The following is a 47164-nucleotide window of genomic DNA, read 5'->3' as shown; positions in this document are numbered from 1 at the left end:
CGCGCCTCCAGCCACATGCGCAAGAACTGTTGTTATCGCTGCGGTCAAGGTAGTCTTACCATGGTCTACGTGACCGATGGTTCCAATGTTTACGTGTGGTTTAGTTCTTTCAAATTTCTGCTTAGCCACAGGAATCACTCCTCTTGCCGTTGAGGCATGTCCTTCAATTACCACTATATGTAGTAAGTACTACGGTGTTCTGGATATAACATAAACCCAGGATACTACAAAAAGCCCTTCCAATTATATAAAGGGCTAAATATATACTAGATGGAGCCGGCAACCAGAATCGAACTGGTGACCTCATCCTTACCATGGATGCGCTCTACCTACTGAGCTATGCCGGCATGGTTGCGGGGGCTGGACTTGAACCAACAACCTCCGGGTTATGAGCCCGACGAGCTACCAATTGCTCCACCCCGCGCCGCAAATTAAAGGACGGTTCGAAAAATGGTGGAGGGAGTAGGATTCGAACCTACGAAGGCATCACCAGCAGATTTACAGTCTGCCCCCTTTGGCCAGCTCGGGAATCCCTCCACGTTAGCCCATGTATGAGCTCACATCATATATCAGAACCACCGCAGGCATTGTAACATCATTGCTGCAACAAGTCAATACCTTTTGGTGAATCTGGAGCCAGCGGGGGGACTTGAACCCCCAACCTTGGCCTTACAAGGACCCTGCTCTACCGCTTGAGCTACACTGGCTTATCTTCTTTCAAAGGACTGATGCAGGTGTTATTATAGCGGAATTGTTCGACCTTGTCAATAACACGCGACCACGGCTTTTTACTTTATCTTATATCTATGAATCCTTCATCGAGCATATGAGCCATGGGTGGCTAAAACCGGTCTGCAAGACAGCTTTCAAGTTACCAGTTCCGCACTCCAACGCTTGGGACAGCTAGTTATCTACTTAACTCCTGGGAATAGCTATTCTAAAACTAGCGGCTTTGGATATAGCGGCCTACAAGAAAAGCCTTTTACCCATGTGTAGAATCATCAAAACGCGCACCCACGTACCCAATTCAATCACCTATTAAGTCAAACCTCGGTCCATCTAAGGCCCGCGGGTAACAATGCAAATTGCTTAGCAATTCGAAAGTCCGGAAGTGTCCAGGAACCACTCGCTGCGTGCACAACCTGCGACTGGTCTTGCCAATCTACTTGGGCCAACTCCTAGTAAAGGGTTCTCATGCAAATTGGAACTAGAACCCGGGACCGGCTAGGATCATTAGCTCAGAACCAAATGTGAGAAGTACTAGTACTTCAAGCGATAAGCTTAGCACCAAAAGTAAGACGCTAAGGCGGTGCCAATATGCCAACCTTAGCGCCTGCGAGGTCATTCAATTAGGGCTGAGCTAACTAGGGTTGCCAGAGCACATAGTACTGATTACCCGAAGTCACAAGCCCTACGGGGATTCCAAACTCCGTCTCGAGGGTAACACTAAATAGACCGTTCGCTTCATCAACTGGGATCGCGAACGATACAACAATGGGGTCCTTTGTTACCTGGTCCAGCTGCTGCTCAAGGATGAGTTGTCGCTTACCTTGTTGCTCGCCGGGTTTTCTAAAAGTAGCATATAGGCGAAGCATCAGATCTTGTGCTGTGCCGTTTTGGCTCTGTATCTCCGCCGATCCGATTAAGACGTCCTGTTGGATTCGTAGCTGTCCAAAACTAATTCGCAGATCCGCCGCCACCACTCGTAATGGCTTTGCGCCCAGCAACCATACCTTACCGTCTTCATCGACATAGCTGAATCGAAGAACAACGTCTCCAAACGGCAACTCATTCGCCGAAAAGGGTAGCAGCATGGCTTGATCACGCGTGGAGGCTTTCACTCCGCAAAGGGTCTTGGCGTTCAACCCGTCGTCAGCAACTAGGGTAAAGACCCCTTGAAAGTCCCTAACATCCTGTGGTAAGTACAAGGCCAGTTCCTCATTGCGGTTAATCCGCATGAAAAGTAGTCGATTGAAATCGGCCCCCTCTTTTTGCCTTAGGTCCCAGGGAGAATCGAGCGGGACCATGTATGATGAGGTCGTAAACTCCTCGTACTCTACCCCGGGGCTAGGAGCAATCACTGGGTAAAGGGGTGTGGTTATTGGCTGAAGAGTAAGGGCTTTGGCAGTAACTCGCTTGTCTAGGGTCAGGTCATATAAACCCACCAATGCCTCCCCGGTTTGTGAATCATAACTAAGCTCCGCTTGGTATGTATGGCCTACTTCCGGAGGTGATGAACAGATACTAACATATGATGAGTCGGCCAAGAAGCCTGCGCCGCGTTTGGGGGAGATCTTGTCTGGGAGAGACCCGGCATTACTTTGTAGCTGTATACCCCACGTCGGGAACCACCCTAAGGTGATTTCACTCCAGACCAGTGCCAGTGCACGGGGTGTCGTATCCGGCATTTGACTGAATCCTACTAGCCACATCCCCTTTGAAGCGGTAAGGGCCTCTTTGCTATCTATCCGAAAGCGGGTCTGCAAAGAAACAGGCGAGGTAGGATCAATGGCTCCAAGGGTGATAACTTGGGATGCTAAAGCAACCTCCACCCAACTTGCAGCATGTAGCGTCAATAGTAAAAGTAGAACACAGCAAGAGAAAAGCAGCTCGTGTTTATGACTGGCCACTACTGTGCACCCCCTGTCTGTAATCCCATCAGCTCAATTGCAGTTCGCCCGATATCGGAAATATGTTCCGCATCTTCTTTGAATCTTTCGGACCCAGGGCCAAAGACTCTTAAGGGAACAGACGCTGCCGTATGACCACCGGTAGTAAAGTAGAAAGAGTATTCCTTCAAAATCTCTGTGATGAGTTCTAATAAGGTTCCCTGGTGAACCACAGACTCGGTTAGTTCGGTGATGCCCGCATGTTCTTCAAAGAGGAGCTTCAGATCTGCTTCGGGAGTGGCCATGATCGCATCTGCAATCTTCTTCGCTATCGAAGAGACACCTTCATTAATCACCTTCGGTGAGAAGGAGGGACCAGTGCCAATCGTTAGACCACCGGTTTCGTGATCTGCGGTGACAATTACAACCGTATCGTTCCGTTCTTCCGCGAAGGTAAGGGCAACAGCAACAGCTTGGTCAAAGGCTAAGGTCTCGTTCACATTACGGCGCAGATCGTTCGCGTGTCCTGCGTGATCAATGCGCGAGCCTTCGATCATGAGGAAGAAGCCCTTTTCGTTCTGGGACAAGACATCTAGCGCCACTTGGGTCATCTCCGCAATGCTTGGTTCAAGCAAGGTTCGCTCTACTTCATATGTCATTGTTGTTGGGGCAAAAAGGCCAACAAGCCTAATCGGAATAGCCGTGTCCCAAGCAAGGAGTTGCTGCCGGGTCCGGACTAACTTGCACTCAGTTGGCTCCAACCGTTCTTCACCCTGGATCTGTACAAAAAGATTCGCACCTCCGCCCAGGAGTACATCCGGCTTGGTCTCGAAAATGGCCTGTTCCAGAATATCTGTATAATCGCTTCGGTTCGGCACGTTTGCTAAAAAGGCCCCCGGAGTAGCTCCAAAGACCTCATCGGTCACGACAACACCGACCCCTTTCCCTGCAGCCTGGGCCAATTTGAGAATAGAGGTAAGCCGCTCACCACTAGGGCTCATGGCCACCATACCATTGTTGGTCCGGTACCCGGTTGCAAGAGAAGTCCCGGCCGCCGCTGAATCAGTTACCGCATGGCTTAAAGATGCTGTGTTCACTTGATGTTGTATGGGCATCGTATCCATAGCAAGTGGAGCCCCGTTCACTACACAGGCTCTGCATTCACTTGGACGAGACCCATTCCATCACCGATATATAGATAATGTTTGTCGCTACTGCATCGCTTACCTGCGCATAGATAACTGCCCCAAGAGGGAGTAGCAAGCCCAACAGTACAATTGAGAAGATGGATACCAGCATTTTTTGACGCATTGCTTTGCCCGCAAATAGTGGCGGGCGTGCATCAAACACTATAAATCACCTACCCCTTGCTATACTGACGTTTCTTCCTTCGCCCTGCATCCGCCTTCAACCTTAGTTCGGGTATTTGGAGATCGCCTCATCATCGAGTATCACTTGAAGATGCCAGGTATTAGGGCGCTCACTGGTCGACCAGTAACTAAGGATCCATTCTGAACATAGCCTTCGGGACGGTGCTGTAGCTCTTGGACCATAATCCGGCGCCAGTGCTCAAGACGAGGTTTGGCATCGGTACATTGCACAAGATCATGAAGTTCTAAAGGATCGGATCGCAGATCGAAAAGCTGCTCACGGCCGGTCTGGGAAAACCAGATGTACTTCTCTTTGCCATCGGTTAACCAATGATTGGATGCACCCCCGTGTGCATGCTCACCGTGAATGTAGTCTCTCCATTTGGGTGTTTCGCCTCGCGCATAGGAAAGAAAGCTCATCCCATCAACCGACGGGGGAATAGTACACTCAGCCGCTTCAAGCATTGTAGGCAGAATGTCACGTAGTTCGACCGGAACATCATAGACACCAGCTCGCCTGGGTGAGTAGCTCCGCGGGAGATGAAGAATCATCGGAATCCGTGCTGATCCCTCATAGGGTAGTGACTTCCGAAACAGATGGTGATCACCAAGCAACTCCCCATGATCCGAGGTAAAAAGGATCAATGTGTTATCAAGAACATTGTTCTCGTAAAGTCCCTTTAGAAAGCGCCCGATCTGGTGATCGATGTGAGTAATGCACCCGTAGTACCCCGCCAATAGGCGCCTCAATTCATGTTCTCGAAGCTGTCCAATACCGGCATCGGTGGGCAAACCGGGGTTTTGGGGTACATCCGCAGCAACCCAATCACCGATGGGCGGCAACGGAAGATCACGTTGCAGGTACATATTAAGATAGTACTCCGGTGGATCAAGGGGCGCATGGGGCCGCACAAAGGACATCCAAAGGAAAAATGGCTTATCCGGATCTCGTCTTTGAAGGAAACGAATGGACTCATGCACTACCCAATTTGTGGGATGCAGGCGTTCAGGCAAGTGCCACGGTCTAGCCATCCATGAATTGCAGTCAATCCCATGCTCCGCATAATCCACATCGGGACCAGCTTTCTCCCGAAGCCATGCAATGTAATCATCAGAGCTTCGACCTCTTTCAGAACGTCTGTAATAGTGGAGATATCCGTCATGCAATACTACGTTGTGAAACCCTTGCAGACTCCGCGGAGGATGAAAGTGCATTTTTCCAATGCCCTGGGTGTGATATCCTGCTCTTGCCAGCTCACCCGGTAATGTTATTGGGTAATGCCATGGAACACCGTCTTGGTACCCAACACGTCCGTGATGCTCTTGTTTTAGACCGGTCAAGATACTGGCTCTGGCTGCGATACAAGTCGGTGTGGCCGAGTATGCCCGAGAGAAGCGTACACCGGTGCTAGCTAGATGGTCCAAATTGGGGGTCTCGACTACGGGATGTCCCGCAACTCCTAGACAATCACCACGCATTTGATCCACAGTAATTAAAACTAGGTTCAACCGTTTCGACAATGCAGATCCCTCCAAGGATAAACGAAGACCATAAATACTAACATAGTCAAGGCAAGGATTCCTGCGACCACACTCCCCGCCTCGACTATCGTTTTGTCTGCCTAGGGAATTAGACCATCACGTTCCATCTCGGCTAGTAAAAGTCGATTTGCTTCCTTCAGCGCGTTGTCCGCAGGTTCCTCCAAGTTAAAGATCTTATTCTTCGCTGCGTTGAACAGGCGTTGGGCGGTACCAAGTGCGGGATGAGGATAGTGGGCCGTTGTAATCTCAGCCTCCGCCAGACTACGAACGTACCACATAGTAGCCGGATCATCAATATAATCGGGTAAAACTCCGTAAAGGTCAATCCCTGCACCCATCCAACCTACAGCGGAAAAGAGATCTAGCTGAAACTCTACATCAGTTGCCAGGAATTCAATAAGCCTCATACTTATCTCAGGGTATTCGGCCCCCACAGGAATAGCAAGACCCCAGCTAAAGAGGCGCTGGGTCTTCATACCATCAACGTGGGGCGACCAGGTTGTAAGTAAGTTGATGCCAGGGTTAGTAGTTTGGATTGTGCGAGGAGCATAAGAACCAAGCATAGTAGTGGCAACTTTTTGGGTGGAAATCACGTACCACCCGTCGCTTCCGCCAAACGCCGGATATTTCTGATACACACGTTCTGTAAGGAGTTCAAATCCTTGGACAAATTCCGGACTGTCGAGTTGCGGAAGATGCGTATCATGGTTCAGCCACATTGCATTCCACAAAGGCTCGATATTATTCAGGCTTGTATTCTGACCATTGCGTGGATCAAATCCGATCCGTTCAACACTTCCATCTGCATTAATACGTGTTAGTTTATCCGCATAGTCAAGAAACTCAGGCCAGGTCAGTGCCTCATCTGGATTGACCGCCAAGCCAGCCTCATTAACCATATCTTTGTTCCACAGCATACCAGCCCGTGGGCCAGACTCAAGGGCAGGAACCGAATAGGTCCGGCCATTCATTTTCGCATTGTCCCACATCGCGGGCAGTATCTTTGGTTCTAGTTGGAACTGTGCAATTAAGTCATCTAGTTCCATGAGCACTCCGCTTTGCGCCATTTCTGCAGTCCTTACAGCATCCACGCTTAGTATATCTGGCGCTACTCCGCTTACTATCCGCACGACCACATCATCCCAGGTCCCTCGCTGACGCACTTCCACATTAATACCAGGATTGGCCTCTTCGAAACGTGAAATGCCAGCTTTAATTACATCGATTATCTCTTGTTGCCAACTGTTCAAGATGACTTCGAGGGTAATCGTATCGCTATCTGCCCGGACTATTAGCGATGTGCATAAAACCATTATTCCCACTACGACGAACCAAGAACACCTAATAATTCTTTGAAATGTAGTACTCAACTCGCCACCTCCAAAATGGATTTTGAAATTCACTTAGACTGCCAGTATTCAGTTAACCCATCGCTATGTGCATTTCCTCTGAATCAACTAATCTGAATTTCTCACCAATCTGCCTTGTGGGATGCTAATCACAACCGATAAGTTGGCAAAGCAACCATCTCCTGAACGAACTGTTCTATCGGCCTCCTTTCATCCAAAATCTCGTCTTAGATGCAATTATTGGATAATCTTGCCTTTTAATCTACAAATGACTCCTTGCATCGTAATTGCACTAGGCTACTTCCATGGTCTGTTTTGCATAGTATATTGTATAGTGCGTTACACCGCTTTCGCTCTGAGTAAGGAAGAGCCGCGAACAATAAGCTTTACATCATAAAGTAGTTTGGTCTGCTGTACACCACTACTGTCTCTGACCAGCTGAATCAGCATTTTCGTGGCTTCCTCAGCCATTTCATAAAGTGGGTATTGCACACTTGATAAGGCTGGCCGCAAGGATTGCGCCAGGATGGTATCATCAAACCCAACAAGTCCTGCATCATCTGGCACTACCATGCCAACGCTCTCCAAAGTATCTTTGACATCCAATGCCACGTGGTCATTAAAACAAACAAAGCCATAGGGAGAAGGATGTTCACGCAATGTCGGTAAGTAATCCCGCAAGTCATCCTGATGAATCTTCAAGGGATGCTGTTGCGTATCCTCTGAAATCGCCCGAACATATCCTCTGAAACGTTCTCTGTCCGCTGGGCTGTCTTCCATGAAGCAGACATACACAATAGTCTTGTACCCCTGGTCGATCAAATGCCTTGTAGAAAGGTACGCACCTTTGAGACTATCCGCGTATACATAGTTGATCAACGGGTCATCAACTTGCCGATTAACAAGTACAAAAGGCATGTTTGCATCACGAACACGTTTCACTACGGCATCATCAATGATACTATAAAGAAAAAGAATGCCGTCTACTCGTTTCCGATCTAAGAACCGTTCTATTCGATATTTATCTATGTTCTCTCCTAGAACAATATTTAGATCATTGTCAAAACATACTTTATTTACTCCGCTCAGTATAGTACCCGTGACAAATGTCATGCCACGCAGCCAGGAACCAGGCCCAACTACGGCAATATTGCCGGAACAACGCCACACGGTATTCCTAGCAGCAGGGCTCGGGGTATAATCCAGTTCAGCAATAGCCTTGGCAATCCGTTCTGCAGTTTCTGGACGCATCTGATCGGTCTTATGGTTAAGGTAATTGGAAACGGTTGTTCTTGACACCCCTGCTCTTTTCGCTACTTTCATAATGTTTACACTCATATCCACTTCCATCTTTCTGAATCGCTTCCGTATCCTAATCTAGTAATTCTACATCACAATGCAGTTCTCCTGCCGGTCCATACTATTTTCCGTTTGTCGCTTCGGGCTTCCGACTGAAGAAACGCTGAATCGATTCACTAGTGGTGTGGAAGAATACCGTAGTCTATGTCCTATGCGTTCGGGCTTAGACAGCTCTCGGTAGTCATACCGAGAGCCCAACTGGGTGGAATCGTCACACCGCTATATTCCTCTCCGTTAAATACCTTTCGACCTTGCGTTTAATCCGCTGTAAGGCATTATCTATAGACTTGACGTGCCGTTTCAGCAAGACCGCAATCTCTTGGTATGATTTACCATCAAGGTAAAATACCAGGACTTCCTTTTCCAGATCACTCAAAAGCTTGTTCATCTGTCGGCAGATATCATTAAATTCTTCCTTACTAATCAGGAGCTCTTCGGGATCGGTAACATGTTGGCTAGATAGAATATCTAGTAGCGTACGTTCGGATTCTTCATCGTGGATCGGTTTATGTAAAGATACATATGTATTTAAAGGAGTGTGTTTTTGTCGACTGGCTGTCTTCACAGCGGTGATGATCTGCCGCGTTACGCAAAGCTCCGCAAATGCTCGGAAGGAAGCTGGCTTTTCCACACGGAAATCCCGGATCGCTTTGTATAATCCAATCATTCCCTCTTGAACGATATCCTCATGGTCGGCTCCCATTAGGAAGTACGACCTGGCCTTGGTTTGGACAAATCCTCTGTATTTATGTAGCAGAAAGTTTAGTGCAACATCATCTCCACCACGGGCTCGCTCCACTACTTGTTCATCGTTAAGAACCGCTAGTTCTTCGATCACAAAGGTATTAGAGTAAAATGCCAACTCCATCGCCCCCAGATGATATTGGTAGCCACCCGGCTAGCCAAACTGCCGCTGACGAATCACTTCGAAAATCAGTAAAGCAGCAGATACGGCTGCATTTAAGGAACTTATCTGACCTTTCATGGGTATGCGCGTCAGAAAATCGCAGTGCTCCTCCACTAATCTACTTAAGCCTGTACCTTCAGATCCAATTACCAATCCTAAGGGCATCGTGAAATCTGCCTGAAAATAGACTTGGGACGCGTTGGCACTGGCACCAGCTATCCATAATCCTCGTTCTTTCAACGCTTCAATTGTGCGAACAAGATTCGTCACCTGTACTATTTTCACATACTCTAGGGCCCCAGCGGCTACCTTGGCCACCGTGGCATTTACTCCCACCGAACGTCGTTTCGGCAAAATAATGCCATCTACACCAGCGGCTTCAGCTGACCGAAGTAATGAGCCTAGGTTCTGGGGATCCTGCCAGTGATCGAGTAGGATAACAAGAGGCACTTTACTCTTCCCTAGACTCTCCATCAGTAGGTCAAACTCAGTGTAGGAGAAGGGTTCCACCAAGGCAACGACGCCTTGATGATTCTGACCCTGAGTTAATTCATCCAGTTCACCTGTATTCACATACTCAACGGGAATCCCTGCCTGCAAAGCCCTTTGTTTAATTGTATGCAAGACGTCAGTTGACTTAGTCCTGTTCTGGGCTTGTCTGGGCAGAACAATTTTGTGAATAACCCGACCAGCTCCGATCGCTTCTAGAACTGGATTGCGTCCGAAAATCAACCTTTCCACAGGGTTAGATACCCCTTTCCTTCCGCCGCTATCAATTGGCATAGATTCACTATAGTTCTCCACTCTGTAGGATCTGCTGCAGTCTTTGCGTTTGGCCGGTAATAAACAGGAAACCAACCAAGGCCTCCAAACCAGTACTCTGTCTATATTTCAGTGGCGAAGTGCTTTTCGGCAGTGTACCTTGCCTACAATTACGACCCCTTCGCACAATCTCCATTTCCTCCGCACTTAACCCCGAAAGGAGTGTCTGTAGAAAGTCGGCCTGGCGACTTGCATTGACCTTGGATACCGTGGCCCGATGCAATTGGTTCATCTTCATTGGGTGCTTTTCCACTAACCAACTGCGCACATACAGTTCATATACCGCATCGCCCACATAGGCCAATACCGACGGTGACAGCTGTTTGGCCTCATGTACACTCATCTGGGGAAAAAGCTCTTTCAGTTCATCTTCCATCGACTACCCTCTTTCGTATCCTCAACGATGATCCCTAGCTTTGCTAGTTCGTCACGAATGAGATCCGAAAGGCGCCAGTTCTTCTCTTGCCGTAGTTGCTCCCGCACGGCCAAGAGTAGCTCCACCAATTCTGCAGAAAGGCCACTATCAATCATAGGTTGCGAGTCCGTTGAGACCACACCTAATATTCCCTCTGCCACTTCAGCTAGGAAGGCATACGCTCCGGCTGCGGCTTCCTCGGTACAATCCGGTCCATTAGCATAGCGCACAACATCAAAACAAACCGCCATAGCCCGGGCCGTATTGAAATCATCATCCATAGCTTCGGTAAAGGCTTCCTGGGCCCAAGGCAGGGGCTCCTTTGCCTCTTCGCCGCCATACCTAGACGCCAACCGCTGGTAGGTCTCAGAGAGTCGCTGCCAACCTTTCTTTGCTTCCTCGATTTTCTCTTCGTTAAACTCCAAAGGACTCCGGTAATGCGTAGATAATATGTAAAACCGGAGAAGCTCCCTATGATACTTGGCTAACAACGTTGATACGGTTAAGAAATTCCCTAGGGATTTGGACATTTTCTCATCGTTAACTGTTACAAGACCGTTATGCAACCAGTACCGAGCAAAGGTGCATCCGGTATGGGACTCGGATTGGGCGATTTCGTTCTCGTGATGGGGAAAAACTAGATCCATACCACCACCGTGGAAATCAAAACCAGCACCTAGGTATTTCAAAGACATGGCGGAACATTCAATGTGCCATCCGGGACGGCCATATCCCCATGGACTGTCCCACCCAGGCTCATCCGGGCTAGATTTTTTCCAGAGGGCAAAGTCCAGGGGATTCCGCTTGTCTGCACTGACGTCGATCCGGGCACCACTTTCTAATTCATCTAACTGCTGCTTCGAAAGCTTGCCATATTCACTAAAAGCTGGCACGTGGAAATATACATCGCCATCAACAACATAAGCAAAGCCCTGCTCGATTAGGTGCTCTACCATTGCAACTATCGCATCAATATGCTGACTCACCTTAGGGTAGTGATCGGCAGGTGCTACCCCTAAAGCTTCCATTGCATCTAGATAATCCTGAATATACTTGCTGGAAAGCTCACCGGTGGATATACCTAATTGTGCGGAACGAGCGATAATCTTATCGTCCACATCAGTGAAGTTTTGGACATAAACCACCTTATATCCTTTTTTCCTCAGGTACTTCCGAATAACATCCCAGACTACGCTTGGACGGGCATGTCCAATATGAGTCTCGTCATAGGGTGTTACCCCACAAACATATATGCTGACCTGTCCCTCATCCCGAGGCATAAAATCTTCTTTTGATCGGGTAAGTGTATTATAGACCCGCAGGCCCATTTAAGTCATTCCCCTCTACGAAGCGTCCGCACTTCGGCCACTTTGCGCTTTTTCAATTTCCGTAATTTTCTCCTCTAGACTATCAATCCGCCGTTGCATACAACGCAACATCTTTTCCACTGGGTCCGGTAGGTTATCGTGGTCTAGGTCCACCCCTTGTACCCGCCGTCCATCCTGAATGACCACTCTTCCGGGAACACCAACAACAGTACTGTTAGGCGGTACCTCTCTTAAGACAACGGCCCCTGCCCCAATTTTAGCATTTTCACCGACACTAAAAGACCCCAATACCTTAGCTCCCGCCGAAATCATCACGTTATTACCAATGGTAGGATGCCTTTTCCCCTTCTCTTTTCCGGTCCCGCCTAGGGTCACACCCTGATACAGGGTCACGTTATCTCCGATCTCCGCTGTTTCCCCAACCACAACACCCATACCGTGGTCAATGAAGAATCCTTTACCGATAACTGCTCCAGGATGAATCTCAATCCCTGTAAAGAACCGGGTTAACTGGGATATAATCCGAGCCACTAGAAAAAGACGCCTGGTATAAAAGAAGTGAGCGATACGGTGCCAAAAGATGGCATGTAAACCGGGGTAACACAAAAGTACCTCAAGCAAGCTCCTTGCCGCCGGGTCTCGTTCAAATACCGCTTTAATATCCGCCTTGAATGTAGCAAACATCCGGGGCCCCCTCACTCCATGTTACAGGTAATCTAAGGCTCAAATAGATAGATCTTTGCTTAATTATACAGATAAGGCTTCTTTGGTGTCAACCGAGGGCTTGCCTATCTATTGCATCCATAACTAAGCAGTCAAGATCTCCGCCAACTTCCGATAAGCACTAGCCCCCTCTACCCGCTTAGCATAAATCATAATCGGTTGGCCTGCTTGGGCTGCTTCAGCAAAACGGATGCTCCTTTTGATCACTACATCAAATACAGGTATCTTGCCATCAAAGGTGGTATTGATCTCCTCAAGAACCGATTTGGAGTGCCTTGTTCGTTCATCATACATCGTTGGTAGTATACCCACGATTTTCAACTTACTGTTCAACTGTAGCCGAACCTTGCCATACATTTTTAACAAGGCCTTGACCCCCCGCAGTGCCAGGAATTCGCAGGCAACGGGAATGAGCATCTCATCGGCAACCGCAAGGGCATTCAATGTTAAGAGGCCCAATGTGGGCTGGCAGTCTATTAAAATAAAGTCGTAGTTATCCCGCACCTCACGTAACACGATTCCTAAGCGCCTTTCCCTAGAGACTGTGCCAATTAAATCCATTTCAGCTAATGACAGATCAATATTGGCCGGAAGAAGATCGGGTCCAAACTCGGTGGTCAACATGATTTCCTTAGCATCGAGCCCGCGCATCATTGCGTTGTAGATCGTCTTAGGTAGTGTATCCGGTTCATATCCACAAGAGACCGTAAGGCCACCTTGGGGATCTAAGTCCACAAATAGTACGCGCTTACCCATTTCCGCAAGTGCCGCACCTAGATTCAGGGTAGACGTAGTCTTACCAACACCCCCCTTTTGATTTGCCACAGCAATAATCCGAGACATGATCCTTCCTCCCTTCTCTAGCCGTCCACATCTTCTTTGAAAGCTGACAAATTTTTGGCCATTTGGGCCAGCTTCTTCTCCACGAGATAGTTAATCGTTCCCTTTTCATAGGTACCATCAGTTCGACGTTTACCTGCAGGTACGCCAGTGACCAGTTCGATACCTTCGTTGACATGCTCCACCGCATAGATGTGAAACAATCCCTCTTCCACGGCACCAACAACTTCTTGGCATAGCATTAAGTTATCCATGTTCCGGTGGGGAATAACCACACCCTGATCACCCGTAAGACCTCTAGCTTTGCACACCGCGAAAAAGCCTTCGATTTTCTCGTTGATCGCCCCCACGGGTTGAACCTCACCCTTTTGGTTGATGGAACCAGTTACTGCCAGGCTTTGATTGACTGGCACTCCCGCTAAACTAGAGAGCAAAGCATAAAGCTCAGCACTGGAAGCACTATCACCATCCACTCCATCATAGCTTTGCTCAAAACAAAGGGTGGCAGATAATGATAGTGGGTATTCCCTAGCGTATTGACCGGCTAGGTAGCCGCTTAGGATTAACACACCCTTGTTGTGGATGCGTCCGTCTAGTCTTGCCTCCCGCTCAATGTTGATGACACCCTCTTCACCTACAAACGTCTCAGCAGTAATTCGACTTGGCTTACCAAACATATAGTCCCCTAGATCAATGACCGCAAGACCGTTGACCTGTCCAACCTCTTTCCCTTCGGTATCAATCAGGATACTACCATCGTTGATTAATTCCTGGATCTTTTCTTCATAGAGGCTGGCCCGGTATCGCCGTTCGGCAATGGCTCGTTGGACATGTTTTCTTTCCACATGTTCACTTCGGTCTGCTGCTGCCCAAGCATCGGCCTCATAAATAGTCTCCAAGACCTGGTTAAACTGGGTACTAAGCTTTCTTTTGTGGGCAGCCAACCTGGAACTGTACTCGATAACTTCGGCCACTGCATCTTTCGTGAAATCCTTTAGGTTATCTTTGTGACATATTGTAGCAATTAGTGAGACGTACTTCTCCACATTGTCGTTGTCCCGATTGGTTTCTGTATCGAAATCCACTTTAACCTTAAATAGCTTTCCAAAATCCTCATCGTAGTTTTCCAGTAGGTAATACAGTGCCGGATTCCCAATTAAGATTACTTTAACATCAATGGGAATGGGCTGAGGTTTTAGCGATGCCATAGGTGTCAGTCCCAACTGTTCGTTAATACCTTCGATCATCACTGAGCCACTTCGCAGCACCCGCTTGATAGCATCCCAAGCAACATAGTTACTCAGTAGATCCTGGGCTTGTAAGACCAGATACCCCCCGTTAGCCCGGTGCATGGCACCGGGCTTTAGCATGCGAAAATCGGTGACAAACATCCCCATCTCACTTCGGTATTCCAGTTTCCCTTGTAGATTATAGTAATTGGGATTGGGCTCAAAAACCACTGGGGCTCCCGATCGGTTACTATTGTCTATGAATAGATTAACCTCATACTTGGCAAGGCCCGCCTCACGACCCATCCTTCGCAGCCATGGAATTGGTAAGCCTCCGTGCTCGTCATCTTTAAGCTCGTCGAGGTTTTCAATCATTTCCTCCTGCATTCGATTAAGATATTCCTGAACCGGAGCGATATCGGCATATTTCTCCTTCAGGTCCAAGAAGGGCTGGAGACTAATATCCTCCACCACAGTCTTTTCTAGTCTATCCACCTGCTTTTTTGCCTCTTTTTCCAGACAGCGCATCTTGCGAATCGTCTCGGACATATGCTCCTGTAGTTCCTTATGTCTAGACTCAAGTCTGCGCTTAAGATCATCATCTAGTTTGAGCATCTCTTCGGAGTCCACTGGTTGACCATCTACAACAGGAATCGCAGATAGCCCTGCGTTGGATCGTTTCAATACAAAGCCCCGCTCTTGGGCAAAGCTCTCCAAATCTACAAAAAGTTGTTGGCTTTCCTTCGTAAAGTCTTCCAAAAGGGCAGCTTTCCTTTTTGCGTATTCCTCTCCTTCAAAGGCCTGCATAATCTGTTCCTGCAGGCTATCTACTAGTTCCCGCACCCAGGTAGCAAATTCCGTTCCGCCTCCCGGTGGAAAATCCAAGGCAATAGGCTCATCGGGCTTGTCAAAATTGTAAACATAACACCAGTCCCGGGGTACGGACTTTTTAGCCGCTACCTCTTTCACCATTTCACGAACATAACTGTTTTTCCCCAACCCCGGTATCCCTGATACGAAAATGTTGTATCCGGCCCGTTCCATGAGCAGCCCGAATTGCATTGCTCGTTCCGCCCTTGGTTGACCAATGATCCCTTGTAGCTGTGGTACGTCCTTTGTTGTTTCAAACCTGAGCTGCTCCATATTGCAGCATGCACGCAAATCATCTTTCGTCAACTTTTTAATTGGCAAATTAGGTCCTCCCACTAGTTCAGTTCGGCAATCTTCTTGCGGGCCTTCTCCTTAGCTCCATCATAGACATCCTTCAAAGGTAAACCAAGGGCCTGTGCTACCTGCTTACATTCCTCATACTCAGGGGCAATATTGACTACCTCCTGTCCAATACGCGCAATCTTAACACCGATGTGATGAACGTCCATATCCACCCTTAGTTTCTCCGCGGATAGTCCATACATTTTCTCTTGGCGAAGCCTAACACCTAGAGTTGTTGTCTCCCGAAACATTACCTGCAAAATGGATTCGACGTTAGAGGGAGATGCAATTACTGTAAGCAGAGTGGCAGGGCGACTTTTCTTGGCCATGATCGGAGTCAAGAAAGCTTCCAGAGCGCCGGCCTCCTGTAACTTAATAAGTACATACTCATAAAACTCAGGATTCATATCATCGATGGTCACTTCCACTGCAACAACAGAGGATCCTTCCCCCGGAAGGTCATGCCACTGGATTGGAGAGGCCTTCTCACCCAAGTAAAGCCGCAGTAAGTTAGGAGACTCTAGTACCCTAGTTCCGGCACCATACCCAATGTGGGTAATGCGCATGTGGGGTGGTGCTTCGAACTTGCATAAAGATGTAAGTAATAGTGCTCCGGTGGGGGTCACTAGTTCCGCTTCAATGTCCGTCTGATAAACCGGATAACCTTTGAGTAATTCCAGGGTAGCTGGTGCCGGTACAGGTATGGTACCGTGTTGGCATTCCACAAAGCCACATCCTAGGGGAATACTTCCGCAGTACATTTCTTCGATCTGTAGGTAATCAATACCGCAGAGGGTGCCAAGAATGTCGACGATGGAATCCACTGCCCCCACCTCGTGGAAATGGACTTTATCTAAAGTAGTATGATGGACCTTCGCCTCCGCCGTAGCTAGCCGTGTAAAAAGCTCGATCCCCTTCGCCTTGATTGTCTCCTTAAGGTCACTTTCTCGAATCAGGTGAACAATGTCCTCTAAATGTCGATGTACGTGCTCTTCTTCGGCTTCGACGATTGCTTTTATGCTCGAAATACCAGATACAACCCTGGTTTCCAGCCCCACTTCATAGCCATGAACATTCACACCAGCTAAGTCCTTGCGCAATTGTTCCGGCGAATATCCCAGCTGAAACAAGGCACCCAAGAACATATCTCCGCTCGCTCCCGAGAAACAGTCTACATATGCTATTTTCAATAGTCTCATCTCCAATGGCCCACAGGGACCTTAGATTCATCTTTGCCAGCCCGCTCCAAGATAGTTCGATACTGCATTTGCCTTTGGCTAAAGGATACCAATCTAGCTGTATACTTCCTCCAAGGAGTGCTCAGTTCAAACTGAAGGGGCCTACGATCTTCCCCGCATACCCAAATGGTCTCTGTCCCTTGATTCCCCTCTAACCGAATAGACGATGCGAGGTAAGTTCCTACCGGTAGATTGAGGATACTGGGTCCATCTTCCGCGTACCACATATCCCCCCGGGCAAGAAGGTTGACTACCCCGGCCGCCTCTGGGCAGTTCTCGTTGGAAATAATCCTGCATAACACGGATAGGAAGTCCAAGTCCCACTGCTTAATCCATACTAATTCCTTAGGACCGCCTTCATCCTCATAGAACAATACCCTCTGCTGGGATCGATCAAATACAAAACAAATACTATAGGCTGTGTCAGCGGTCTTTTCCTGTTGGTGATAAATCAGAGGGACTAAGGTATCTAAATCGATGACTGTCCGCTGCCGGGCGGACCACTGGTTCCAGGTACTCTGCTGTTCTTCCCAGATCACTTGAAGATAATAAACGTTTGTTCTTTCTTCGTAACAAGGCCAGCCAAACTCCAAAATAATGCGCCCGTGATCAGCATCTTCATCCTGTACCTCATAGACAAAGGTCATCCCATAGGGAAGATGTGGTAATTGCTGGGCGAAGGAAGGGCTGACAAACATGATCAGCAGTAGGAGACTAACCCCGATTACGACAGACTTTTTCTTATCTGAGCAGTCCATAGTACCCCTCCATATACAATGGCATATTTCGTATGATTCACAGAAAATCCTGCTTAGGTTCTTGCTTACATAACTATATTCTACCGCAATCGAGGCATACTATCTACCAAGGGAGGAAAAATCCTGTGCACAAAGCCGGTGCGGTACTCTTGGTTGCTCTGCTTATCCTTCTAGTCGGCGGTAATTGGTATCTGCTAAACAAGAGCGCTTCATTAGAACAAGAACTAGTTGAGCTAAGGCAGCAGAACCAGCAACTGATCATAAAACAAGACAGACTAGTCTTTGAAAACGAAACCCTTAAGGAACAAGCAGGACCCTTTGCCACTGTGATCCGAGGACCAAAGGTGGGAAAGCCCTTCCTCTTTGTTTCTCCACCCTGGCAGGGAACCAAACATACCCTTATTGCAGCCGCCACCGATAGTGAGCTTTTTGTATTAGAACTCTCGGACAACCAGCTAGCTATTCGATCGCGGACTCCCTGTATCGGTGTGCCTACGGGTCTTGCTATCGCTTGTCTAGAGCATTCCACAATCATGGAGCTCATTATTGGTGGCATTATTGGTACTAAGACAGGTTTTATCCAAATCTACAATACCGAGGATATGCAGTTAAGGCCGATCTGGACCAAGGAAATCCCTCAACCTATCTCGGGCATGGCCCTTTTGGAGATCGACAATGCCTATCGACTGATTTCCTCACGTCCAGATGGGACCTTTGCCTATGAATATGACCATCCTGGGTTCACAAAAGAGTCAGCTCTAGATCTACCTGCCGGTCTCATCGCTGCTGGGAACATGACTCAGACGGGGCAGCAGATAGTACTGGCAACAGAAGATGGCGACCAGGTAGCAGTCTATGATTATGATGGAAACCAAGCAATTAAAGTGTGGTCTACCACTGCGCCCGTGGGTACCTATGGTTTTCCCGTTGTCGCTTTGCAGATTACCCCCACTGAACACCGCCAAGTTTTCGTGAGAACCTTTGGGCAAAGATATAGTGCCTTTCGCCAGATAGGCCAAAAGTACTTTCCAAGCACAGTCTCGATCCCAGAGGACTGGAACCATTTCGCATCAGGCCTGATCGATGGCGAGCTACGAATCGTCTCGGCTGTAGACAATTGGATCGAGATCAATCTGCCTTAATCCTAGGGGGGTAATATACATATATCCACTGTTTTGGCTTCGTGAGTGACATCAACCCCTTATTATGTGGGGCTTGTTATGACCGATGTCGTTTCTTTATTGTTCGAGGTTTGGCTATGCTTAGGCAAGCGCCTGGACATTTATGTATGCGTATCCAAGGTTCCTGCGTTTACAAGAAGGAATATGTCTTCCAAATCACGAATACACTTATTAGGACTTAGTACATGATGCGATTTATACGTATACCATGTGAACGTTTAAGAACACTTCACTACAAAGGAGGAGGAGTATTGTCGCTCATTAACAAAGCTATGGTCTTAGCTCTAATCATCTGCGGGATAGCCTCAATGGGCTTGCCCGTACCGACGGAGGGAAGGGACATGGAGTATTTGCATCAAGCGGCCGACGAGGCTCTCGATGCTATGATCGACGGGTTTTGGAATGATGAACAACTGCATTTCCACAAGTATAGCGACCGTTCAGGTTGGACGGACTTTTGGTGGCTCGCCCAAGTGTGGGATGCTGTCATGGATGGGGTAGAACGAACTGAGGGAAAAAATGAAAAGTGGCTAGAAATAATGGAACGGGTATACGCCGGACAACGTAGCCGTACTCCCACCTTCAGGAACCAATTCTATGACGATGAAGCGTGGTGGGCACTAGGATGCATCCGCGCCTATAAAATCACTAACAATCAGAAATACCTACGAATGGCCAACTCTCTGTGGAGTGACATCAAGAATGGATGGACAGAGGACTTTGGTGGAGGTATATGGTGGCGAAAGGATCGAAAGACAGAGAAGAACGCCTGTATCAATTGCCCTGCGGCAATAATTGCTGCTCGCATGTATGAGATCAACCAGGATCCTACGGATCTACTAATGGCCATTGACCTATACAAGTGGGTTCGTGCTAATTTACTCTCTCCCAAGGGCCTGATTTGGGACCATGTAACAAAGGCAGGGGTTAATTACTGGACCTTTACGTATAACCAAGGTACCTTCATTGGAGCCGCTGTATGGCTATACAAGCTTACCGGAGAAGAGCATTACTTAGAGGACGCCCGGCTTGTGGCTGATGCTTCAATGCAGTACTTGACAAATACCAACGGCATCTTTAAGGAAGACGGAACCGGGGATGGCGGTGGGTTTAAAGGAATTTGCATCCGCTATCTGGTGGAACTAATTAGGGTGGACCCCCATCCAGAGAAGTATGTGGATTTCGTTTTGAAGAATGCAGAGTCGATCTGGAACAAGAGCCGCAATTCCCAAGGGTTATTCGGTTCAGGATGGGCCGGACCCCCTAAAGAAAGCCGTATTGAAAGCCTGGAAAATGCCTCGGCGGTAATGACTCTCAATCTAGCTGCACAGTTGGTTCCCGCTAAATGACAGCTCGTACTATGGAAGGAGGAGGCTATCTAAATCTAATCATTTGGGGTAGGTAATCAAGACTAAGAATGAGGAGGAGTGTAAGAATCATGAAGAGACTGCAAACTTTCTTTCTAGTCGCGATCGCATCAATCCTAATGGTAACCAGTTACGTGTATGCAGAGCCCATTATCATTGAATACTGGGGAACTTGGGGCGGTATTTCCGGAAAGAATGTGGAGACCCCCTTGATCACACAGTTTAACGAAGAGTACGAAGGTGTTTACAAAGTCATTGGCAATGAGCTGGAGGTCCGGGAGAAGTTGCCGGTTGCAGTTGCAGGTGGTGTGCCTCCCACCGTGGTCAAGATCGACCGCTATCAGCTGGGGGCCTACGCCCTTATGGGTCTGCTCCAGCCTCTGGATGGACTTATTGAGCGTGATGGACTTGCTTTCGATGAGTTCTATCCAGCAGCAACAGCTGAGAGTATGTTCGATGGGAAAGTCTATGCTATTCCCTGGACCATTGACGACCGTGCTTTATACTACAATGTAGATCTTTTCCACGCCTGTGGTCTAGACCCGCGCAAACCACCAAAAACTTGGGAAGACTTAGAGGAATACAGTAAGAAATTAGACTTCTATGATGGCAGTGAGCTAAAACGCGTTGGCTTTAGCCCCACCCGGGGCAACTGGTCATTCCTAGGATGGCTATGGGCCGCTGGCGGTGAGGTCCTTGATGAATCCGGGCAAACAGCACTAATCAACAGTCCCGCGGGACGTAAAGCCGTAAACTGGCTGGCTGATTTCATTAGTCGATACGGAGGAGATGGGGTCATTGGTGCAGCATGGGATGCTGGCGGTGGTTTCATCGGCGGCTCCGCAGGCATGGTAATCGACGGCTGTTTCTTTGCTGGTCCTGTACTCGATGAGAACCCCGGTCTAGAATGGCGTGTAGCTCCTCCACCCCGTCCGGCAGGTCTTGAGGACACACCAATTACCTGGTCCGGTGGTCATGCCTTTGCCATACCCACAGGGATCTCCGATGAGGAACTGGAAGCAGCATGGGAATTCATCAAGTTCTATACCAGTCACGAGGCCCAAGTCACCCTTGGAATCGGCTCCCAAGGATGGCTGCCTGCCCTACGCTCCGCGGCAACATCCTATGAGTTCCTTAGTGCAGTCCCCGAAATGGAAACCTTTGTGTACCTCATGGACTACACGACCTTCCGTCCTGTTACACCCTTCGGCGACGCGTTCTATGGAGCCATTTTTGGTGTGGATGGTGCCATTGCCCAAGGGGATAAATCCCCGGACGAAGTCCTGGCCCAAGCGGCGCAAAATGCCCAAAAAGCCTTGGACGATGGATGGAAGGACCCCTTCGGCATGAAGGCAGCGGAAAAGGCAAGCGAAATAGCCCAATCCAGTTTTTCCGTTAAAGTTGGTGCTGAAAATGCCATCAGACACGGTGACGGCGCCCCAAGCATGGATGATAACGTAATCACCCACGGTTGGAACAATGGATTTTACGAATACGAGTTTACTATTCCCCAAGGACAGGCAGGCAACTATACGCTATATGTATTTGCTTCCACCTGGTCCGATGCTGGAAGGATCTTTACCATCGATAATGAACAGGAGTTTCTATACGTATTTCCAGGATATAACGACTGGAACAGATACGACCTGTTTACAGTCAAGAGTGGTATTCCGCTAACGGCTGGTAAACACACTATCAAGATCGCCGTGGAGAGAGACTACCTCAACCTTGATTACTTCCAACTAGTTAAGGAATAAGCAATACATTCTGGTGTGGGCTGTGGCCCACATCAGAATATTGATGCAATTTATGATGGTTTTTGGTACTATAAAAGAAGAAACAACGATTGGGAGAGAGAGCAAGTAGGATGAGCAAGATCAATCAACGGGAAGTTGCAGAAATACTGGGGTTGTCCCAGGCCACCGTCTCAAGGGCACTCAGCGGCAAACAAGTCTCCCCTGAGACAAGACGAAAGGTCGCAGCAACATGCAGTCGGTTGGGCTATGTTCCAAACCGCAACGCGCAGAACTTGGCATTAGCTCGTAGTAACAACATCGGGTTTGCTGTGGAGACCTTCGGGGTACTGGCAAACGATGTAATTCATCGTCTGCTGATCAATATTTGTGAACGTGCCAAGCAGGATGATTACAGCGTGAGTATCATTTTACTTAACTCCATACCCCGACAAAGCCGGACTGGTTTCATTGATGGTGTCATCGCCTTTGCCTCCTCCAAGCAATATGAGATGTTCCTAAATTACGAAGAAGATCTAGGATGCCCCATCGTATTGGTGGACTGTGATCAGGAGGCACCCTTTCCCCGGGTGATCTTCGATGATTGCGAAGGCGGCTACATGGCTACCGAGTACCTTATTGGGCTTGGCCATACCCGCATATGCTATATCGGCACACGGGAAAGTGGTCCGGGGGAACAGCGATGGCTCGGTTACAAGAAGGCTATGCAAGCAGCCAATCTTCCTTTGATTGGTCCTGTGGAGTTAGCCGGTTGGCCCAATATCGATACGGAGTTGGCCCCCTATGAAGAGCAGATCTTCGCTTTTAGGCCTCTCCCCACCGCGTTCATTGCTGCCAGTGACCAGATTGCCGTAGCATTAATCAAGATGCTTAGGGAACATGGGTTCGTCGTCCCTGATCAGGTGTCGGTAATTGGGTTTAACGATTCCCCATTGATGGGCTGCTATGAACCGCCTTTAACTACGATTCGGATCCCAGCGGAGCATCTGGGCAAAATCGTTTGGGATACGTTGCAGGCCCAGTTCAATGGCAAGCGAGTCCCCAGATGCACGAAGATTCGCCCCCACTTGATCGAACGCAAATCCTGCTTGCGTCTGTAGGCTTGTCTTCGCCTTGCTACTTTGGCGTATGAATGATATAATCTTGCATAACCTCAAGCTATTGGGTGAGCGACTTGATACATAATAGAGATAGTATTCACACGAACTGTTGGCATATTAGTGAAAAACTAACCAAGGCACAAGTGTTTCCAACGGATTCTGGTGCGGCACCAGGTCAGGCACCTTTTCGCATATCGCCAACTCCCTTTTCCCTTGATCCTGCTACTTTTGAGTTTCTCCATAAGCTAGGTCCGGCCCTGTTAGACTTTTACCGGGCAACCAACACTTTGTATAGACGCAGTAGAACCAATGAGCATCTGCGCTGGGTTACAGATTACCTCAATTTGGGGAAAACGGAACGGGTAATCAATTACGGTCGTATGAATCGATTTCGGCATGACCTGCCTTTGGTCATACGTCCTGATATTATCCCCACTGAGACAGGTTTTGTCATCACCGAGCTTGATGCAGTCCCTGGAGGAATGGGTCTTCTGGCGGCTCTGAATCATGCCTATAGCACCCTAGGCTATGATGTAATAGGGGGGCCCTATGGGATGATTGACTCCTTTAGGGAATCTCTAAAGCATGTAGCGGATCAGGAAGAGCCCGTGGTGGCCATTGCTGTCTCCGATGAGTCACAGGATTACCAACCGGAAATGTGTTGGCTTGCAGAGCGTTTAACAGAGAGGGGATTACGTACTCACCAAGTGCATCCTAGGGATCTCATCTTCCAGGAATCAGGACTGTATGCGTACGATGAGCGCGTGGATGTTCTCTATCGTTTCTTTGAACTATTCGATCTACCAAATATCCCCAAGATAGACTTGGTGCTTTATGCTATTCGCAAGGAATTGCTGCGCATCACCCCACCCCTCAAAAGCTATCTCGAGGAGAAATTAATCATGGGGCTATTCCACAATCCTCGACTCTCCTCCTTCTGGCACTCCAACCTAAAAGGGGAACACTTGTCCTTACTAAATCGGGTGTTTCCTAAGACATGGATCCTGGACCCAACACCATTACCTAACTATGCAGTCATTCCAGGACTAACCCTAAACGGGCAAGCCCTAGCCCACTGGTCCGAGTTAAAAGGGGCGTCAAGGCGCCAGCGGAACTTCGTGATCAAACCTTCCGGTTTCTCTGAATTGGCCTGGGGCAGTCGGGGAGTAGTAGTGGGAAATGATGTTAATAACGAAGAGTGGTCTGATGCAATAGATGATGCCCTGAAGGCTTTTGGAGATACGCCGCACATCCTCCAAGAGTTCCATAAAGGCAAAAAGTTCAAGATCGCGTATTATGACTTTGGTCGACAAAAACAGGAGACCATGGTCGCTAGGGCTAGACTGTGTCCTTACTACTTTGTCCTGGGCGATACAGTCCAGCTGGCTGGGGTCTTGGCTACCCTTTGTCCTAGTGATAAGAAGATCATCCATGGTATGACTGATGCCGTCATGACGGCAAGTACGGTGATGTCAACTGATATAAGGAGTTGAGGACAGCCGTGAAACATAGCCAGAGTGTAGAGTGGACCGATTGGCAATGGCAACTACGCCACCGTCTAAGGACCGAAGGGGATTTTTGCCCGGTGATTGAGCTTACCTGTCAGGAAAGGACTGCCCTTAGATGTGAAAACATTGGGCTTCCTACTGCAGTTACGCCTTACTATGCTTCATTGTGTGACCCGAAGGATCCTTCCTGCCCGATTCGTCGTCAAGCCATCCCCTTACCCGAAGAAATGATCTCCTATTCCTTTGAGAACATCGATTCCCTCGCTGAGGAAACTCAGTCTCCCATCCCCTTTCTGGTGCACCGTTATCCAGATCGGGTCCTGATTATGGCTACCCATCTGTGCGCCACTTACTGTCGACACTGCACCCGACGGCGACGAGTAGGCTTGGAAAACGTCACCATCGCCGATGAAGATTTGGCTCGGATTAGGGATTACTTGGAGACACACAAAATACGTGATGTGCTAATCTCCGGGGGAGATCCCCTTTGTCTTTCCGACGCCCGCTTGGCCAATATTCTCAATGTGATTGATTCAGTTCCTCATGTTGAGATCCTGCGTATTGGTACCCGAACTCCAGTCACAAACCCTTTTCGGATTACCCAGGATCTAGTGGACATCCTCCGCCGTCATCGTTCTTTATGGATTAGTACCCATTTCAACCATCCAAAGGAGATCACCGAAGAAGCAAAACAGGCCTGTAGTCTTCTCATCGACCACGGTATACCAGTGCTTAACCAAACGGTGCTACTTGCTGGTATTAATGACTCCACAAAGATCCAACAGGAGCTAGTAAGGCAACTTGTTCGTATGAAGGTCTATCCTTACTATCTTTATCAGTGCGATTTAGTATCCGGGATAGAGCATTTCCGTACCCCACCCCAGGTTGGTATTAACATCATCAAGGAATTACAGGGGCGGACCACAGGTTTTGCTGTTCCTAGATTTGTGATTGATGCTCCCGGTGGTGGAGGCAAAATCCCCTTAGAACCCCAGCGCATCATCAAAGAGACCCCCACAGAGCTTATTTTGCAGAACTATGAGGGTAAATGTTTTAGATACCCAACGAAACGCCTCCCCGCCGTGTGTACCGGATGCATGTAATGGTAACCCGGCCGACAAGACCGGGTTACGATCAGATTACTTTACTTGGATTGAGAATACCCTTGGGATCGAAGGCCCTTTTAATCCCTTGCATCAGCTCAATTTGCACCGTTCCCAATGAATCCTCCAAGTACCTACGTTTTGCATAACCAATACCGTGTTCACCGGAGACTTGGCCACCTAGCTCCTTGGCATGATCGTACATCTTCTTCATTAACTGCTCCATCTGTGGACGCCAAACCTGTTCGGGTAGATCGTCTCTGAGGATATATACGTGCAGATTACCATCACCTGCGTGACCAAAACTAAGTATACGAATCTCGCTTTCCTCAGCAAGCTTATTCGTGTAGGCAACAAATTCCGCAATTTTGTCCCTGGGCACCACTACATCAACTTCGTCCATATCGCTCATGGCCTTTAGGGCCTCTAAAAATGCCCCCCGGGCCTCCCAAATTAGTTCCTGTCGTTCAGTACTATCCGCGATTAGAACATCTTGGGCTCCGGAGACTAGGGCAATGTCGGCCACTAGTTCATATACCGATTCTAGTTCTTCATTGGAATTACCATCAAAGGCCAAAAGTAAATAGGCCGTCGCAGATTTGTCTGGGAAACGCTTACCTAGGTACTCCTCGGCGGCAAGAATCACATCCTGCTGCATAAATTCAATGGCTGTGGGAATAACTTTTGACTGGATGATCTTTGGCACTGTGCTAATGGCTAAATTAAGGTTTTCGAAGGGAATAAGAAGGCTAATCTGTTTCTTGGGTTTGGGCAGCAACTTGAGGATCACTTCCGTGATAATCCCAAGGGTCCCCTCGGAACCGATTAACAGATTGTGGAGACTGTACCCAGAACTGTTCTTTACGATCTTGCCACCAGTTCGTATGATCCTTCCCGTAGGTAATACCACTTCAAGACCTAAGACATAGTCTCTGGTAACACCGTACTTAACTGCGCGCATACCACCTGCGTTGGTCATGATATTACCACCGATTGTAGCGCTTTTTTCCCCCGGGTCCGGTGGGTAGAACAACCCTCTTTCCTCCACCACATCCCGAAACTCCATGAGGAGAATCCCCGGCTGTACCGTAGCTGTTAGATTAGCTTCGTCTATTTCGATGATGCTATTCATCTTTGTTGTGGAAAGCAATATGCCACCGTGAATTGGAACAGCTCCACCGCATAACCCCGTGCCCGCACCCCGGGGAGTAACGGGAATGTTGTTTTCATAGGCGTATGTCATGAGCTCGGCTACTTCCTCAGTGGTTAGAGGTTCCACCAATACCTCCGGAAAAGACCGTACTTCAGCTAACTCATCATGGGCGTAATCCTCGTTGATGTCTTCGTTAACGAAAACACGCTCGGGAGCACATATTTCCCTTAGCCTGGCTAGATCTTCTTCAGTTAACTTCTTCCAAGACACGGATACCCTCTCCTTTAATCAATTGAATTAGCCTTGGTATAACTTGGTAAAGATCACCGATAATAGCATGGGTTGCCACGTTAAAGATGGGGGCATTGGGATCCGAATTGATGGCGTAGATCTGCTCGGCATTGGACATCCCCGCTACGAACTGCACGGCCCCGGAAATGCCGCAAGCAATCAAGAGCTTCGGCCTTACCGTACGCCCACTAAGGCCAATTTGACGGGTATACGGTAGCCATCCACACTCAATCAATGGTCGGGTAGCACCAAGCTGCCCCCCTAAAAGGTGGGCCAACTCCAAGGCCAGATTGAGATCCCCTTCGGTGCGAATACCCCTTCCCACTGCCACAATAACCTCTGCATCAGTAATGCTCGCCTCCTCCGGCTTGGGTGTTGCTTGGAGGACCGTAACCCGTGAAGCAAGTTTACTTTGGTTAATGAAGCAGGAAACCACTTCTCCTTTGGAACATGAGTCTGCCTTGGCCGGTTCCATCACCTTATACCGGACTGTAGCCATCTGTGGTCGGTGGTGGGGAGTGACAATTTGCGCCATAATGTTCCCCCCAAAAGCCGGACGAATCTGTATCAGGTCACCGTTTTCTTTAACATCCAAAACAGTACAATCGGCTGTTAAGCCTGTCCTAAAACGCACAGCCAACCGTGGCGCCAGGGACCTGCCGATGGAGGTAGCGCCAATCAAAAGGATGTTGGGTTGTGTTTTCTCGATGGCTGCGGCGATGGCCGCCGCGAAGGGTTCGATGGAGTAGTATTCAAGTTCTGGGTAATCATATACATAGACCTTTTCTACCCCGTACTTCAACAACTCAGCAGCTTTACCCCTCACCTGGTATCCAATAAGAACACAGTTCAGGGGTTGGCCGAGCTTTTTCGCCAGCTCCCTTCCCTTACCGATCAATTCATAAGTCACCGGGTGAATCACACCACCCGATTGCTCGGCGAAGACCAAAACACCTTGCCACTCGGCATCGTTAACTAGGCCCTTAGTTGATTTAGACAAAGACAAAGCGCCTGTTGGACAGTGTTTAATACACTGTCGGCACAACCGGCATTTTTCATTAATGATCACCTGGTCTGCCATTATTCCAATGCCGCCGAAGGGACAAACCTCCATGCAGCGACCGCACAGGTTACACTTTTCGTAGTTGACCCGAAGCACAATGGATGCCCCCTTAGATGAATCTATGTTCTTTGAGTTGTACGTATAGCTGGTTTGCGATCTCGTCGGGTTCTCCGTGATAAACAATCCTATCCCGGTGGCTCTCGGGAGGGAAGATCCGTTCCACTTGGGTGGGTGAACCGTCTAGACCGTAGTATTCTGTTTTCACAGGAGGTAAATCCTTATAACTTACCACCTCGATAGGACGCCCTGAGGTGGCAAGTCTCAACCTATAGGAAGGAAGTCTCGGTTGGTTTGCTGTTTCCATCAGGGTAAGTAAGCAGGGTAAATGCACTCGGCAGACCTGAATGCCATCGGTAAGGTCCTTTTCCACGGTTATGTAATCAGCATCAAGAGCAAGGATAGAGCTAACATAGGATACATGGGGTAAGTCCAAAAATTCCGCGATGCCCGGACCAACTTGGGCAGTATCCCCATCGGTGGTCTGTTTGCCACACAGGATTAGATCAAAGCTGCCACTTCGTCCAATCCCCTGAGCTAAAGTAAAGGCAGTTGCCAATGTATCCGCACCAGCAAATTTTCGATCCGACATGAGTATACCTGCATCAGCCCCCATCATGTACGCTTCTTTGAGCACTGCAGCGGCTTGGGGAGGACCCATACTAATGACTGTCACCTTTCCACCGTAACGCTCTTTAAGCTGTACCCCTGCCTCTAATGCATAAAGGTCAAAGGGGTTCATCTTGCTATCAACACCCTCACGCTTTAGAACACCGGTGTTCTCATCCACCTCCACATCCCTGGTCTCGGGAACCTGTTTGATACATACTAAGATATTCAAGCAGTACACCTCCGACTGGCCTGATGGTCAGACCACAAATATGATTATTCCCTTTGAGTCCATCCTAGAGTCTGTATCCGCTCTTCAACAAACTGAAAGTGTCGTTCTACCGCTACCGCAGTATTATCTGGATCCCTTTGACTAACCGCCACAAGAATCTGTCGATGCTGTTCCACTAACCGTTCCTTAAGTTGTTCATCAGCAAAAAGGTTCTCTCGATGGGTGCGGATACTAAGATCGATTACATCGGAAATGGCATCAAGGACCGTCACTAAAATCGGATTGTTCGAAGCCACACTCAGACGGTAATGGAACCGTCTATCCGCTTCTATACTGTTAGCTTCATCGGCAAGGGCCATCTGCTCTACTAGCTGTGTTAGGTCCGTCAAGCGTTCTTGGGTTATTCTTGTGGCGGCAAGCCTGGCAGCCTCCACCTCAAGAATCCGTCTAAACTCGAGAAATGCAGGCTCAAAGTTCTCCTGCAGCATGAACGCTAACGAAAGGGGCTCCACCATGCCTTGACTGTTAGCTGCAATGTATGTACCATCCCTGGGCTTACTTTCAATAAGACCGATCATCTCCAAAGCGCTAAAAGCTTCCCGTACCGATGCCCGTGATACCCGAAGCTGTTCGGTCAACGTACGCTCCGCAGGTAACCTGTCACCTCGTTTTAGCTTTCCAGTATAGATCAGCTCTTTAATCTGGGAGATAATGTGCTCATAGACCTTAGTCTTACTTACAGGGGCAAATTGTGGTGCCTGTCTTGATACCTTCATCATATCTAGTAACGCGCTACCCGCCCTTCACATATTAAAGCCGGCCTTGAGCCTGCTGCAATTAACTAATGATTAGCTTACCTTTACCTGCTTTATGACTTCGCCACAACCAGTTAGATTCCTGCAGCACTACTTATATTGACAGCAACCATTGCATCAGATAAACTCTTTGGCAAGGGCTGTGATATGATTCACAGCCGAAGGGTAACGCAAGACAATACGGGGGGGGATACCAATGAAGGTCCTTATTGTTGGTGGAGTAGCAGGGGGTGTTTCGGCGGCCGCTCGCTTACGCAGGCTTGATGAATCTATGGAAATTGTAATCTTTGAGAGGGATGAATACATTTCCTATGCCAACTGCGGCCTTCCTTACTATATCGGTGGGGTGATCGAAGAGCGGGACCGTCTCTTCGTGCAGAGCGTCATAGGGATGAGTCAACGCTTCAACCTTGATATACGAACCAAGAATGAGGTTACCAAGATTGACCGGGGGAATAAGGCGGTTACAGTCTGCGAGCTTGATTCCGGTCGGGAATATGTTGAGGAATATGACTATCTAATTCTCTCGCCCGGCGCAGAACCAGTGGCCCCACCTATACCAGGAATTGAACACCACAGGGTATTTTCTGTGCGGAATATCTCCGATACCGATCGCATCAAGGCTTTTGTTTCCGATAACCAACCCAAGAATGCAGTGATAGTCGGCGGCGGATTTGTCGGGCTTGAGATGGCGGAGAATCTACAGCACTTAGGTTGCCAGGTAACCATCGTTGAAATGGCTCCCCAAGTCCTAGGAGCGATCGATCAAGACATGGCTGGTATTGTCCATGGATACTTGAAAAAGCAGGGCATCAAGTTGTATCTCAATAATACTGTGACGACTATGAACCACGATGCTGATACCAGTATGGTCACCCTTGCAAGTGGAAAGAAACTCCCAGCTGACCTCGTGGTCCTAGGAATCGGGGTTACGCCAAATACCAACTTGGCCCAGACCGCTGGATTAGCCATCAATGAATGGGGAGCCATTGTTACCGATGAATTCCTGCGCACCTCGGATCCTTGGATTTATGCGGTTGGTGATGCCATCGCGGTAACAGACTTCGTTACTGGGCACCCAGCCTATATGCCCCTAGCTGGTCCCGCGAACAAAATGGGTCGGATTGCCGCTAACAACATTTGTGGCAAGACTGAAACCTACAACGGCTCCCAGGGAACAATGATTATTAAGCTCTTTGAGCTTACGGCCGCGGCAACGGGAAGCACTGAGAGGAATCTAAGGGAGTTGGGCATTCCCTATGAGAAGTCCTATACCCACTCAGAATCCCATGCCAGTTATTATCCCGGGGCACGGCCCATGAGTATTAAGCTGTTGTTTGATCCACAAAGTGGGAACATCCTTGGTGGCCAGATCGTAGGCTTCACCGGTGTGGACAAGCGTATTGATGTGTTGGCTACCGCGATTCGCTTTGGGGGAACCGTGTTTGATCTACAGGGATTAGAGCTAGCCTATGCTCCTCCCTTTTCCTCGGCAAAGGATCCTGTAAACATGGCTGGGTATGTGGCAGGGAACATCATCAATAATGACATGCCCGTCATTCACTGGCAGGATTTGACCCTTAATGAGGCCAACATGCTTATTGACGTCCGTACAGCATGGGAATTTCAAGCCGGTCATGTGGAGGGAGCAGTAAACATCCCCGTGGATGAACTGCGGGAGCGCATCTTTGAGATCCCAAAATCTAAGCAGATTATGGTCTACTGCGCAGTTGGCCGCAGATCCTATCTCGCCACCCGGATCCTAAAGCAGAAGGGCTATGACGTTTTGAATATCTCGGGAGGATGGCGGTCCTACCAGGCGATCAATAATCAACTACCAACGGGCTAGAAAGGTCTTTCTAGCTTAAGCTGTCTTGTCATTAGTTCATCAACGGCTGCTTTGGGGGAGACGCTGCCCCCAAGCACCCTCTCTAGGGTAGAGGCGATGGGCAGTTCAACACCTATCGTTTCTGCTAACCGGCAGGCCGCAGTGGTGGTGTAAACGCCTTCTACCACCATTGGCCCGGCAAGGACCTCTTGCAGGTCGCAGCCTTTCCCGATCTTCTCGCCAGCATTTCGGTTACGGCTCCACTTACTACTACACGTGGCAACGAGATCCCCAAGACCTGAAAGCCCTGAGAAAGTCAGAGGCTCCGCGCCAAGACGCACCCCTAGCCGGACAATCTCTGCAAGCCCCCGGGTAATCAGGGCCGCTTTGGTATTATCCCCATAGCCTAGTCCGTCACTGATTCCTGCGGCCAAGGCAATCACGTTTTTTAGCGCTCCCCCTAGTTCGACTCCAACGACATCCCTTTCTACATAGACCCGGAAGCGGTCAGTACTTAGGATCTCCTGAATAACCTTGCCAGTACCCAGATCGTCAAAGGCCACCACAGAAGCGGTGGGCATGTTATTTGCAGCTTCCTCTGCATGATTCGGACCAGATAAGGCAGCTATGGGACGACCTAGTACTTCTTCGGCCACCTGGGAAATCCGAAGCTGAGTGGAAATCTCGATCCCCTTAGCACCATGCACGATGGGAACTTTGGAATCCACCAGACCTGTCATTTGCTGAAGCACACCTCTAATATTCTGAGAAGGTACAGTCAAAATGATCAACCCGGTGCTGTCTATGGCTTCCTCGATGCAGGAAGTCGCCCTGACACAAGAAGGAAGAGCTACTGGTAGATACGTCGCATTTACCCGAGTCCGGTTAATCTCACAAGCTACCTCATTTCGTCGAGACCAAAGGACAACTTGATGTCCTTTGCTGGCTACTAAGTAAGCTAAGGCTGTTCCCCAGCTGCCTGCCCCAATAATCGTTACTTGCACCGGTAAGCCACCCCATTCCCAGAACATATATTTCCATTATACCAGATCATAATCTTGTCCTTCTTCGACCCATACTAACCACAGAAGACTCTTGGGAGGTTGTGTTAGCGTGAACGAAATATTCGACCGTAGCAACTACGTAGGTGTAGCGGCCATCAAATGGGGTGCCATTGTGGCTATTGTCATCGCCGTTTTGTACTTCTTGGCAAAGTATGTAATCCCCTTGATCTCATAACCATCTACAGAAAAACGAGCGGTGAACAAAAAACGTCCACCGCTTCTATTCCGAACTTAATGTATAATCTTCCCCTTTTCGGCCAATAATGGCATTGGGAACGAGAGGAGGTTTAGTATGGACCAGTACGGAATTGCATCCTTTAGCGGTAAGGTAAGCCATTGGCGGATGGTACTTCGCTCAATTCGCGACCTTCAGCGCATGGCTCGCACAACCCGAGCTACGAAGCAGAGCAAATATGCAGCTTCCCGGTCGAAGCAACCTACTCCAACATGGCGATCATATTAGCAAATACCCTAAGACCCACTGCACAACCCTGGACATTATTACAGACTCGCTCAGGATGCGGCATCATGCCAAGGACTAGACCCGACGAATCAATAACTCCGGCAATACCACCACGGGACCCAGTTGGGTTCTGGGGGTACTCCTCTGTAGGTCGTCCTTCCGTATCTACATATAAGAAGGCGGGCTGAACATTTTCGCTACTCAGCCTGCCAGCACTACAGCTTACAGGCATGGAAAACTCCTGCGGAAAGCCTTGCAACCAAGGTTGGTTACTATCAGCCACCTTCAAAACGACCCAACGATTCTCTGCCTTCCCGGATTCATTCTCCAGCAAGGCTAATGAGCGCTTGCCGATCTGTTGATCTGGCAGTATCCCCGTTTCACAGAGGACTTGAAATCCGTTTCCGATTCCAAGCAGGGGCCGTCCTTTCTCTCGTAGTCTCACTAAATCATCGTATAGATGATGAATGAGATGGGCTGCGAAAACTCGACCTGGTGCAATATGATCTCCCCACGAGAACCCCCCAGGAATCACCAACCCCTGGTAATCATCGAGACTACGGTCCTTAGATATGAGATCGCTTAGCAGAACGACCTCGCCCAGACCGCCCGCAAGTTCAACGGCTAAAGCGGTCTCGGTATGGGCTGTAGTACCAGGCGCATATAACACTGCGATAGTCGGCTTACTCACACGATCATCTCCTTAAAGGTACTCTCCCAGGCGCAGACTAACTCATCCATGGGTAAATCAAGTTTTTCGGAGCCAAATCGTAGTTGAATAACTGGCTCGTCCAAGGTCTGACCGATCACCTGCCAAGGAAACCCTGAAAACACCGTTCCAGGATCCACACTGGTCGGCATCTCCACTAACAAAGCACCAACTGCCTCGCTAAATAGCTTCCCGTCCAGCCGTCCTGCAGGTAATGCATCTAGGTCCAATTGGGCACCCCATCCTGCTCCGTAACACATTTCAAAGAGCCTAACGAACAATCCACCTTCTCCAATGGCTGTTGCTGCAAGAATCGGGTTATCCTCCCCTTGATACGTCCGGTAAATGGTCCCCCACAGCTCTCTTAGGCTACTGATCTGTTCATGGGCTACGTCAGCCAGTTCATTACCTCGCTTGCCATAGCAGTCGAGGTAAACTGACCCCCCAAGCTTCTCTGGATCCAGCGTACCCACAAGGACAATTTGGCTTCCTGTTCCTTTGAATTCCTTGGTTACCATTTTGCGGACATCGGGCATCCGTCCCAGTGTCGACACTGCAAAAGTATAGGGAACATCGATGACTTGTCCATCTTTGGAAACGAACGTACCGGAACTTGAGTCTTTGCCTGAGATAAATGGGGTGTTTAGCTTTACTGAAAGATCAGAAATGGTCTCCACCATGGCCTTCAGCATCCAACCAACCTCTTGGTTACAGCGGGGTGTGTAGAAGTTATCGCATAGGGCGATAGCCGCAGGATCAGCACCAACCGCAACTGCTTTACTAATGGCTTCGATCATCATCAGTCGGGCCAACCCCACAGGATCCACATCACCATAAAAGGGGTTATACGCCAACGTACTGACAACACCATAGGGTTTTCCCCAAAGGGGCGCCGATACAAAGGCACCGGTGGGCATTCTACCGGTCTGTCCCCCAAAGGGTCCAAGGACAGTTCTGCCCTGGGCACTTGAGTCAAACTGGAATCCAGCGGGCGATTGGTCGCAGCAATGGTAATGCGATAGCACCTGTTTAATTGACTTCTTCACCTGGGCAAGGCTTGTTGGTGCCTCCACATCCTCTTCGGTCTGCTTCTGCTGTGGTTCTTTAATGCTGATTGGTTCGATGGGACACTTGCCCCATAGAAAGTCCATTTCAATATCAACGACAGTCTGGCCTTGCCACGTAGCTTGAAAACGGTTCGTATCCGTAAACTTTCCGATCACCGACATTTCTACATCATACTTCTTCAAAATCTGCCCTACCTGCCCTATCTTTTCGGCGGGCACTCCAAGTAACATACGCTCCTGGGACTCAGACAGAAGGATCTCCCAAGCGGACAGACTTGGATATTTCAAGGGCACCTGATCCAAATCTAGAGTAACCCCCGTATCTGCACCCATCTCTCCGGCCCCACACGAAATCCCCCCCGCGCCCAAGTCGGTAATGGCACGAATACATTCAGCGTCGCGCAATTGGGGGATCGCCTCCATAAACTTGCCTTCGGTTAAGGGGTCGCCGATCTGCACTGCCGCGGCCTCTTTTTCTGTGACCTCTCTGCTCATGGTGGCGGAACTTGCCGTTGCACCATGCAGTCCATCCCTGCCCGTCCGTCCACCAAGGAGTACTACCAAATCCCCAGGCTGAACCTCATCTTTAAGGGCATATTTTCGGGGCAGTATTCCGATCGAATGCCCTAACGCTAAGCACTTCGGGTAATTTCGATGCTTTCTATAGGCACTGTACATCATAGGAATACCCATAGGATTACAGTAAAATACCGTTGCTCGGATAGCTTCCTTAAGGATTGTCCGTGGGTGCAGGGCTCCTAAAGGAACTTGTCCCTTCAACGTACTCGGATCCATGGTACCCATGATGGTGCTACCACCGATGGGATAGGCACCCTTGCCAAAACCCACTGTATCACGGATTACTCCCCCATGTTTTGTGGCTACGCCACCAAAGGGTGAAATAGAACTTGGAAAATTGTGGGTCTCGCCTTTAATGGTTACAACCCAATCATCATAAAATTCCATACCACCAGCGTTATCTGTAAACACCGACACCATCAAGGGATGATCTATGGCTAGGGTGGCATTCTTTAGCTTCTTGAGTAGTCCCAAAGCTTTCCACGTGGTATGATAGCAATGATCACTCCAGCTTTGGACCACAATCTCAATTTCTGCATCGGTAAAGGGACGACCCAATTCCTGCTGATACTCCTGTAGTACCTTCATTTGCTGCAAAGAGGCATACCATGAGTTTTCCTCGGATATACTTATCAATTCTTCATCGGAGCACCTGCTTAAATCGATCTTCCGTACCGGATCGCTCTCCCCCGACGGTAGCAGGCTATCCCATTCTTCTCGCAGAATCTTTTGGATAACAGGATTATACAATTCATCCTGTGCAATCCTCTCTGCCTCTTCCTCAGACACTCCCACAAACTGATAGCGGTAGTTCAAACGAGCCCACTTCACACCGTCAGTGCCAACGGCCCTAGCACCCTCTAGAATCGAAATCGTCTCCGGATCGATCACCGCCCGATTATAGCTAATCTCAACAATAGGCCCTTCCTCAGGATCAAGTTTACTCTTCGGGGACCACGTCTCATAGACTGGGTTGACCAAAAGATCGATTAACCCGGCCTCATCGAACTGGCCCTCTAACCGATAGACCCGTTCAATCTTACAAGCCACAACGTTGTACCCTCTATAATTAAGAGTCTCCCTCAACCGCGCCTGTAGGGGCTCACTGATCCTCTGCACATAAATCCTATTAATCTTCACACGCATCTCCTCCGTCCCCAGCGCTAATACTTTCCTAGTTTATCACAACAAGACTCGCAACTGCAATGAAAAGTTCCTCACAACGCGCTCCTAACCCTAGTATTGCCCCATTCACAACAAAAAAAGAACCTCCGCGTGGCCCTAGGTTCTTGAAAGAACGGTACTCTAGTACAAATCGAAGGGGGCGTACGCCCCCTTCGTCTGCTTACTGGATTTTCTTAATGAAATTGTCCACAGCTGTATTGATACTCTTACCCACAGCATCTGCAACATAGTACACCGTGTCCCCTGTGGCCCGCAGGAAGTAACGGTAGGATGCAAACCACCCAACACCGTGCATCATTCGATTACCAAGATCCATGCTATCCTCGGAACCATCTTCGTAAACGAAGACCACTCGTACACCCACAGGATCCGGATAGAATTTATACGTTTCAGGATCAGCATCAACCGCAGCCGCCTGAACACCGATCTGGTTCATTGCCTTCACAAGGGCATCTATATCACTGGCACCTACATCTAACCACTTGCCACCAGACTTCTCCACCCTATACTCCTGACCGCCCTTGTAAATCTCCAACCGTACCAGCAACTCATCATTTATTTGTAGTAAGTTCGTCCTCAACCGGCCAAAGGTATCAATAACCTGAGTAATCGAGTCGCTCTCAGCCAAGAATACGTCGGGACGTCCTGATACACGCAAATATCGATATTTCCCTTCTTCGGTAGCGCCTCCGATCTCCATCTTGACGCTATCCCTGTCCGTGGAAGCCTGATACCATATGCCACCCTTTTCCACCGCGAACCCGTAGTCCTCTTCCTTTTCTAGCTTGGGCGCCACCCGGTCCACAAGTATCTCCGTTAAGCTTCCTGAAAAGTCCTCAACACCAAAGAAGACGTCTCGACCGGACTTCCACACCGCATTTTCTTCATCAAATTTGAATTCCACTGGTTCTGGAGTCTTCTTACCCGCAGCAGCAACTACTTCAGGCGTCATTACCAGCAAACCGATACAATCCTCAATGGGAAGGTCAATTATACTGGTGCTTACACTGGCGATTCGCCGGGCAAGGAGCATACTCGCAAACTCATAAATCCGGAAATAATGGGGTCTGGTCGCCACCTGGACAAACCCCTCACCAACACCTTCTTTCGGCAACAAAACCCGCAACCATAGCTTCCGCCCATCGGCCAACTCCACATCAAACCGAGAGCTCTCCAATTCATCATCGGCGACAACCACCTCGGAGCTAACCACTGCCTCTACTCTGACATCTAGCAGAGCACCAAGTAAAGCGTTAATATGGAATACCATTGCCTGAGCATCCGTATCGGGATGTATATACCATACACCGTCGATCTTCCTAAAGGATATGTCACTATCCACATCTCTAATGCGCAGCCCTACCACGTCGGATACATCAAAATCTAAGAGAGATTGATCAATTAGTTGCTCCGCCTGAATATGCAGCGGGGCGAACCGAACACCGGTAACGGTAACAACGGAATCAAAGGCGGCGTTACGGGCATATCGCACTCCTAGTCCGGCAACATCTCCGATACTAACCTCTATCTTCTCGCCGTCGCCGGTAATCGCGATAATTTTTGCCGCGGGCTCCTCAAGTCCGTACTCACTCAACTCACCCGGTTCATCCAGAAAGTCTCGAATCTGTACTGAACCAAGGTACTCGAGCAACTCCTTGACGGCCTCTTCGTCACCGTCATCCTGTATAGGTCGGATGACCTGCCACTTCCCGTCATCCCGCCGGCGTAGGACAATAGTCTCCTCACCACGTACGATCTGCAAGGAAACTAACTCGGAATCCAAATCCACTAGGTTACGGCTACGGTAGCTAGTCTCAGGTTGTGTGAAAAACCCCAAATCGCCTTCACTGACTTCCCAGACCTTATTGTTTTCCTCAAGCTTCACGTAATGTGCAGCCTTTCGAGGAACTCGCCCACCTATAAGAATAACGTGACTTTCCGAGCCTGCAACAACCCCAACCTTCACGATCGGGTTATCCAGACCGTACTTGGCCAGGTTACTGCCCGCACTGCCAGCCTTCCTACCACGCGGTCCACTCACGAAACTGATGATTTGCTCCATTCTCGTGGCGTCCGCCGGCCAGGTAATAGGCTCGGTCAATAACCATCCTCGGTCTTTTCTTTCCAGTTCTAGATTCACTCGCCCAGCCACGGCTACCTTGGTAACCGATTCAGGCGATAGTTTATAGACGTTTTTAGGACGACCGCTGAAAACCAATGCCACAGCGACAATAACCACTACAGCAATTGCAGCAACAGCGACTGTCAGTCGCTTCTTGTCTCCAGGCTGTTTTCCTGTTCTCGCAAGATTATTCATCGGAACTCCTCCCACCCGTATTGCTGTGCTCCCACATGTCAAATTCTCTACTACTAGTCAACTAGTCCTGTTCGCTCCACACCCTCAACGAAGTAGCGCTGTGTGAACATATACAGAATCAGTGGAGGTAAGATAACCAGGAAGCATGCAGCCATGATCAAAGGCTGGTTGTATATATCACCGGCTTGCCCGCCTGTTAATTCATTCAGCGAAGTCCACAGAATACTCAAGCGCAAAGGCATCGTGAACTTCTGTGTCTTCATCAGGTACATCATTGGCTCATAGAAGTCATTCCAGTGCCAAACCAACGAGAACAAGAAAGTGACCAAAATGGCCGGTCTTGCCAAGGGCAGCATAATACTGGTAAAGGTCCGAAACTCTCCGCATCCATCAATTCTTGCTGCATCCTCAAGCTCATAGGGAAGCTTCATGAAGAACTGCCGGAAAATAAGAACAAACAACGAACCCCGCAACCCCTGAGCAAAAAATGCCGGTACAATAAATGGATTATAGGTGTCGATCCATTCCAGTTCCTTAAACAACATAAACAACGGAACAATAATTGTCTGTGGTGGAACAATGAAGGTAAAAAGTAAAAACACAAACAGAATATCCCGTCCAGGAAACTTCATTCGACCAAAGGCGTATCCGGTCACACCTGCCGAGATAACCTGCCCCACAGCTGCCAAGATCGCAATAATCGCACTGTTTTTCAATGCATCTGGATAGTGCAATCCTTGCCAAGCAAGCTCAAAGTTCTCCCAATTAATGCTGCGCGGAACCCAATGCACACCCGGGTCAATGTAATCCTCAATGGTCATCAATCCCGTCGTAGTCATATACACAATAGGCAGCAAGAAGGTAAACGCTACCGCAAACAGGATGATGTAAATCAAAAGCTGAAACAAGCCCTTCCGACCCCGATGACTCCATACTGTTAGAACCGGGACAGCACGCTCCCGCAGTCTGCCAAACGCCTGCGCAATACTTGTCATACCTGTCTCCTCCCAATCTTTCTCCAACTCTTAATCCCGTTCTCCACCGTAAAATACCCACTTCCTTGAGCTGGCAAGTACGATTAAGATAAGCAAGAAAATGACCACAAAATAAACCCATCCAAAGGCTGCCGCCAGACCCAATCGAAACTGCCCGGTAAAGGCGATGTTCTTAATAAAGTCAATCATCTGGTTGAAGACATCTGTAAAGGAATCCACTATAGAATAGATGATGTTAACCAGAATAATCGGTGACACCATGGGAAGGCTAATTTTCCAAAACATTTCCCATTCATTGGCACCGTCAACTCTAGCTGCCTCATAGTAACTAGAACCAATGCTTTGGAACCCCGCAATAAATAAAAGAATCTGGACTCCAGAACGCCACAGTACCAACGTCATTCGGTTTAACAGGTCTAAGAAGTACGTGGCCGCATTGGCTCCAAAGTAGGTAAACACCATATCCGCGACACCCAAGTTTCCGATAAAGGCAGATACTCCTATCGTTGAACCAACGCCCTGGTCAAATAGCTGCTTAACGACTAATCCTGAGGCAACTACGACAGGCAAGAAGAAGATCGCCCGGAAAACACCCACGAAACGAATTGGCTTACATACCAGGTACGATACGAAAATCGAAAACACAAGAATCACGGGCACATCGAGGACTGTATCTCTAATCTCCTCCAATAGCATGGGGACAAACCGTTCGTCCACGAAAAAGGCCTCGGCATAATTCTGCAACCCGACCCACTTCATCTTAAAGCCTAACAGGCTCTCTACGGTTTGGAAACTAATAATGAACGATCGTATTAGGGGATATCCCACATAACGAACAAACCCAAAGAACCATGGGAGTATAAAGATATAGCCCACTAGACAACGTTTTGCACTTAATGACAAGTGGCTAATATTACGTAACCCCGGCACCTTCTTGAATCCCGCCGTACCTATAGCGACTACGTCTTCAAAGTACTCCGTAATCGCCGTTACAATCATACCGAGGAACTCCCCAATCTTCCTAAGCACCTTCTTCATAGCTCGCTGCCCCCCTCGACGATGGCATAGCCCATTCCATCCACGATAATACCCTGCCATTCCACAGCATCGGCATTGTAGTTAATCAACAACGAAGTGCCGCTTTCATAGGTCACCCGCACTACATTTGGTAGTACATACTCATGGCCAACGATATACTGACCTGCTATCTCACCAAGCTCTTTGACAACAATATTGTACTCCTCGACAACTTTGGGAAGCCACTGCTCGTAGTATGAGCTAAATAGCAGATTGTACGGTGTATCTTGTAGCAACCCAGGCTCTTGGTACGTCAACTCGAAGCAAGGTAGTGCACCATACTCAAGCATCCGTAAAAACTCTAGTTCCGGATCGCTCCTCAAATTCCCTGGATAAGCACTGTATGGTACAAAGCCATGGAGCACAATCTGATAAAACGGAATCGATTTATCAACAAAATCGTACGTGCTTTGATATATCGGCACGTCTGTAAAGGCGTCTACGTTATTAATCGCATAGATATTGCCGCCATCGGCAATTGCAGCGCCCATCTTTTCACGGGCATAGTCACTCAACTTGAGCCATTGGCTGACGAACTCTTGCCGTGTTAATGGATGATCGAAATTGCGATCGGTAAGAATCACTTTTCCAAGATATCTAAACTGAATACCATGCACACCCAGCGTACTAAGGGTGGTTAGATCGGGTTTGGCGTACCGATCCCAGGCATAGATTGGATTTAGTAGGTACCGGCCCCCAAGGTTCATCGGCAACTTATTCGGTTCCCGAACAATGTCTCTGCGGTTGCTAAATCCCCCGTTATCGCTATCGGCATCAAGATAGTTGTCCTCGAGAAATAGCCTGCATCCCCGTTCAGAAAGGAAGTTGGCCAGGTCTGTTAAGCCTTCGCTTCCTCCAAGTTCCTTTGCTACGGGCAATCGTTTCGGATACGCACCGTTATATCCGTACAGGTTCCAGCCCAAGAACACTACATCAATATTGTCAACGCCTGCCTCCTGCAAAGCGGTGACAATGGTCTTCGTCTGTTCAAAGGTAGTCATAGCGATAAATTCCCTGAACAGGACCTCAGTTCTGCTTAGACCCCCAAAGATCCTAAGCTGCAGAGACGGCTTGCGCACCTCATCCCTTGGTTGAATATTGTGCTCTTCAATCAAGTGCTCTCGATAAGCGGTGGCCATACCAACATAGTTGGCGTCATCATTAGCTAGTAAATAGTATCTAACTTGCATGGGACGATCAATGATTTGCTCCTCGACCGTTGGCACATAGGTCCCCAGACGAATCGCAGCCTCGTACTGCCGCCTAACCGCGAAACTTGCACCAATCCGATTCAAAGAGACAGTGTATCCTGCTGGCCCTGCTAGTATCGATGCGTTGTATTCGCCCTTGGTTACAACACCAAGATAAGCCGCCTGTTTATCAGTTTTTGCTAACCCAAATACAGGCATAACAACCTGACTCCGGTGGGTTAACAGGGCCTCAAGGGGTGTTTGAAATTTAAACTTATCTTCGCCATAGATTACCTCGTTGAATCCCCTGGAGTAATCCGGAAAGTCCTCCCGGAAGTGAGCTATGGCTCCGCTACCATCAGGAATAAAGAGATAACCCTCCTCATCGGGCCATGCTGCTCCAAAGAAAGGAGTAACTTCCAGCGCTACCAGGTAGAACTCACCTGTTTCTTGAAGAGTCTCCGGAGGAAACGTCACTTCAAGGTAATCATCGCCAAGAGTGAAATCTAAGGCTAGGGCAATCCCTAACTTAGCCTTCATATTGTAACTAACCCGAACACCATTAGGAATCTGCTCAAAATCAATGATGGCTTTCTCGCTGACCGGGTTTGTCTGACGAGGGTTCCGCTTCTTCTCGTCTACATAGTGCAGAACAAAGTTGGAGTTAATATGTCCTTCCCATAGATCAGTTACTGATATATCCGGGTGAGGCTCGGGAGACGTACGCCAGACCTTATCGTTTCGCCTATCGTAGACAATGAACTTAGCGGTATCCATATCGACATATAACTCAAGATACCTACTAGAAGCTGCCCGGACATATTCCGGCGGAATCGCCTCGGGTCTCGCTGCAGCTGCAACACTGCTTATAACGCCAATCATGACCATACAGGTTAACACTATCAAAATCAGGTTGTCTTTCCTCACGCTATTAACCTCCTTCAACCAGAACAATTCGGTAAAGAACCTAGACTTCGCGAACATCTGTTTATCTGATCGAGATCTCAATGATGACCTCCTTAACGAAATCCACCATCTGGTTGATTAGTCCATAAACCAAGGCTGCACCGCCTACAAAAAATGCCATGCAAATTATAGACAGGATCGAGATCCCGATGGTCCGTTTCCAGTTATAGTTATGCATTACCCTTACCATAGATAGGAACATGAAGATCTGTGCAAAGTTCATTATCGAAAGGATGCTAGCGTAAAGCCCTGCTTCATGAGCACAGCAAACGTGGCTGAAAAGAGTCAGAAGTGGCACCACAATAATATAAGGGACAACGCAGATTGATGAACCAACGAATATGTCCCGCAGATTGGCTTCACTACCGGCAATGGCAGTTACGCTCCAATTGGCAAAGACCCATAATCCAAAGGGAAGGAGCATTCTACCCACTTCTACAAGCTCATGTACCTTAGCAGGATCCACTGATTGGAGCGGAAAGTGAGTAAACTTCAGGGTAATAAACCTTGCTGCTAAGAACAGGAATAGGAGAATAAAACTTGATAGTAGGCTGACCTCCTCTTTGGCTCTCAGGAAGCCTTCACCTGGATGGAACAGGCAGAGGTAAATCAGCTTAACGGCTCGACCAAACGGCCCGGTCTCTTCATCAGGCTTCTCAAGGACCCGCCGTATCAGCTTAACAATAACCACGATGAGAACGATGATTCCGATTACACTAAGAATCAGCGTTCCAAAATTCTGCCGTAAGGTGATGAGCCTTTTTTCCGAGAAAGACTTACTATAGCCAGCTTTATCATTTCCAAGTTCATAGTACTTCATAGCCATATCGTAATCTTCTTTTCGATGGTAAACCTTACCCATACCAACATAGCCCATAGTGTAGTTACTATTAAGCTCGATAACTTGACTCCATGGAACAGCGGCCTCATCATAACGACCATCCATATACAACTGAGTGGCAGCATGAACAAGGTTCGCAAACTCAGTAGGCCTGAAGATTTGAATGCGAGCGCGGTCCTTATCAAGAATATATAGAAGTCCATTTGAATCAACATCAATGCTTGCTGCGTGGCTCACATAACCTTTCCCCTCACCCTTACCACCAAAAACGAGGAGCAGGTTACCTTCCTGGTCATATTGATAGACTTTACTCGATGAGGAATCTAGTGCAGATATGACTCCATACTGGTTTACAGTTAAATCAATAAAGCGGGGCATAACCCATTGCCATCCCTGCCGGATCCTTTCCCCGTAGAATCCTTCAGGATGCACGTTTACTCCCACGGGACTCAAACGCTTAATCTGGTTTCTGGTTTCATAAATGGTAGTAGTATAGAAGAATCCATCGTCCCGCAAAAAGATGTTGGAATGAGGTGGTGGCAGATCTCGTGCAAATCTTTCTTTCTGAGCCTCGGTAGCAAACAACCGGATCATAAGACGTCTTAGGCTCCAACCAACCGGGTTATGTGCAAAGAACTCGACGAAATTACCTTGAAGGTCAAGATCGACGATACCACGATAGTCATTACTGTTAATAACGTAGACGTGATCTCGGTTATCCACTGTCAACTTTGTAGGACGATACTGGAAATCGTCTCCAAGAATTTCGTGCTTTGGCTGCTCCAGAACTAAAGTAACTTCGCCTTCAGGATTAAACCTCACGACTCGGGAGTTTTGTGTATCAGCGACCCACACGTTGCTCTCCGAATCGACGTGGACACCCTCCGGTCTGTTTAGGGCGCCTTCACCTCTTCTGTCACCATAGGTGTGGAGGATGTTGCCCGCAGGATCTAGTTTAACAATCCTGTTATTCCATGTATCAACGACGTATATATTGTCGTCCGGGTCAATGAATAAGTCCAGGGGATTGTCAAGGCCGACATCGCGTATCTCCCTTTCGTACACATAACCCAAAGGAGATGGAACACGTCTATTGGTTTCTGGGTCCAAGACGTAGCCAACCTGGAACGCCGCTCCTATCGAAGTCAAACAGGCAATCGTAATGAGCAACGTTGTTAATACATAAGCTACCTTTCTCATCCTTTTACACCTCTTCATTTTCTTATCTGGCAAAGTGATTCATTGCCCGCGCAAATAAGGAGGCCTAAGTAATCACTATTGAAAGTGGCATCAAAATGAAATACCACTCATGAAAACCTTGACCGATCCGGTATGACACGTAATCCTTTATAGGTTTCTTTGTGTTATTCGTCGTGTCACATATTAAATCCTTCCTTCTTCCTCAAAAAATGCAATGCCCACAGGTTTTTCCATTGCCCCTCAGAGGAGCATCGCAGGTTTTAGGATATACAGCGTTCATCCAACAAACCTATTGCGCCCCACATAGATTATGAATCCTTTGTGGAAAGGGATTCTGGATCCATTTCCCCCGTCAGACTCTGTTTGCCCTCTGAAATCTCCTAAAAGCCACGTCAATCATGGTCGAGGTCTACATAAAATTTCCATAATCCTCGTCTCAAAGACAGCAGTTGAATGGCCAGGTCGAATAATACAGGCTGTATCCGCTCCCCTACTCTTGCCTGCAATAGCGATTACGTCTTCACCGTAGGGAATAAGACCAGCATCAAGGGCCATCATACTAATCTCCACACATACCTTCACACCCTGCCCAAACATCCGCAGAGTATTTGCGATAATCTCTGGGGGATAAATGCCACCGAAACCATGCCTTAGGCTTCGATCTATGCCAGCAAGCAGATGGGTTGTTGTCAGGAGCTTAACACCCTTGTCTCCTAGTTGCTGTCGTATCTCCTTTGGCATCTCGTCCAATCCAGGCTCGCGGAAACCCACCTGATGCGTTACTCCCACAATCGTTAGATGCGCGGTATCAAACTCAGATACCAACTGAAGTATGGTATTGCCTTCATTAGAAGCTACAACAAGATGCTCTATTCCACGCTCATTGGCTTCTTCATAGGCGACGGACAAAGTAGCTCTTGTATTCGCTACTCCCGGGGTATCCCCAAACACATCTATCCCTCCTAGACTCAACATCAAGCTCTCATTCTAGCTCTAAACAAACCTGTCCAAGCCCCACTGGCGTAAGCTTATACTCATCGGTCCAGTATTCTTTATCAACAAAGGTACCAGGACCAACCACTTTTAGTTCTACTCCGGTATGATGATGAGGACCGAATAGATTGCGCAGATTGTTTGTAAGAACAACTTCAATTCTGTTGTGACCTTGCCGTAATACCTGATCAAGATCGACCATATAAGGACGCCATAGTATCTTCCCTACATTCTGTCCGTTAACCAAGACCTCAGCCACAGTTGCACAGAGTTGATCGAACACAAGTCGTGCAGCATTAGGACATTCCGAAAGTTCCACAATAGTGCTTAACACCATCTTGCCAGCATAGAAAGGATAACCTTGGCTTGTAAAATCCATGGTGTTCAGCGTTCGCGGTTCCTGAACAATCACAAACCGTCCATCCTTTTCCTCCAGGGCAAAATCACCAATGACAAAGGTTGCATCTATCTCCGTGGAACGGAGTTTGGATGGCTGTGCGGGATTTATGGGCTTATCAATGAAACCGGAATGCCCACCGAAGTACAATTCATTTAGCCCTTCGAGATCCCTGTAGGTCCCATAATACTCGAGCACATTCTCACCTGTGGTCACTAGAGGCGTGATGTCTTTCTTTCGCAAGGTAGGATCTAACCAGTAACCGTCATCATTGGAGAGGATCCTTCGTCCATTAAGATAAACCTTATAGTCAACAGGCATCTCCATGGCTAAAGCCACATGAGAGGGAAGGTGCTTCA

General features: G+C 48.5%; 36 protein-coding genes and 4 tRNA genes (1 of these 40 running past the window's edge). 7 read left to right on the top strand and 33 right to left on the bottom strand.

Annotated features, from left to right (window positions below):
* From M0Q40_00435 to M0Q40_00345, 19 genes are all read right to left on the bottom strand, one after another.
* Positions 1-129: GTP-binding protein (locus tag M0Q40_00435; GenBank protein ID MCK9221087.1), on the bottom strand; the 129-nt coding region annotated here is incomplete at its 3' end.
* A gap of 142 nt (positions 130-271) precedes the next feature.
* Positions 272-347, bottom strand: a tRNA-Thr gene (locus tag M0Q40_00430).
* A 1-nt stretch (position 348) separates the two neighbouring features.
* Positions 349-424 (bottom strand) — tRNA-Met (locus tag M0Q40_00425).
* Between the two features lie 27 nt (positions 425-451).
* Positions 452-537: transfer RNA gene (locus tag M0Q40_00420), tRNA-Tyr, on the bottom strand.
* A gap of 94 nt (positions 538-631) precedes the next feature.
* A tRNA-Thr gene (locus M0Q40_00415) sits at positions 632-707 on the bottom strand.
* A 657-nt stretch (positions 708-1364) separates the two neighbouring features.
* Positions 1365-2630 carry a hypothetical protein gene (locus M0Q40_00410; protein MCK9221086.1) on the bottom strand — a complete coding sequence of 422 codons (1266 nt, stop codon included), beginning with the start codon at positions 2628-2630 and terminating at the stop codon, positions 1365-1367.
* A complete protein-coding gene (locus tag M0Q40_00405) occupies positions 2630-3733 on the bottom strand; it encodes an alkaline phosphatase (GenBank protein MCK9221085.1) in 1104 nt (367 codons plus the stop codon). Before M0Q40_00405 ends, M0Q40_00410 begins: the two co-directional genes overlap by 1 nt.
* Positions 3734-4060: 327 nt before the next feature.
* Positions 4061-5458 carry an arylsulfatase gene (locus tag M0Q40_00400; GenBank protein ID MCK9221084.1) on the bottom strand — a complete coding sequence of 466 codons (1398 nt, stop codon included), beginning with the start codon at positions 5456-5458 and terminating at the stop codon, positions 4061-4063.
* Between the two features lie 143 nt (positions 5459-5601).
* Positions 5602-6891, bottom strand: coding sequence for an extracellular solute-binding protein (locus tag M0Q40_00395; GenBank protein MCK9221083.1), 1290 nt, complete (start codon positions 6889-6891; stop codon positions 5602-5604).
* 318 nt (positions 6892-7209) lie between these two features.
* Entirely contained in the window at positions 7210-8208 is a 999-nt protein-coding gene (locus M0Q40_00390) for a LacI family transcriptional regulator (protein MCK9221082.1), read from the bottom strand.
* Between the two features lie 232 nt (positions 8209-8440).
* Positions 8441-9097 (bottom strand): RNA polymerase sporulation sigma factor SigH, encoded by a 657-nt coding sequence (sigH, locus tag M0Q40_00385; GenBank protein MCK9221081.1) that lies wholly within the window; start codon positions 9095-9097, stop codon positions 8441-8443.
* 30 nt (positions 9098-9127) lie between these two features.
* Positions 9128-9877 (bottom strand): 23S rRNA (guanosine(2251)-2'-O)-methyltransferase RlmB, encoded by a 750-nt coding sequence (gene rlmB / locus M0Q40_00380; protein MCK9221080.1) that lies wholly within the window; start codon positions 9875-9877, stop codon positions 9128-9130.
* Positions 9878-9926: 49 nt separating this feature from the next.
* The gene (locus M0Q40_00375) at positions 9927-10334 is read right to left on the bottom strand and encodes a ribonuclease III (protein MCK9221079.1); all 408 of its coding nucleotides are present in this window, start codon (positions 10332-10334) and stop codon (positions 9927-9929) included.
* A complete protein-coding gene (gene cysS / locus M0Q40_00370; GenBank protein MCK9221078.1) occupies positions 10319-11701 on the bottom strand; it encodes a cysteine--tRNA ligase in 1383 nt (460 codons plus the stop codon). Before cysS ends, M0Q40_00375 begins: the two co-directional genes overlap by 16 nt.
* Positions 11702-11716: 15 nt before the next feature.
* Complete coding sequence (cysE, locus tag M0Q40_00365; protein MCK9221077.1) at positions 11717-12385, bottom strand: serine O-acetyltransferase; 669 nt, start codon at positions 12383-12385, stop codon at positions 11717-11719.
* 123 nt (positions 12386-12508) lie between these two features.
* Positions 12509-13267 carry an AAA family ATPase gene (locus M0Q40_00360; protein ID MCK9221076.1) on the bottom strand — a complete coding sequence of 253 codons (759 nt, stop codon included), beginning with the start codon at positions 13265-13267 and terminating at the stop codon, positions 12509-12511.
* 17 nt (positions 13268-13284) lie between these two features.
* Positions 13285-15684 carry an AAA family ATPase gene (locus M0Q40_00355; GenBank protein MCK9221075.1) on the bottom strand — a complete coding sequence of 800 codons (2400 nt, stop codon included), beginning with the start codon at positions 15682-15684 and terminating at the stop codon, positions 13285-13287.
* Between the two features lie 14 nt (positions 15685-15698).
* Positions 15699-16895, bottom strand: a complete 1197-nt coding sequence (larC, locus tag M0Q40_00350) for a nickel pincer cofactor biosynthesis protein LarC (protein MCK9221074.1) — start codon at positions 16893-16895, stop codon at positions 15699-15701.
* A gap of 5 nt (positions 16896-16900) precedes the next feature.
* Positions 16901-17701 (bottom strand): hypothetical protein, encoded by an 801-nt coding sequence (locus M0Q40_00345; GenBank protein ID MCK9221073.1) that lies wholly within the window; start codon positions 17699-17701, stop codon positions 16901-16903.
* Positions 17702-17826: 125 nt separating this feature from the next.
* Here M0Q40_00345 and M0Q40_00340 point away from each other — a divergent pair, with 125 nt between their 5' ends.
* From M0Q40_00340 to M0Q40_00315, 6 genes are all read left to right on the top strand, one after another.
* A complete protein-coding gene (locus M0Q40_00340) occupies positions 17827-18843 on the top strand; it encodes a hypothetical protein (GenBank protein ID MCK9221072.1) in 1017 nt (338 codons plus the stop codon).
* A gap of 290 nt (positions 18844-19133) precedes the next feature.
* Positions 19134-20231, top strand: coding sequence for a glycoside hydrolase family 76 protein (locus M0Q40_00335; protein MCK9221071.1), 1098 nt, complete (start codon positions 19134-19136; stop codon positions 20229-20231).
* Between the two features lie 89 nt (positions 20232-20320).
* The gene (locus M0Q40_00330; protein ID MCK9221070.1) at positions 20321-22006 is read left to right on the top strand and encodes an extracellular solute-binding protein; all 1686 of its coding nucleotides are present in this window, start codon (positions 20321-20323) and stop codon (positions 22004-22006) included.
* A 110-nt stretch (positions 22007-22116) separates the two neighbouring features.
* Positions 22117-23103 carry a LacI family transcriptional regulator gene (locus M0Q40_00325; protein ID MCK9221069.1) on the top strand — a complete coding sequence of 329 codons (987 nt, stop codon included), beginning with the start codon at positions 22117-22119 and terminating at the stop codon, positions 23101-23103.
* Between the two features lie 74 nt (positions 23104-23177).
* Positions 23178-24596 carry a hypothetical protein gene (locus M0Q40_00320; protein ID MCK9221068.1) on the top strand — a complete coding sequence of 473 codons (1419 nt, stop codon included), beginning with the start codon at positions 23178-23180 and terminating at the stop codon, positions 24594-24596.
* 8 nt (positions 24597-24604) lie between these two features.
* Positions 24605-25714 carry a KamA family radical SAM protein gene (locus M0Q40_00315; protein ID MCK9221067.1) on the top strand — a complete coding sequence of 370 codons (1110 nt, stop codon included), beginning with the start codon at positions 24605-24607 and terminating at the stop codon, positions 25712-25714.
* A gap of 31 nt (positions 25715-25745) precedes the next feature.
* Here M0Q40_00315 and M0Q40_00310 read toward each other — a convergent pair whose 3' ends face one another.
* Genes M0Q40_00310 through M0Q40_00295 form a run of 4 tightly spaced genes read right to left on the bottom strand, consistent with a single transcriptional unit; the run spans position 25746 to position 29898 of the window.
* Entirely contained in the window at positions 25746-27137 is a 1392-nt protein-coding gene (locus tag M0Q40_00310) for an FAD-binding protein (protein ID MCK9221066.1), read from the bottom strand.
* The gene (locus M0Q40_00305) at positions 27115-28317 is read right to left on the bottom strand and encodes an electron transfer flavoprotein subunit alpha (protein ID MCK9221065.1); all 1203 of its coding nucleotides are present in this window, start codon (positions 28315-28317) and stop codon (positions 27115-27117) included. The genes M0Q40_00310 and M0Q40_00305 overlap by 23 nt, the downstream gene beginning before the upstream one ends.
* Positions 28318-28330: 13 nt before the next feature.
* On the bottom strand, positions 28331-29119 hold the full coding sequence (locus M0Q40_00300) for an electron transfer flavoprotein subunit beta/FixA family protein (protein ID MCK9221064.1): 789 nt from the start codon (positions 29117-29119) through the stop codon (positions 28331-28333).
* A gap of 44 nt (positions 29120-29163) precedes the next feature.
* Positions 29164-29898: a FadR family transcriptional regulator gene (locus tag M0Q40_00295; protein MCK9221063.1), complete on the bottom strand. Its 735-nt coding sequence runs from the start codon at positions 29896-29898 to the stop codon at positions 29164-29166.
* Between the two features lie 232 nt (positions 29899-30130).
* On the opposite strand from M0Q40_00295, the gene M0Q40_00290 reads away from it, so the two are divergent.
* Positions 30131-31783, top strand: coding sequence for an FAD-dependent oxidoreductase (locus M0Q40_00290; protein ID MCK9221062.1), 1653 nt, complete (start codon positions 30131-30133; stop codon positions 31781-31783).
* Here the strand turns inward: M0Q40_00290 and M0Q40_00285 are convergent.
* From M0Q40_00285 to M0Q40_00240, 10 genes are all read right to left on the bottom strand, one after another.
* Positions 31780-32766: an NAD(P)-dependent glycerol-3-phosphate dehydrogenase gene (locus tag M0Q40_00285; GenBank protein ID MCK9221061.1), complete on the bottom strand. Its 987-nt coding sequence runs from the start codon at positions 32764-32766 to the stop codon at positions 31780-31782. The genes M0Q40_00290 and M0Q40_00285 overlap by 4 nt on opposite strands.
* A gap of 497 nt (positions 32767-33263) precedes the next feature.
* Entirely contained in the window at positions 33264-33980 is a 717-nt protein-coding gene (locus M0Q40_00280) for a phosphoribosylformylglycinamidine synthase subunit PurQ (protein MCK9221060.1), read from the bottom strand.
* A complete protein-coding gene (locus M0Q40_00275; protein ID MCK9221059.1) occupies positions 33977-36784 on the bottom strand; it encodes an AIR synthase-related protein in 2808 nt (935 codons plus the stop codon). The genes M0Q40_00280 and M0Q40_00275 overlap by 4 nt, the downstream gene beginning before the upstream one ends.
* A 205-nt stretch (positions 36785-36989) precedes the next feature.
* Positions 36990-39146, bottom strand: coding sequence for a DUF4340 domain-containing protein (locus tag M0Q40_00270; GenBank protein MCK9221058.1), 2157 nt, complete (start codon positions 39144-39146; stop codon positions 36990-36992).
* A 53-nt stretch (positions 39147-39199) separates the two neighbouring features.
* Positions 39200-40141 (bottom strand): carbohydrate ABC transporter permease, encoded by a 942-nt coding sequence (locus M0Q40_00265; protein MCK9221057.1) that lies wholly within the window; start codon positions 40139-40141, stop codon positions 39200-39202.
* Between the two features lie 30 nt (positions 40142-40171).
* Complete coding sequence (locus M0Q40_00260) at positions 40172-41179, bottom strand: sugar ABC transporter permease (protein MCK9221056.1); 1008 nt, start codon at positions 41177-41179, stop codon at positions 40172-40174.
* The gene (locus M0Q40_00255) at positions 41176-43335 is read right to left on the bottom strand and encodes a DUF5696 domain-containing protein (GenBank protein MCK9221055.1); all 2160 of its coding nucleotides are present in this window, start codon (positions 43333-43335) and stop codon (positions 41176-41178) included. Before M0Q40_00255 ends, M0Q40_00260 begins: the two co-directional genes overlap by 4 nt.
* 61 nt (positions 43336-43396) lie before the next feature.
* The gene (locus M0Q40_00250) at positions 43397-45415 is read right to left on the bottom strand and encodes an NHL repeat-containing protein (GenBank protein MCK9221054.1); all 2019 of its coding nucleotides are present in this window, start codon (positions 45413-45415) and stop codon (positions 43397-43399) included.
* Positions 45416-45811: 396 nt separating this feature from the next.
* The gene (locus M0Q40_00245; GenBank protein ID MCK9221053.1) at positions 45812-46366 is read right to left on the bottom strand and encodes a hypothetical protein; all 555 of its coding nucleotides are present in this window, start codon (positions 46364-46366) and stop codon (positions 45812-45814) included.
* A 31-nt stretch (positions 46367-46397) separates the two neighbouring features.
* On the bottom strand, positions 46398-47164 hold the 3' portion of the coding sequence (locus M0Q40_00240) for a hypothetical protein (GenBank protein MCK9221052.1). 2284 nt of this gene lie beyond the right edge of the window; 767 of the gene's 3051 nt are visible here — the last part of the coding sequence; its start codon lies off the right edge, out of view; the stop codon is at positions 46398-46400.

The sequence above is a fragment of the Limnochordia bacterium genome (genome assembly GCA_023230925.1).
Classification (GTDB): domain Bacteria; phylum Bacillota; class Limnochordia; order DUMW01; family DUMW01; genus JALNWK01.
This window is presented reverse-complemented; position numbering and strand designations above follow the sequence as displayed.

Excerpts from the sequence above, each read along its gene's own strand:
- M0Q40_00405 (MCK9221085.1), bottom strand. The coding sequence starts at position 3,733 with ATGGATACGATGCCCATACAACATCAAGTGAACACAGCATCTTTAAGC.
- M0Q40_00400 (MCK9221084.1), bottom strand. The coding sequence starts at position 5,458 with ATGCGTGGTGATTGTCTAGGAGTTGCGGGACATCCCGTAGTCGAGACC.
- M0Q40_00390 (MCK9221082.1), bottom strand. The coding sequence starts at position 8,208 with ATGAGTGTAAACATTATGAAAGTAGCGAAAAGAGCAGGGGTGTCAAGA.
- sigH (MCK9221081.1), bottom strand. The coding sequence starts at position 9,097 with ATGGAGTTGGCATTTTACTCTAATACCTTTGTGATCGAAGAACTAGCG.
- M0Q40_00375 (MCK9221079.1), bottom strand. The coding sequence starts at position 10,334 with ATGGAAGATGAACTGAAAGAGCTTTTTCCCCAGATGAGTGTACATGAG.
- cysS (MCK9221078.1), bottom strand. The coding sequence starts at position 11,701 with ATGGGCCTGCGGGTCTATAATACACTTACCCGATCAAAAGAAGATTTT.
- cysE (MCK9221077.1), bottom strand. The coding sequence starts at position 12,385 with ATGTTTGCTACATTCAAGGCGGATATTAAAGCGGTATTTGAACGAGAC.
- M0Q40_00360 (MCK9221076.1), bottom strand. The coding sequence starts at position 13,267 with ATGTCTCGGATTATTGCTGTGGCAAATCAAAAGGGGGGTGTTGGTAAG.
- M0Q40_00345 (MCK9221073.1), bottom strand. The coding sequence starts at position 17,701 with ATGGACTGCTCAGATAAGAAAAAGTCTGTCGTAATCGGGGTTAGTCTC.
- M0Q40_00330 (MCK9221070.1), top strand. The coding sequence starts at position 20,321 with ATGAAGAGACTGCAAACTTTCTTTCTAGTCGCGATCGCATCAATCCTA.
- M0Q40_00325 (MCK9221069.1), top strand. The coding sequence starts at position 22,117 with ATGAGCAAGATCAATCAACGGGAAGTTGCAGAAATACTGGGGTTGTCC.
- M0Q40_00295 (MCK9221063.1), bottom strand. The coding sequence starts at position 29,898 with ATGATGAAGGTATCAAGACAGGCACCACAATTTGCCCCTGTAAGTAAG.
- M0Q40_00290 (MCK9221062.1), top strand. The coding sequence starts at position 30,131 with ATGAAGGTCCTTATTGTTGGTGGAGTAGCAGGGGGTGTTTCGGCGGCC.
- M0Q40_00270 (MCK9221058.1), bottom strand. The coding sequence starts at position 39,146 with ATGAATAATCTTGCGAGAACAGGAAAACAGCCTGGAGACAAGAAGCGA.
- M0Q40_00265 (MCK9221057.1), bottom strand. The coding sequence starts at position 40,141 with ATGACAAGTATTGCGCAGGCGTTTGGCAGACTGCGGGAGCGTGCTGTC.
- M0Q40_00260 (MCK9221056.1), bottom strand. The coding sequence starts at position 41,179 with ATGAAGAAGGTGCTTAGGAAGATTGGGGAGTTCCTCGGTATGATTGTA.
- M0Q40_00250 (MCK9221054.1), bottom strand. The coding sequence starts at position 45,415 with ATGAGAAAGGTAGCTTATGTATTAACAACGTTGCTCATTACGATTGCC.